This is a genomic window from Atopomonas sediminilitoris (genome assembly GCF_022601735.1).
Lineage (GTDB): Bacteria > Pseudomonadota > Gammaproteobacteria > Pseudomonadales > Pseudomonadaceae > Atopomonas > Atopomonas sediminilitoris.
The window spans coordinates 111,542-157,324 of the sequence record NZ_JAKUMM010000010.1 but is presented as its reverse complement, the minus strand read 5'-3'; the positions used below and the strand labels follow the sequence as shown (position 1 = coordinate 157,324).

44 protein-coding genes and 2 tRNA genes (1 of these 46 running past the window's edge) are annotated in these 45,783 nt (G+C 57.3%); 11 read left to right on the top strand and 35 right to left on the bottom strand.

Annotation, left to right across the window (positions count from 1 at the left end):
- Window positions 1-190 precede the first annotated feature (190 nt).
- The 8 genes from mobA to moaB all read right to left on the bottom strand — a co-directional run bounded on the left by mobA (window position 191) and on the right by moaB (window position 6,792).
- Window positions 191-748, bottom strand: coding sequence for a molybdenum cofactor guanylyltransferase MobA (mobA, locus tag MKI83_RS15825; RefSeq protein WP_241588223.1), 558 nt, complete (start codon window positions 746-748; stop codon window positions 191-193).
- Window positions 741-1,763, bottom strand: a complete 1,023-nt coding sequence (locus MKI83_RS15820; protein ID WP_241588222.1) for a molybdenum ABC transporter ATP-binding protein — start codon at window positions 1,761-1,763, stop codon at window positions 741-743. The genes mobA and MKI83_RS15820 overlap by 8 nt, the downstream gene beginning before the upstream one ends.
- On the bottom strand, window positions 1,750-2,409 hold the full coding sequence (gene modB / locus MKI83_RS15815) for a molybdate ABC transporter permease subunit (RefSeq protein WP_241588221.1): 660 nt from the start codon (window positions 2,407-2,409) through the stop codon (window positions 1,750-1,752). The genes MKI83_RS15820 and modB overlap by 14 nt, the downstream gene beginning before the upstream one ends.
- On the bottom strand, window positions 2,396-3,040 hold the full coding sequence (gene modA / locus MKI83_RS15810) for a molybdate ABC transporter substrate-binding protein (protein WP_241588238.1): 645 nt from the start codon (window positions 3,038-3,040) through the stop codon (window positions 2,396-2,398). Before modA ends, modB begins: the two co-directional genes overlap by 14 nt.
- Before the next feature lie 93 nt (window positions 3,041-3,133).
- Window positions 3,134-4,162: a GTP 3',8-cyclase MoaA gene (gene moaA / locus MKI83_RS15805; RefSeq protein ID WP_245399803.1), complete on the bottom strand. Its 1,029-nt coding sequence runs from the start codon at window positions 4,160-4,162 to the stop codon at window positions 3,134-3,136.
- A gap of 126 nt (window positions 4,163-4,288) precedes the next feature.
- Window positions 4,289-4,993 carry a pseudouridine synthase gene (locus MKI83_RS15800; RefSeq protein ID WP_241588219.1) on the bottom strand — a complete coding sequence of 235 codons (705 nt, stop codon included), beginning with the start codon at window positions 4,991-4,993 and terminating at the stop codon, window positions 4,289-4,291.
- Window positions 4,994-6,229: a molybdopterin molybdotransferase MoeA gene (locus tag MKI83_RS15795; RefSeq protein WP_241588217.1), complete on the bottom strand. Its 1,236-nt coding sequence runs from the start codon at window positions 6,227-6,229 to the stop codon at window positions 4,994-4,996.
- Window positions 6,226-6,792, bottom strand: a complete 567-nt coding sequence (gene moaB, locus MKI83_RS15790; RefSeq protein ID WP_241588215.1) for a molybdenum cofactor biosynthesis protein B — start codon at window positions 6,790-6,792, stop codon at window positions 6,226-6,228. The genes MKI83_RS15795 and moaB overlap by 4 nt, the downstream gene beginning before the upstream one ends.
- A 164-nt stretch (window positions 6,793-6,956) precedes the next feature.
- On the opposite strand from moaB, the gene MKI83_RS15785 reads away from it, so the two are divergent.
- Window positions 6,957-7,181, top strand: coding sequence for a YgdI/YgdR family lipoprotein (locus MKI83_RS15785; RefSeq protein ID WP_241588213.1), 225 nt, complete (start codon window positions 6,957-6,959; stop codon window positions 7,179-7,181).
- Window positions 7,182-7,256: 75 nt separating this feature from the next.
- On the opposite strand, the gene MKI83_RS15780 is transcribed toward MKI83_RS15785, so the two are convergent.
- Window positions 7,257-7,448, bottom strand: coding sequence for a heavy-metal-associated domain-containing protein (locus tag MKI83_RS15780; protein ID WP_241588211.1), 192 nt, complete (start codon window positions 7,446-7,448; stop codon window positions 7,257-7,259).
- Between the two features lie 134 nt (window positions 7,449-7,582).
- Here MKI83_RS15780 and MKI83_RS15775 point away from each other — a divergent pair, with 134 nt between their 5' ends.
- The 3 genes from MKI83_RS15775 to MKI83_RS15765 all read left to right on the top strand — a co-directional run bounded on the left by MKI83_RS15775 (window position 7,583) and on the right by MKI83_RS15765 (window position 11,606).
- Window positions 7,583-9,967 (top strand): heavy metal translocating P-type ATPase, encoded by a 2,385-nt coding sequence (locus tag MKI83_RS15775; RefSeq protein WP_241588209.1) that lies wholly within the window; start codon window positions 7,583-7,585, stop codon window positions 9,965-9,967.
- Window positions 9,964-10,356 (top strand): Cu(I)-responsive transcriptional regulator, encoded by a 393-nt coding sequence (gene cueR, locus MKI83_RS15770; RefSeq protein ID WP_241588207.1) that lies wholly within the window; start codon window positions 9,964-9,966, stop codon window positions 10,354-10,356. The genes MKI83_RS15775 and cueR overlap by 4 nt, the downstream gene beginning before the upstream one ends.
- Before the next feature lie 74 nt (window positions 10,357-10,430).
- Window positions 10,431-11,606 (top strand): GGDEF domain-containing protein, encoded by a 1,176-nt coding sequence (locus MKI83_RS15765; protein WP_241588205.1) that lies wholly within the window; start codon window positions 10,431-10,433, stop codon window positions 11,604-11,606.
- A 49-nt stretch (window positions 11,607-11,655) separates the two neighbouring features.
- Here the strand turns inward: MKI83_RS15765 and MKI83_RS15760 are convergent, their stop codons facing one another.
- From MKI83_RS15760 to mrcB, 3 genes are read right to left on the bottom strand one after another with little or no spacing between them, the layout of a single operon-like run.
- Window positions 11,656-11,988, bottom strand: a complete 333-nt coding sequence (locus tag MKI83_RS15760; RefSeq protein WP_241588203.1) for a YqcC family protein — start codon at window positions 11,986-11,988, stop codon at window positions 11,656-11,658.
- Between the two features lie 5 nt (window positions 11,989-11,993).
- Window positions 11,994-12,668, bottom strand: a complete 675-nt coding sequence (locus MKI83_RS15755; protein ID WP_241588201.1) for a tetratricopeptide repeat protein — start codon at window positions 12,666-12,668, stop codon at window positions 11,994-11,996.
- A 30-nt stretch (window positions 12,669-12,698) separates the two neighbouring features.
- Window positions 12,699-15,017 carry a penicillin-binding protein 1B gene (gene mrcB / locus MKI83_RS15750; RefSeq protein ID WP_241588199.1) on the bottom strand — a complete coding sequence of 773 codons (2,319 nt, stop codon included), beginning with the start codon at window positions 15,015-15,017 and terminating at the stop codon, window positions 12,699-12,701.
- Window positions 15,018-15,134: 117 nt separating this feature from the next.
- Here mrcB and MKI83_RS15745 point away from each other — a divergent pair, with 117 nt between their 5' ends.
- From MKI83_RS15745 to MKI83_RS15720, 6 genes are all read left to right on the top strand, one after another.
- Window positions 15,135-16,697, top strand: coding sequence for a bifunctional aminoglycoside phosphotransferase/ATP-binding protein (locus MKI83_RS15745; protein WP_241588197.1), 1,563 nt, complete (start codon window positions 15,135-15,137; stop codon window positions 16,695-16,697).
- A 65-nt stretch (window positions 16,698-16,762) separates the two neighbouring features.
- Complete coding sequence (locus MKI83_RS15740; protein ID WP_241588195.1) at window positions 16,763-17,101, top strand: pentapeptide repeat-containing protein; 339 nt, start codon at window positions 16,763-16,765, stop codon at window positions 17,099-17,101.
- A 3-nt stretch (window positions 17,102-17,104) separates the two neighbouring features.
- Entirely contained in the window at window positions 17,105-17,854 is a 750-nt protein-coding gene (locus tag MKI83_RS15735) for a class I SAM-dependent methyltransferase (protein WP_241588193.1), read from the top strand.
- A gap of 24 nt (window positions 17,855-17,878) precedes the next feature.
- On the top strand, window positions 17,879-18,142 hold the full coding sequence (locus MKI83_RS15730) for a TfoX/Sxy family protein (protein ID WP_241588191.1): 264 nt from the start codon (window positions 17,879-17,881) through the stop codon (window positions 18,140-18,142).
- 150 nt (window positions 18,143-18,292) lie between these two features.
- Window positions 18,293-19,093: a Crp/Fnr family transcriptional regulator gene (locus tag MKI83_RS15725; protein WP_241588189.1), complete on the top strand. Its 801-nt coding sequence runs from the start codon at window positions 18,293-18,295 to the stop codon at window positions 19,091-19,093.
- A 111-nt stretch (window positions 19,094-19,204) separates the two neighbouring features.
- On the top strand, window positions 19,205-20,218 hold the full coding sequence (locus tag MKI83_RS15720) for an IS110 family RNA-guided transposase (RefSeq protein ID WP_241588187.1): 1,014 nt from the start codon (window positions 19,205-19,207) through the stop codon (window positions 20,216-20,218).
- A gap of 505 nt (window positions 20,219-20,723) precedes the next feature.
- On the opposite strand, the gene pnp is transcribed toward MKI83_RS15720, so the two are convergent.
- The 15 genes from pnp to rlmE all read right to left on the bottom strand — a co-directional run bounded on the left by pnp (window position 20,724) and on the right by rlmE (window position 35,645).
- Window positions 20,724-22,832, bottom strand: a complete 2,109-nt coding sequence (gene pnp, locus MKI83_RS15715; RefSeq protein ID WP_241588236.1) for a polyribonucleotide nucleotidyltransferase — start codon at window positions 22,830-22,832, stop codon at window positions 20,724-20,726.
- A gap of 80 nt (window positions 22,833-22,912) precedes the next feature.
- Window positions 22,913-23,182, bottom strand: coding sequence for a 30S ribosomal protein S15 (gene rpsO, locus MKI83_RS15710; protein ID WP_241588185.1), 270 nt, complete (start codon window positions 23,180-23,182; stop codon window positions 22,913-22,915).
- A 92-nt stretch (window positions 23,183-23,274) separates the two neighbouring features.
- Complete coding sequence (truB, locus tag MKI83_RS15705; protein WP_241588183.1) at window positions 23,275-24,195, bottom strand: tRNA pseudouridine(55) synthase TruB; 921 nt, start codon at window positions 24,193-24,195, stop codon at window positions 23,275-23,277.
- Window positions 24,192-24,581, bottom strand: a complete 390-nt coding sequence (gene rbfA / locus MKI83_RS15700; protein WP_241588180.1) for a 30S ribosome-binding factor RbfA — start codon at window positions 24,579-24,581, stop codon at window positions 24,192-24,194. Before rbfA ends, truB begins: the two co-directional genes overlap by 4 nt.
- A gap of 93 nt (window positions 24,582-24,674) precedes the next feature.
- Complete coding sequence (infB, locus tag MKI83_RS15695) at window positions 24,675-27,176, bottom strand: translation initiation factor IF-2 (RefSeq protein ID WP_241588178.1); 2,502 nt, start codon at window positions 27,174-27,176, stop codon at window positions 24,675-24,677.
- Between the two features lie 29 nt (window positions 27,177-27,205).
- Window positions 27,206-28,687: a transcription termination factor NusA gene (nusA, locus tag MKI83_RS15690; RefSeq protein ID WP_241588176.1), complete on the bottom strand. Its 1,482-nt coding sequence runs from the start codon at window positions 28,685-28,687 to the stop codon at window positions 27,206-27,208.
- Between the two features lie 48 nt (window positions 28,688-28,735).
- Window positions 28,736-29,191 carry a ribosome maturation factor RimP gene (gene rimP, locus MKI83_RS15685; protein WP_370867413.1) on the bottom strand — a complete coding sequence of 152 codons (456 nt, stop codon included), beginning with the start codon at window positions 29,189-29,191 and terminating at the stop codon, window positions 28,736-28,738.
- 127 nt (window positions 29,192-29,318) lie between these two features.
- Window positions 29,319-29,395 (bottom strand) — tRNA-Met (locus MKI83_RS15680).
- 89 nt (window positions 29,396-29,484) lie between these two features.
- Window positions 29,485-29,570, bottom strand: a tRNA-Leu gene (locus MKI83_RS15675).
- A 10-nt stretch (window positions 29,571-29,580) separates the two neighbouring features.
- Window positions 29,581-29,952 (bottom strand): preprotein translocase subunit SecG, encoded by a 372-nt coding sequence (gene secG / locus MKI83_RS15670; RefSeq protein WP_241588175.1) that lies wholly within the window; start codon window positions 29,950-29,952, stop codon window positions 29,581-29,583.
- Window positions 29,953-29,954: 2 nt separating this feature from the next.
- Window positions 29,955-30,704 (bottom strand): triose-phosphate isomerase, encoded by a 750-nt coding sequence (gene tpiA / locus MKI83_RS15665; protein ID WP_241588173.1) that lies wholly within the window; start codon window positions 30,702-30,704, stop codon window positions 29,955-29,957.
- 72 nt (window positions 30,705-30,776) lie between these two features.
- The gene (gene glmM / locus MKI83_RS15660; protein ID WP_241588172.1) at window positions 30,777-32,114 is read right to left on the bottom strand and encodes a phosphoglucosamine mutase; all 1,338 of its coding nucleotides are present in this window, start codon (window positions 32,112-32,114) and stop codon (window positions 30,777-30,779) included.
- A 20-nt stretch (window positions 32,115-32,134) separates the two neighbouring features.
- A complete protein-coding gene (gene folP, locus MKI83_RS15655) occupies window positions 32,135-32,986 on the bottom strand; it encodes a dihydropteroate synthase (RefSeq protein WP_241588171.1) in 852 nt (283 codons plus the stop codon).
- 2 nt (window positions 32,987-32,988) lie between these two features.
- Window positions 32,989-34,917, bottom strand: coding sequence for an ATP-dependent zinc metalloprotease FtsH (gene ftsH / locus MKI83_RS15650; RefSeq protein ID WP_241588169.1), 1,929 nt, complete (start codon window positions 34,915-34,917; stop codon window positions 32,989-32,991).
- Window positions 34,918-35,024: 107 nt separating this feature from the next.
- On the bottom strand, window positions 35,025-35,645 hold the full coding sequence (rlmE, locus tag MKI83_RS15645; protein WP_241588168.1) for a 23S rRNA (uridine(2552)-2'-O)-methyltransferase RlmE: 621 nt from the start codon (window positions 35,643-35,645) through the stop codon (window positions 35,025-35,027).
- 76 nt (window positions 35,646-35,721) lie between these two features.
- On the opposite strand from rlmE, the gene MKI83_RS15640 reads away from it, so the two are divergent.
- Window positions 35,722-36,033 (top strand): YhbY family RNA-binding protein, encoded by a 312-nt coding sequence (locus MKI83_RS15640; RefSeq protein ID WP_241588166.1) that lies wholly within the window; start codon window positions 35,722-35,724, stop codon window positions 36,031-36,033.
- On the opposite strand, the gene MKI83_RS15635 is transcribed toward MKI83_RS15640, so the two are convergent.
- The 8 genes from MKI83_RS15635 to grpE form a co-directional block, all read right to left on the bottom strand.
- Window positions 36,014-36,394, bottom strand: coding sequence for a DUF4149 domain-containing protein (locus MKI83_RS15635; RefSeq protein WP_241588164.1), 381 nt, complete (start codon window positions 36,392-36,394; stop codon window positions 36,014-36,016). The two genes, MKI83_RS15640 and MKI83_RS15635, sit on opposite strands and share 20 nt — an antisense overlap.
- 43 nt (window positions 36,395-36,437) lie before the next feature.
- Complete coding sequence (gene greA / locus MKI83_RS15630; protein ID WP_241588163.1) at window positions 36,438-36,911, bottom strand: transcription elongation factor GreA; 474 nt, start codon at window positions 36,909-36,911, stop codon at window positions 36,438-36,440.
- On the bottom strand, window positions 36,908-40,132 hold the full coding sequence (carB, locus tag MKI83_RS15625) for a carbamoyl-phosphate synthase large subunit (protein ID WP_241588161.1): 3,225 nt from the start codon (window positions 40,130-40,132) through the stop codon (window positions 36,908-36,910). Before carB ends, greA begins: the two co-directional genes overlap by 4 nt.
- Before the next feature lie 33 nt (window positions 40,133-40,165).
- Entirely contained in the window at window positions 40,166-41,302 is a 1,137-nt protein-coding gene (gene carA, locus MKI83_RS15620; protein ID WP_241588160.1) for a glutamine-hydrolyzing carbamoyl-phosphate synthase small subunit, read from the bottom strand.
- Between the two features lie 188 nt (window positions 41,303-41,490).
- On the bottom strand, window positions 41,491-42,294 hold the full coding sequence (dapB, locus tag MKI83_RS15615) for a 4-hydroxy-tetrahydrodipicolinate reductase (RefSeq protein WP_241588159.1): 804 nt from the start codon (window positions 42,292-42,294) through the stop codon (window positions 41,491-41,493).
- 59 nt (window positions 42,295-42,353) lie between these two features.
- The gene (gene dnaJ / locus MKI83_RS15610) at window positions 42,354-43,487 is read right to left on the bottom strand and encodes a molecular chaperone DnaJ (protein WP_241588158.1); all 1,134 of its coding nucleotides are present in this window, start codon (window positions 43,485-43,487) and stop codon (window positions 42,354-42,356) included.
- Window positions 43,488-43,568: 81 nt separating this feature from the next.
- The gene (gene dnaK / locus MKI83_RS15605; protein WP_241588157.1) at window positions 43,569-45,485 is read right to left on the bottom strand and encodes a molecular chaperone DnaK; all 1,917 of its coding nucleotides are present in this window, start codon (window positions 45,483-45,485) and stop codon (window positions 43,569-43,571) included.
- 99 nt (window positions 45,486-45,584) lie between these two features.
- A protein-coding gene (grpE, locus tag MKI83_RS15600) for a nucleotide exchange factor GrpE (protein WP_241588156.1) crosses the window boundary here: on the bottom strand, window positions 45,585-45,783 show its end. Its footprint extends 365 nt past the window's final position; only the last 199 of its 564 coding nucleotides appear in the window; the start codon falls outside the window, past its right edge; its stop codon occupies window positions 45,585-45,587.

Here is a 45,783-nt window from a genome sequence, read left to right as displayed (position 1 = left end):
AGCGTCCTATCGCCACCCCACTTCGCTAAAACCGCAAGAGATTCAATCACTTGCCGCTCGCTGCGAAGAGGGGCGCAGTATAGGCCCAGCAGTTTTGCCGTCAACTGTTTTGTTTAAGAATGTTCAGTCTAGGTCTTTAATAGGCGGACACAAGGCCGTCGGTCTGTTTGGCCAAGCTAGGTCGGCTAAGTCAAGTCGGCAATGTATTGATGTTCGCTAAGCTGCCGGGGCAGTCAGCGAAATCTACCCAATGCGGTTGCTGTGCCAGCACCCACGCCATGACCCGCCGCTCGCCAGCGCGCAAGTACACCTCTAGCGAGTCCGCCAGTGTCGTTGGCAGCCAAAGGTGTAAAGGATGAATGCGCTCAGCATCACGAGCACACACCATGTGCTCGCCATGACCCTGCATGCGCGCGGCATAATCGCTTGGCAATGCGGGCGTATCACAAGGACTCAACAGCAGCCACGGGGTTGTCGTGACGCGCATTAATGCCAATAAGCCAAGCAATGGCCCAGCAAACGGCTCAACACCCTCAACCTGCGGATCAGCAACCACCTGCCAACCGAGCTCACGATAACGTTCATGATTACGATTGGCGCTGACTAAGTAAGCTGCCGGCTCACCCAGCGCGTCACGCACATGACTGACCAGAGGCCGCCCCTGCCAGTTGACTAAGCCTTTATCAACGCCGCCCATACGTTGCGCACGTCCACCTGCCAGCACGGCTGCTGTGTAGGGTTTAATCATTGCGCACCATCGCAACGGCTTTGATCAACGCGAACAACTTATCACCCGCCTGCAGCTGCAGTTGGCGCAAGGCTCGCTCGGTGATCTGCGCCCATAAGACATGCTCGCCCGCCCGTAAACGCAGCAGCACACTACTGGAATCCAGCGTGCGCCACTCATCCACTTCCACAGGCATGGCGTTCTGAATAGAGGCCTGCGACAGCCGGTCACGACTCAAGGCCACGTCCCGCGCGTGAATCAATAGTCTTACCCGTTCACGGTGTTGTGCATCAGCCGCCAGCCATAGTTCAGCCCCTGCGCACTGCGCGGCCACTAAGCCGCACTCAACGCGCTGGTGATCAATCTGTGCCGGCAGTACCGCGCAGGCTTGATGATCGGCAAACGGCCCACGCCAGTTGGCGGCCATGGTGAGCGCGCAGGTTTGTTGTTGCACGATGCCGTCTGCCAACCAAATCACTTCATCAGCCAACTGCAGTACTTCATCGCGAGCATGGCTGACGAGGACACAGGTCACCGCATGGCGCTGCACCCACCCTTTTAACCAAGCTCCCAGCTGTTGCCGGGTGGTGTTATCGAGCGCCGAAAAGGGCTCATCCAGCAATAACACCTTACTGTGATTAAGTAGTGCACGCCCTAGAGCCACCCGCTGCTGTTGCCCGCCAGAAAGCTCATGCGGCTTACGCGTGAGCCAATCACCCAAGCCCAACGCGGCGATAATCTCGTTTTCATCGCACCACTGTTGTGCCGCAGGCACGCGCTTGGCGCCAAACCGTAAGTTATCCAGCACATTTAAATGCGGGAACAGTCGCGCACCTTGCGGGGCGTAGCCCACAACAGGCTTCGCGCCCGTTACAGTGACAGCCCCCTCGGCAGACTCCAGCCCCGCCAACACCCGCAAAGCCGTGGTCTTACCAGCACCGCTTTCACCCCACAGCGCGGTAATCCCCGGCGCGATTGCCGCCTTAAACTGCAGCGCAAAGTTGCCGCGCCGCACGGCGAAATCACAGTGCAACACGGCGATCTCCTCGGTAGGCAACAAATAGAGCCAGCACGCTTAACACAAGCAGCACCCCTGCCAACTGGTGCGCACGGGCGTAGTCCAGACTTTCTACATGGCGGAACAACGCCACGGACAAGACTTCCGTTTCGCCAGGGATGCTGCCGCCGATCATCAGCACTACGCCAAATTCGCCCAAGGTATGGGCAAACGCCAAGACAGCCGCCGTAATGAAGGCCGGACGCGTGAGGGGGAAGATAATTTCGCGCCAGCACTGCCAGCGATTCGCGCGGAGGGTTTGCGCCAACTCTAGCCAATCACGATCAAGCCCGCGAAACGCGGCGGTAAGCGGCTGCACCACAAAGGGCAGCGAATACAACACCGAGGCCAGCACCAAACCACTAAAGCTGAAGGCCAACATGGGCAAACCCAGCGCCACCAGCGGGCCACTGGGTGCCAGCAATAACAATAAGTAGAACCCCAACACGGTGGGCGGCAGTACCAAGGGCAACGCCACCAAGGTTTGCACGAGCGCACGCAGACGCGTTTGCCTTTGCGCCAGCCACCAAGCCAACGGCGCACCAAGCACCAGCAAGATCAGCGTACTGATAACCGCTAACTGCAGCGTCAACCACAGCGCTTGCCAATCATCAGGGTGCAACATAACCCGCCTTAGCGATTAACTTGCGCGCCTTAGATGAGGATAAAAACTGCCAAAACGCTTGCGCTTGGGGATGCTGCGCGCCGCGCTTTAACCACACCGCCTTTTGCGCTAACCGTGCGTGACAACTGACAGGTAGCAGCCGCCACTGCTCGCGAGGCGCATGCAGCACCTGTGACCACGCCACAAACCCAGCGGACGCCGCGCCGCTGGCTAACATTTGATGCGCCTGACTCACCGATGTGCCTTTTAACCACTGCCCTTGCCAGGCAGGCGCCAGCTTTTTTACACACTGCTCAGCAGCCGCGCCGTAGGGCGCCAGCTTGGGATCGGCCTGCACCAAGCGAGTAGGCAAATGGCTGAGTTCTGGTGCCTTGTGCCCTGGCGACCATAACGCCAGACGGCCGACGGCATACACTTGCGGCGGGACGACGGCCAAGCCTTCGTCAGCCAGACGTTCAGCCGTGACGCTATCAGCACTTAAAAAGAAGTCATACGGTGCGCCTTGGCGAATCTGCGCATACAGCTGGCCGGTAGCCCCCGGATGCACCGTGAGCAGCTCGTGTCCAAAAGCCTCGCGCAGTTGCTCCGCCGTGGCGACGAAATTGGCTGCGACCGCCACACGCAACGGCACCTCAGCCAAAGCCACTCTGCCGACCAAGAGCACGCCACACGTAACAAGCAGTACAACCCGTGCAAACCGACGCGAGCGAGCCAAGCGCAAGCCTTAGCCTCCGGTCATATTCATAAAGCGCACCACTTGCACGTCATCACTGACGCGAAAGTCATGCGACCACGGCTTGCGCTGCATGGCCTGTTCAATCGCTTCACGCAGGCGCGCTTCATCACCGGGATGACGGCGCAGCACCGCTTTTAAGTCCGCCGAGTGCTCGTTACCTAAACACAAGAGCAACCGCCCTTCTGCGGTTAAGCGCACGCGATTGCAGGTGGCGCAAAAGTTATGGCTATGCGGCGAGATAAAGCCAATGCGCGAGTCGTCCGCGCCCTGAATACGCCAGTAACGTGAGGGGCCATGGGTGGATTCCGCTGATTCCACCAAGCTGTACTTGGTCGCGATCATCTCGCGTACTTCGGCACTGGAGCAGAACGCCTCGGCGCGGCTGTGTTCAGCAATCGCACCTAAGGGCATTTCTTCGATAAAGCTGATGTCGATGCCCTTTTCGACGGCGTAGTCGACCAAGTCCAGCACTTCTTCATCGTTGCGGCCTTTCATGACCACGGCATTGAGCTTGATTCTGGCAAAGCCGGCTGCGCGCGCCGCATCGATACCTTGAAGCACTTGGGACAAGTCGCCAGTTCGGGTGATCTGGCGAAACTTGTCCGCCTTCAAGCTATCTAGGCTGATATTCAAGCGCTTGACGCCCGCATCCACCAAGGGTTTGGCGTACCGCGTTAGTTGCGAGCCATTGGTGGTCATCACCAGCTCACGCAACCCCGGCAGCGCAGCAATGCGGCCGCACAACTCAACCACGCCACGACGCACCAACGGTTCGCCACCGGTGAGGCGGATCTTTTTTACCCCCAGACTGACAAACGTCCGCGCGAGGGTTTCAATTTCTTCGAGGGTTAAGACTTGTTGGCGCGGTAAAAACTGCATGTCTTCAGCCATGCAGTACACACAGCGAAAATCACAGCGATCGGTCACTGAGATGCGCAGGTATTCGACCTGACGCGCAAAGCTGTCTTGTAGGACGGGGTCGCGCACGACTGCTCCTCGATCACTGGCTGAGATCATTGATGTGTTCACCATACCGCACCGGCGGCGTCTCGTCCGCCCTAGCGCGCACCACAGGCGCTAACACAAGGCAGACGCTGGCACTGTAACGCACTGCTGAGGACAGCTCTTGCGCCAAGTCAAAGCTTAGACGCTAGCAATCTCCGCCGCGGTCAGCTCACGCCATTGCCCCGGCGCCAGCACAGGATCAAGCACGATGCTGCCCATTTGCTCGCGGTGCAAGGCCAAGACCTTGTTGCGTAAATGACCAAACATGCGCTTAACCTGATGGTAGCGCCCTTCGCACAAGGTTAAGCGCGCCTCATGCGCAGACAAACAGTCTAACTGCGCCGGTTGTGTGGTCAGCCCTTCATAAGCGAAGTAAATGCCACGCGCAAACACTTGTGCAGTCTCGGCGGCTATCGGCTGTTCGGTACGCACGCGATACACCTTGGCAAAGCGCGGCGCGCCGGTTTTCTCCGGCAGGGTAATACGCCGCGACCATAACCCATCACTGGTCAGCAGCAGCAACCCTGTACTGGCCAAGTCCAAGCGCCCGGCAATGTGTAGTTCATCGCGCCACTCTGCCGGCAGATAATCCAACACTGTGCGGTGCTCAGGATCTTGCGTTGCACTGACGCAGCCGGCGGGCTTGTGCAGCATCAGGTAGCGCGCCGCTCGCCCTGGCTGCACACAATCATCGCCTACCTGTACATGAGCAAAGCGGCTGATTTCAACGGTGCCGTCGCGCTGCACTTGGCCATCCACCGATACCGCGCCCGCCAACAGCAAGCGCTGAGCCTGCTGACGACTGCAGTGCGGACGATTAGCTAACAAGCGATCAAGACGCACTCACGCCAGCCATTGCGCAAAACTGATAAAGGGCAGCCGGTCACCGACAGCCACCTCTTGGCCGACCTCTTGCCACGCCAGACCATGCGCCCAACTGACCGAGCTGAGCACGCCCGAGCTTTGATTGGCGAATGACTGCAAGCGTGCTTGGCCATCCTCTAAGACGCACTGCACGCGCAGGTATTCACGGCGCTTACCGGCTTTGCCCGCACGATCAGTCGGCAAATACTGCGGCACCGGCAGGTGATAGGCCTCGCCTTCCAACCAGCGCAAAAACGGTACGCCCGCGACCAACGCCGTGACCAACACCGCCACCGGATTACCGGGCAAGCCTAAATAGGCAGCCTGTCCCAACTGACCAAAGGCCAGCGGCTTGCCAGGCTTAATCGCTAACTTCCACAGCAGCAACTCGCCTTGTTCTTGCAGCGCGGCCTTGAGGTGATCTTCCTCACCCACTGACACGCCACCGCTAGAAATCAGCACATCGGCTTGCGCAGCGAGCTCACCTAATCGACGCACGCTAAGCGCATGGTCATCCGGCAGAATGCCGCCATCAATGAGCTCAAAATCAAACCCCGCCAGCACGCCCTGCAGCGTGTAACGATTGCTATTAAACAGCTTGCCCGGCGTGAGCGTGGCGCCCGGCTCAAGCAGCTCATCGCCACTGGAGACAATCGCCACCCGCAACGGCGCATACACCGCGACGTGCGCGACGCCGACCGAGGCCAGCAGCCCCAAATCGGCATGCCGCAGCCGTCGACCTTGGGCCAACAACAGCGCTCCGGTTTGGATATCTTGCCCACGCGGACGCACATTGCTGCCCGCCTTGGTCGCCGGCAAAAGCACCGTGCCATCGGCTTGCAGTTCGGCATCTTCCTGCATCACCACCGCATCGGCACCGGGGGGAATTTCCGCGCCGGTAAAAATGCGTGCACAGGTGCCAGCCTGCAAGGGCTCGGCCACATAGCCGGCGGCAACGCGCTGACTAACAGGCAATGCCTGCGCGACCTGACAATCGGCGGCGCGCACGGCATAACCATCCATCGCGCTGTTATCGGCTTGCGGTACATCGATGTCGGCATACACATCCTGCGCCAGCACACGGTTTAACGCGGCCAACAACGGCACCTGCACCACGGCGCGTTGTGCCGCCGCCCCTTGCGCTCGCTCGCGCAGTTGCGCCAAGGCTTGCTCAACGGGCGTTAAGTGCCCACGGGCACAGCAGTCATCACTCATCCACGCGGCCCGCAGTTATCCAAACGGCGCACGCCTTGATCGGCCTGCGGCTTTTGCGTGAGCAAGCCGACAAAGTTGCACGGGCCGTGGCGCGCATCCAACTGATCAGCAATCAAACGCGTCCACGCCGTGCGGCATGCATTGGTCGAACCCGGCACACAACAGATAAAGGTGAAGTTAGCCAAGCCGGCCAGCGCGCGGGATTGCATGGTCGAGGTGCCGATTTCTTCATACGACACCTGGCGGAACAGCTCGCCAAATCCCTCAACATGCTTGTCCAGCAGCGGCGTGATCGACTCCGGCGTACTGTCGCGCGAGGTAAACCCCGTGCCGCCGGTGATCAAAACTGCCTGCACCGAGGGATCGGCAATCCACTGCGATACCACGGCACGAATCTGATACACGTCATCGCGCACCAAGGCACGGTCAGCCAGTGTGTGCCCAGCTTCTTGCAGCTTATCGACCAACAGCTGCCCCGAGGTGTCCTCCGGGAAATCGCGGGTATCGCTGACCGTTAACACGGCAATACGCAACGGAACAAAGGTTTTGCTGCCACGACTCATAGTGATCTCCAACAGGGTTCTGCTTTGCACGCAGTATGCCGCGCATGCTGCTCATTCCCATGCTACAGGTCAATGTTTGCGAGCTTTACAGGCCTTTGATTGACGATCCTCCGCAAGGAGAACTAAGGTTCAAGCAACCCAAAACCAACATGGAAGCTTGAATAATGCGCCCTCTACTCGCCCTGACCGCCCTCATCGCTGCCAGCACTGTCTTAGTCGGCTGTAGCTCGCCCTACGTGATGACCACCAAAGACGGTACCGCCATCATGACCCAAGGCAAGCCCAAACTTGACGCCGATGCCGGTGTGTACAAATACGAAGACAGCGAAGGCCGCGAGGGCCAAGTGCGTGCCGAGCAAGTCAATCAAGTGATGCAGTGCGGCGACTAAGCTAACAGCACCAAGCCCCTTGCCGCCCCTGCCTAAATTTTGGCAGGGGCGCGCCTCGTTCAAGCACCCGCAGCGTTACTCGACCACATAGCCTGCCTCGGTCACCAAGGCTTTTAAGACGGCTTCACTGAGCATGCTCTCGACCTGCACCTCACCGGCATCCAGATCGACCTGCACTTTGGCTTCCGCATCTTGCGTCTGAATCGCCGCCTTAATGGCGCTGACACAATGGGCACAGGTCATCCCTTTCACACTGAACTGATGCATGTGGCCTCCCACCGCATTAACAAGTTACCTGCCTTCAAGCCTAGCTAATCTCGCATTCTTTGCGCAGCTTGATGCTTGACCTTGCCGCAAGGTTAAGGTTGAAGATAACCCAACAGTGCTTAAGGGGTATCACCATGCAAAGCCTACAACTGCCCATCAGCGGCATGACCTGCGCCAGTTGCGCCGCACGTGTAGAAAAAGCCCTGAGCACCGTCACGAATGTGCAGAGCGTGAGCGTCAATGCCGTGAGCGCGCAGGCGCAAATCACCCTCGACCAACCGGTGCCGCTCCACGCCTTGATCGACGCCGTGCACCGCAGTGGTTATCACGTGCCCAGCCAGCGAGTCCGCCTGAGCATTAGCCAGATGAGCTGCGCCAGTTGTGTGGCGCGGATTGAAAAGCAGCTGCTGAGCTTGCCCTATGTGATCAGCGCTGAGGTGAATCTGGCCAGCAATCAAGCCCACGTGCAGCTATTAGCCGATCAGCCGTTAGAACCGCTACTGCAAGCGCTGACCCGTGCCGGCTACCCTGCGCACGTGCTGGAGGACGTCAACACCGCAAGCCCGCAAGCCGACAACCACTGGCGCGAGAGCGGGTTGCTACTGGGCTGCGCCATCCTCACGCTGCCGTTGGTGCTGCCAATGTTCCTTGAGCTGGGCGGCGGACACTGGATGCTGCCGGCATGGCTGCAATGGTTACTCGCGACCCCTGTGCAGTTTATCGGCGGTTGGCGCTTCTACCGCGCGGCGTGGGGAGCGTTGAAAGCCCGTAGCGGCAACATGGACTTGCTCGTGGCGCTGGGCACCTCGGCGGCATACGGTTTATCGCTGTACCACTGGGCCAGCAGCGATGGCATGCCGCTGTTGTATTTTGAGGCCAGTAGCGTCGTAATCACCCTCGTGCTGCTCGGAAAATTTTTCGAAGCCCGCGCCAAACACAGCACCCGCGCGGCCATTTTGGCCCTACAAGCTTTACGCCCTGATCATGCCGAGCGGCTGAATGCCGACGGGCACAGCGAGCGCATCGCCTTAAGTGCGGTGCAACTGGGCGACACTTTACTGATCAAGCCTGGCGCCAGCGTGCCGGTCGACGGCCGCATCGTGCAGGGCAGCAGCCATATTAATGAAGCCATGCTCACCGGCGAGCCCTTACCGATAGCGCGCAAGCCAGGCGATCCATTGAGCGCCGGCAGTATCAACGGTGAAGGCTTGCTGCACCTCTCAGTGACCGCTTTGGGCGGCGATACCTTATTAGCGCGCATCATCCAGATGGTCGAACAGGCACAAGCGGCCAAGGCGCCGGTGCAAAAGCTGGTCGACAAAATCAGTGCGGTGTTTGTGCCTGCGGTCTTAGTGCTTGCGCTGATCACCTTAGGCGGCTGGTTAATCGCCGGCGCCAGCCTTGAAGTCGCCCTGATCAATGCCGTCAGCGTGCTGGTGATCGCCTGCCCTTGTGCCTTGGGGCTGGCCACACCGGCGGCGATCATGGTCGGCACCGGCAGTGCCGCACGCCATGGCATCTTGATTCGCGATGCCAGCATTTTAGAAAGCGCCCAGCGTGTGGATTGTGTGGCCTTCGACAAGACCGGCACCCTGACGCAAGGTAAACCGCACCTTGTTAGCCTCAGCGCCTTAGCCACGAGCGAGCACGAAGCCCTGCAATTAGCCGCCAGCCTGCAGCAAGGCAGCGAACACCCGCTGGCTCAAGCGGTCTTGCAAGCTGCCCAAGCGCAAGCACTAACGCCCTTGCTTGGGCAAACCATTGAAGCCTTACCTGGGCGCGGCGTGCGTGGCCAAGTCAACGGACGAGATCTAGTGCTCGGCAATGCCCGCGTGCTACCGGCCGCCATCGCCAACAACCCAGAGCTGCAAGCGCTGGCCGAGACTGCGCAAGCCCAGGGGCATACCTTGGCGTGGCTGGTCGATCTTGGCGCCGAGCAAGCTTTAGCCCTGCTGCGCTTTGGCGACCAGCGCAAAGCCGGCGCACAACCGGCGCTGCAACACTTGCAGGCACAAGGTATCGAGCAAGTGCTGATCAGCGGCGACAACCCAGGCAGCGTGGCCGCGCTCAGTGCGGCGCTGGGCATTAGCCACTGGCATGCCAATGTGTTGCCTGCGGAAAAAGCCACCCTGATCCAGCAACTGCGTGAGCAAGGCCACCATGTCGCCATGGTCGGTGACGGCATCAACGATGCCCCTGCGCTGGCCACCGCCGACGTTAGCATTGCCATGGGCGATGGCAGCGACGTGGCCATGCAAACCGCCGGCATCACCCTGATGCGCAACGACCCGCAACTGGTGCCCGCAGCCTTGGATATCGCACGGCGCACCTATCGCAAAATCCAACAAAACCTGTTTTGGGCGTTTATCTACAACCTGATCGGCTTACCACTGGCCGCCTTCGGCATGCTCAACCCCATGCTGGCCGGTGCCGCAATGGCGGCGAGCAGCTTGTGTGTGGTCGGCAACGCCCTGCTGCTAAAGCGCTGGCAGCCACACTTAGAGGAGCAAAGCGTATGAACATTGGCCAAGCCGCCGCGCAGTCGGGCCTGTCGCGCAAAATGATTCGTTACTATGAAAACTACGGCCTGCTGCCTGCCGCCCTACGCAGCGATAACGGCTATCGCCACTACAACGATAACGACCTGCGCCGTTTGCGCTTTATCCATCGCGCGCGCGAATTAGGCTTTAGCTTGGAAGAAGTCGCCCGCTTGCTCGCCCTGTGGCAAGACAAAGACCGCGCCAGCGCCGAAGTAAAAAAACTTGCCCAAGCGCATATCGGCGAACTGGAGCGGCGCATTGCCGAGCTGCAGCAGCTCAAAAGCAGCCTGCAAGAACTGACCCGCTGCTGCCACGGCGACGAGCGCCCCGACTGCCCGATTTTGGACGCCTTAGCTGAAACACCGTGATTGCAGCGCCGCGCTGACTACAGCAAGCTAGACTGCAATTCGAACCCTGCAGCAATAACAATGAGAACGCAGCTTTGAAGCTTCCACACTTAGATTGGGTCAACCAAGACTCGCCGTATCTGCGCCAACATAAAGAAGGCTTCCGTCTACTGCGCTTCTACAGCGACATGGAGCAAGCCTTTAACAGCTACCACACCGAAGCTTACCTGTACCGGGTACGCTGGGCGTTGTTGGTCGCCATGATGTTAATGCTGCTGTTCTCATTGCTCGACGCCCTCACCCTACCCAGCGGCGTACGCGAGCAAGTGCTGACCTTGCGCTTGGGGCTCATCCTACCCACGCTGTTTTTGACCTGGTGGAGCACCCACCACCAAGTGTGGCTGGAGAAACTGCAGCTGATCGGTGGTTTCTCCGCCATCTGCGCCGGCCTCGGCGTGGTGGGCATTATTGGCGTAGCCCGCGCCGGTAACGTGCCCTTGCCCTATGAGGGGCTGATTCTGGTGGTGGTGTTTTTCTACTTCCTGACCGGCCTGCGCTTTGTTGCCGCGTCCGTGTGCGGCTGGCTGACGTTTCTGGCCTACCTCACCATGGAACTCATTCACGGCTTGCCGCCAGAAGTGCTGATCTACAACTGCTTCTTTCTAGCCACGGCCAACGTGATTGGCTCAGTGGGCTGCTATTTCTTGGAGTACGCCGCGCGAGAAAACTTTCTCGCACAAGGCCTTCTGCAAGATCTGGCGGAAAAAGACGGTCTGACCGGCATTCTTAACCGCCGCGCCTACCACGAGCACACCGAGCGCAGTTGGCGCCAAGCCAGCCGCGAGCAAGTCCCGGTTGCGGTGATGATGATCGATGTGGATTTCTTCAAACGCTACAACGACAACTATGGCCACGGCGCCGGCGACGAAGCGTTAAAGAAAGTGGCCGAAGTGTTGGCCGAGCACGCCAAAAGACCGCTGGATGTGGTGGCTCGCTATGGCGGCGAGGAGTTTATTGGCCTGTGGTACAACGTCAGCGAGACGTCGATTAATGAAATCGCCGAAGACATTCGCCGCGGCGTTGAGCAACTGCACATCGCCCACCAATACTCCGATGCCAGCAAAGTCGTGACTATCAGTATTGGTATTGCTTACCTAACGCCAAGACCTCACATCCCCAACGAAGAAGCCCAGCGACTGGCCGATGTGGCCTTGTATTTAGCCAAAGAAAACGGCCGTAATCAGGCCGTTCTCAAACGTCATGGCTATTAGCGCACAGGCGCCGAGATAGTCGGCGCTTGTCTTTCACTGGCTAGCCTAACTAGCTCTGCCCTTGGCTGATCAACGCATCCACCTGTCCGAGCACGTCCAGCAAGGGGCGCGTTTGGCTTAACCGCTCGCGCCACACCACTTCGCCCATCGCACGAATGGACGATTTGCCGCTGAACAAACGGCCTTCCTCCACCAGTATGTGCATGCGCGGCAGAAACAACCACTGCAACCACTGCTCAAAGCTCAAGGTATCTAGGCAAAAAGGCTCCGTGCTGGCCAGCGCTTGCGCCGTGGGCGCGCTATCGCTCCACATATGTAGCGCACGTAGCTCTTTTTCCAACAACAACAAGGCATCCGCCATCGCTAAGACGCGCTTATCCATGCTCATCACAGCGGTACACGCACATTTTGCCGAGCCGCAGCCGCACCGGCAGCATCGCCTTGACGCTCACGCGCTTGGGCGATCAGGTTCCACAACTCTGCCTGTAACGTAGGGCGGCCTTGCGCGTAACTCAAGCCTTGGCGCGCAAACTGTTCGGCTTGCGCCGCATCACCTTGCGCCAAGCGCACGCGGCCTAAGTGATACAAGACTTGCGGCTCACGCGGGGCAATGCGCTGCGCGCGCTCTAGGCTGGCGGCAGCGCCGTTGAGGTCGCCACTGCCCTCTTGCTGCTTCGCGGTGGTCAAGAGCGCCAACACTGGGCCGGCTAATTGCTCATCCCCCGCGAGCGTGGTGTTGAGCGGCTGGCTGCTGATCGGCGCAGGAGCGGCAGCCGGAGCCGGCGGCACCCAACCACCGGTATCAGCCGCCGGCGGGGGCACGAAGCCTGAGCCACCGGCGGGCGACACTTGTATCGGCTGACTGCTTACCGGCGCATCCGGCACCATCACCACGACACCGTTATCTTGCGGCACACTCGGTGCAGACGGCTGCGCCGAAGCAGCGGTGCCCTCACCGACACGCTGCCCAGCATCGACCACCGGCACAGCGCCACGTTGGTTATTGGCACAACCGGCCAGCAGTAACGACAAAGCCAGCGTTGAAAGCAGTTTGTTATTCACCCAATCCTCTCGTGTCTGCCGAGCAGACGGTTATTCCAGCCAGCCCCGCACCCAGTCCATCACTTGATCAACCGGGGCCTCGGGCGTGCAGCGCGTGCCTTGAACAGGCTCGCTGCCGCGAATATAGGGCATTTGCACCGCATCAGGGCAATTAGCGTCGGTTCCTAAGCCTGAGCGCGCATCCACCCAGGTTGTCACAATATTGCTGGGCGCCGGTGCCGCTAGCGAGCTGGGGCCGGCCTTGCTCATAAAGCGCGCCCACAGCTGCAAGGCACCACTGGCACCGGTCAGACCGGTTTTACCGTTATCGTCACGGCCCATCCAAACCACCGCAAGGGTGTCTTGGCCAAAGCCTGCAAACCAGCTATCACGCGCATCATTGGTGGTACCGGTCTTGCCCGCCAGATTAATACTGGCCGGCACTTGCGCATAGGCTGAGCGACCAGTGCCTTCGCGCATGACTTTCTGCATCGCTTGTTGCAATAAGTAGATCGCCCCCGGATCAAAGCGCTGCTGCAGTTGGAAGGGGTAGCGCTTGAGCGGCTGCCCTTGCGCATCCAGCACGCTTCGAATGGCGCGCAGCGGCGTATTGAAACCGCCATTGGCGATAGTTTGGTACAGGGTGCCGACTTCCAAGGGCGTCATCGCCCCTGCGCCCAGCAGCATCGACGGATACGCCGGCCAATCAACCGACACGCCCAAGCGCTCAATAGTTTTCAGTACCTGCGGCACGCCAATATCTAGCCCCAAGCGCGCGGTGGATAAGTTGTACGAGTTGGCCAAGCCCTGAAACAAGAACAACTTGCCGTGCGGTTTGCCGTCATAGTTTTTCGGTCGCCAAACAGCGCCATCAGCCCCTTTGATCTCGAAGTTCTCGTCATCGATCAAGGTGGTTAAGGTGTATTGGCTCGGGCGTTCCAAGGCTGTGAGGTACACCGCAGGCTTGACCAACGAGCCAATCGGCCGTTTAGCATCCAGCGCGCGGTTAAAGCCAGCAAAGCGCGGCTTACGACTGCCGAGCAAAGCCTGAATCTCGCCGGTTTCGGGGTTGGCCACCACCATCGCCGTTTCAATCTGGTCGATGCCCGTACGGCCTTTAAAGCGCGCAAAGGTCTCAGTCAGCGCGCTTTCAGCCTTGCGCTGCATGACCGGGTCGAAGCTGGTGAAGATCCGTAAGCCTTCACCGGTTAAGTCTTCTTCGCGGTAGTCTTCGCGCAGCTGACGCTTCACCAAGTCCAGCAAAGCCGGGTAGGACGTATTGGCCAAGCTGCCCTGCGCGGTAATTCCCAGCGGCAACTGCTTGGCTTTCTCAATCACCTCGGGGGCGGCAAAGTTTTGCTCGGCGAGCAAATCCAGCACTAAGTTACGACGCGCCAAGGCACGTTCGGGGTAGCGCCGTGGGTTGTAATAGGAAGGGCCTTTGACCATGCCCACCAACAGCGCCACTTGGTGCAGCTTGAGTTCATTGACCGGCTGCGAGAAGAAATACTGGCTAGCCAAGCCAAAGCCATGAATCGCTCGCTGGCCGTCTTGCCCCAAGAACACTTCATTTAAGTAGGCTTCGAGAATTTCCTGCTTGCTGTAGTGCAGCTCCAGCAGCGGCGCCATGATCGCTTCACGCGCCTTACGCACCAAGCTGCGCTCGTTGGTCAGGTAAAAGTTCTTCACCAACTGTTGGGTTAGCGTGCTGCCACCTTGGCGCATTTCACCGGCGCTGAGATTCACCCACATGGCGCGGGCAATACCCTTGGGCGAAATACCAAAGTGGCTGTAAAACTCACGATCCTCAACCGCGATCAGCGCGTCGGGCAAAAACGCGGGCACATCCGCTAAGCGCACTAAGATACGGTCTTCGTTATGCGCAGGATAAATGCCGCCAATCAACATCGGCTCTAACCGCGCGACCGGCAAGGTGCTGCCACTGCGCGTCAGGCTGGCGACGTAATCACCGGCAAAGCCCACACGAATCCGCTGCGCGGGCTCGACACCTTCATAGAAGGTAAAGCCGCGACTGTGCAGCTCCACGGAGCCTGCGCCCACTGCCATCATGCCGGGGCTGTTGGTTGACTGGCCGCGACGATAGCCGAGGGCATCCAGCTCGGTCAGCAAGTCTTCGCGCTTAAGCTTTTGCCCCACAAATAACTCTAACGGGCGGGCGTAAACCTTGGCCGGAATGGTCCAGCGCTTGCCGGAGAATTTCTCCTGCACCACACCATCAAAATAAATAGCTACGCCAATCAGCAGCACCAAGCCGACCAGTGCCAGCTTGAGGCCAAAGCCGAATAAGCGCTGCCAGAGCGGCGTATGCGCCGGGCGTTTTTTCTTACGAGCAGAGGAAGGTCGAGTCATGGGGCGGCATTATACGGGCTTTAGCGTTGACGAATAGCTGCCACACTGAGGTTTGCAGCACAGCGCACAGCGTCCATAATGAGCGCCTTTGATTGCGACTACCGAAAAGGATTCCCCGTGAGCCAGGCCCTACTGCAAGCCCTGCAGAACCCCGCCCTTTACCCGCATCCGGTAGAGGCATTCACCCTGATCGAAACCCATATTTCGTGGGTACTGCTCACCGGCCCCTTCGCCTACAAGATTAAGAAGCCGGTTGATTTTGGCTTTCTAAACTTCACCGCACTCGCCGATCGCGAGCACTTCTGCCGTGAAGAACTGCGCCTGAATCAGCGCCTGACCCAGGACTTATACCTCGACGTACTGCCCATCACCGGCAGCAGCGACGCCCCTGAGCTAGGCGGCAACGGCGAAGCTTTTGAATTTGTGCTGAAAATGAAGCAGTTCCCGCAAGCGCAACTGCTTGACCGCCTGCTGGCCGCTGAGCAACTGACCAGCCAACACATCACCCAGCTAGCGGAACAGATTGCACGCTTCCACCTGAACACGCCCCACGTGCCGGCCGACCAGCCATTTGGCAGCCCCGACGTGGTGATGGAGCCGGTACGGCAAAACTTCGAGCAGGTGCGCGGCTTTCTAGAAGCCCCAGCGGACTTGCGCCAATTAGAGCAGCTGGCCGCTTGGGCCGAAGACAGCTTCACCCGCCTGCAACCTGTGTTGGCCGCGCGCAAAGCCAACGGTTTTGTTCGCGAATGTCACGGCGACATTCACCTCGCCAACGCGGCGGTGATCGACGGTCAAGTCGCCCTGTTTGATTGCATCGAGTTCAACCAGCCGTTTCGCTGCACCGACGTCATGGCCGACATCGCCTTCCTGATCATGGACCTGCAAGACCGCCAACAACACGCGGCCGCCAACAGTCTGCTCAGTCAGTATCTAGAAATCACCGGCGACTATGCGGGCCTTGCTGTGCTGCCCTTCTACACCGCCTACCGCGCGATGGTGCGAGCCAAGATTGCCTTGTTTGGCTTGGCGCACGCCGCCAATGACGCCGAACGCGCACAAGGCTTTGCCCGCTACCGCAGCTACGCCAATTTAGCCGAAAGCTACAGCGCGATTCCGTCACGTTTTGTCGCCATCACCCATGGCGTTTCTGGGGTAGGCAAAAGCACCGTCAGCCTGCAATTGGTCAGCGAATTGGGCGCCATCCGCGTGCGCTCTGATGTCGAGCGTAAACGCCTGCTGGGCGAACAGCCGGCCAGCCAGCAAGATGCTTTAGGGCAAGGCATTTATAGCGCACAAGCCAGCGAACAGACCTATCGCCACATTCATCAACTCGCCGAACAAATTCTGCAAGCCGGCTTCTCGCCGCTGTTGGATGCCACCTACCTCAAGCACGCGCAACGCCAAGCCGCTTGCGATCTTGCCGAAGAGCACGCCACACCCTTTCTGATTTTGGATTGCCAAGCGCCGGACGAACAAATCGCCCAATGGCTTGAAGAACGCCGCCAAGCGGGCGACGACCCTTCTGACGCCAGTCTCGAAGTGATGCGCGCGCAGCAAGCCAGTCGCGAGCCACTCAGCCAAGAAGAACAGCAGCATGCCAAGTTCATCAACACCCACGATAGCCACAGCGTTGCCTCGTTGATTGGGCGCATCCGCCAACGCTTCCCGAGCCTGTAACTACAACGCCGGCAACTAGCCAGCAAACTTCTATACTCATGGCAGTGCTCACCTTGGAGACTGCCATGCGCTCACCTCACCCACTCGATCACCCGCTCTATCGCCTGCTGCGCGAAGAGAAAATCAAAGACTTTAACCAACACCGCAAAAACCACCTACCCCTCGACCTGTCCGGCGGTGACTACCGTGGGGCCGACTTGCGCGGCATGGAAGTAGACGGCGTCAGCTTTGCCGACGGCTACTTTCGCGGTGCGGATTTGCGCGGCATCGACTTCCGTCGCAGCAATCTTGAGGGCGCAAGCCTTGCGCACGCACAAATCTCCGGCACTTACTTCCCCAAAGAGCTAAGCGCCGATGAGATTCTGATGTCGGTCAATCAAGGCACCCGCTTGCGTTATCGCTAAATAATGCCGAACGTTAGCGCCTTGTTTCAGGCCGAAGCTTGCGCTTACCAGCGCTATCGGCCTGACTACCCCGCCGAGCTTTTCGCTTGGCTCAGCCAGCAATGCGCCTCGCAGCAACGGGTTCTGGATATCGCTTGCGGCAGCGGACAAGCCAGCGAAGCGTGGCGTTCTCACTTCGATCAAGTGCTGGCCTGCGACCTTAATCTAGCCGGCCTCCAACGCAGCCCCGCACACAGCCCTGTGCTGTACGTGCAAAGCGCCGCCGAGCGCTTGCCAATCACCGACCACAGCCTCGATATGATCAGCGTCGCGCAAGCTTTGCATTGGTTTGCCACGCCCACGTTTTATAACGAAGCCCGTCGAGTACTGCAGCCACACGGTTTAATCAGCGCATGGAGTTACGGTTTTTTCTCCAGCGGCCTGCCCGCACTTGATCACGCGTTACAGCACTTTCACGACCACACTTTAGGGGCTTACTGGTCGGCGGGGCGCGAACACGTTATGCAAGGTTATCGGCATTTGCCTTTCCCCTTTACGCAACACCTAACCCCGACGTTTAACATCACGCGCCACTGGCTTGCAGAAGAACTGCTAGGCTATTTAAGTAGCTGGTCGGCCCTTGCGCAGTACCGCCAGCACCATGCAGATCCGCTGCCAGCCTTGGCCAACACGCTACACGACATTTGGCCCAGCTCTGGCGAGCGACTTTGCTTTACTTGGCCGCTGTGCGTATTGCTTGGCAGCCCAGCGTAGAACACCGACTGACAGGTACTGCCCATGCAAGATGAATTACTCGAGCTGAAAAACCTAGGCAAGACTTCGGTGCAGTGGCTGCACGCCAGTGGCATTCACAGCCCAGACGAGTTACGCAAGTTAGGCAGTATCGCCGCCTATCAGGCGGTTAAATCGCGTGGCTTTCGCGCCAGTAAAGTGCTGCTATATGCCATCGAGGGAGCCTTACTCAATGTGCCGTGGAACAACCTCTCCAACACACACAAAGAAGCGCTGTTAGCGCAGCTTGAAAACGGCTCCACCCATTAAGGCGCGACATAGGATCAACACAAAGCGTGGCCAAGTTCACACAACCGCTCACATACCAACACTTTGTTCGTTTACGCCGCTCACCGAGCAGCCTATTGTGGGACGGTTATTGCTTAACGCATCACGCTGTTATGAAAAGGAAGAGCATCTATGTATTTGCTTGGTGAGCAACCTGCTTACGTTGACCAACTGATCGCCCGCTTGCAGAGTCTGCCAGCACAGTTTCTGCAGGGCCTAGAATGCTCACTCCCCCCGATCAGAGTGGAGCGCACCAGCGATCTTGAGCCGGAATTACAGCCAGGCAATCTGTACCTGATCAAAGACGGGCTACTGCACGCTTTGATTGATGGGCGTCCACTTTTTTATCTGCAAGAAGGTGACTTGCTGGGCCTGCGTCAAGGGATCGATTTACCTCACTGGCAATACAGCAGTGATGAACCCTTAGAGCTGCAACCGTTTTGCCGTGCCGAGGTATTTCGGCATATTCATGCAGACGAACAACGCCAAGAAAACTTTACCCAATACCTGATCGGCCAAGCGGCCTTGTTGTCCGACGCACTAGCCCGCAACAAGCTACCGGACATTCGCCCCAACACTGGCTTCCAGTACTACGCCGCCGGTGAGGAACTCATTCACCAAGGCGATGATGCAGAGCATGTGTTTGTGATTATCGAGGGCCACGCCGAAGCCTTTGTGAACGACATGAAAGTCGGCGACGTGCACAAAGATGAAATCTTTGGCGCCATGGCCGTATTCACCCAAGAGAAGCGCAGCGCCACCGTCATCGCCAGTGAGCCGTGCACCGTGATGGTCATCCCCAAAGAACAATTCTTAGGCCTGATGAACAGCAACCCCCGCATTGCGCATAGCCTGATTGAGGGCATGGCCAGACGGATTGATTTGATGAACAAAGAAATCACTGCCCTGCGCCGCCAAGTCGGCGACAGCTAACTCAACTGTCTCTAAGCCAAGCCCGCCTAGTGCGGGCTAATGAGATGGTCACCCCCACACCCTGCGAGGGCTACGCTTTGGCAGGGTGTTTTGTTTCTGGAGGCGATCATCATGAACGACTTAGCATTGGTCGGTATCGACCTAGGTAAACACATCTTTCACGTGCACGGCCAAGATCGGGGCGGGCGTGAGTTATTCCACAAGAAATTGACCCGCACGCAGCTCGGCGCCTTCTTCGGCAATCTGCCCGCGTGCATTGTGGCGATGGAGGCCTGTGCCGGTGCGCACTTCATTGCTCGCCAGCTGATGAGCTTGGGCCACGAGTCCAAACTCATCTCAGCGCAATTCGTAAAGCCCTTCGTTAAAGGCAATAAAAACGACTTCATTGACGCTCAAGCCATCTGTGAAGCGGCTTCGCGGCCTTCCATGCGCTTTGTGACGCCAAAAACTGAAGCCCAACAAGCCCTCTCGGTTTTGCATCATATGCGTGAGTCGCTGATTCGCGACCGCACCAAAACCATCAACCAGGCACATGGCTTTTTGCTGGAGTTTGGTATCGCCTTGAGCAAGGGACCGGCCATCATGAAGCGCCTGCCAAGTCTGTTAAGCGAGCAAGCGCTGCCACCGCAGTTGAGTGGTTTACTGGAGCGCTTACAGCGGCATTTCGTGTACTTAGACGAGCAAATCAAAGCGCTGGATAAAGAGCTGGCCAGCGATTATCTGGGCCGTCGTTTGCTGGGCATTCCCTGTGTCGGGCCGATCACCGCCAGCCTGCTGGCTTGCGAAATGGGCGACGATAAGCAATTTGGCGGCAGCCGCGATTTCGCTGCATCAGCGGGGCTCGCGCCAAGGCAATACAGCACGGGCGGACGCGCGAACTTGCTGGGCATCAGCAAGCGTGGCGACAAGAATTTGCGACGACTGTTGGTGCAATGCGCGCGGGTCTATCTACAGACGTTGGATTACCAACGCGGAGCGCTGGCTGAGTGGGTGAGGTCCCTGCTGATCCGTCGGCACTCGAACGTCGTAGCCTGTGCGTTGGCCAACAAACTGGCCCGAATCGCATGGGCGCTTGCCGCCCATCACAGCGAATTTGCTACCGGGCCAAGCCGCTTACAGGCTTGACCCGGTGTTGTAGTACCACTAACCACCTTTCTGGTTTTGCGATAGCTGAACAACAGATGACATGAACGGCATACCGGCCTAACGAAAAACCTGAAATAAAAATCGGCTTTAAAAGCCGTCGGGCTTATTAGGATCGTTAGGCGCGACTCTCATCGTGGCGCGGGGCATGCCCCAAACAGACGCCGGATAGATTTAAGCAAGCCAACCATTTCATCCGTTAATCAGTATTGCAAAAGTGGGGGTGACCATAGATTTTTGTTGGCCTCACGAAAGTGCGAATAAACCCGTTGACATCTAAATGATAATTGTTATTATTTACACATCTGGTCCACGACCAGATTGGATAATCTGAAGGTCAGCAAGTTTTAGGCTCTCAGCTTATCTCCTCATCAGGCTAATCACGGTTTGGCCCGGCAATTTGCCGGGCCTTTTTTTGCCTAAAAAACGCCACCTGCAGAAACAACAAAGGCCCCCGAAGGAGCCTTTGTGTCACCACTAACGCAGCTTAAGCGCCCGATTGCTCGGCAGCGGCAACGTCTTTGATCGACAGCTTGATACGGCCGCGGTTGTCCACGTCCAGTACCAGTACCTTGACCATTTGACCTTCCTGCAGCACGTCGGTCACCTTCTCAACACGTTGATCGCTCAGCATTGAGATGTGCACCAAGCCGTCTTTACCCGGCAGAATGTTAACGAAAGCGCCGAAATCAACGATGCGCTCAACGCGACCTTCGTAGATTTTGCCGATTTCTGCTTCTGCGGTGATGGCCAGAACGCGTTGCTTAGCCGCTTCGGCAGCTTCTTTAGTTTCACCAAAGATTTTGATCGAGCCGTCATCTTCGATATCGATCGACGCCTTGGTTTCTTCACAGATACCACGGATTGTCGCGCCGCCCTTACCGATGACGTCACGGATCTTGTCCTGATCAATCTTCATCGCCACCATGGTTGGTGCGTTGTCAGACAGCTCAGTACGCGATTTAGCGATCACTTGGTTCATTTGGCCGAGGATATTCAGGCGCGCTTCTAGGGCTTGGCCCAGAGCGATTTCCATGATCTCTTCGGTGATACCTTGGATCTTGATATCCATCTGCAGCGCGGTCAGACCTTTGTCGGTACCGGCTACTTTGAAGTCCATATCGCCAAGGTGATCTTCGTCACCCAGGATGTCGGTCAGGACAGCAAACTTGTCGCCTTCCTTAACCAAGCCCATGGCGATACCGGCAACCGGGGCCTTCATCGGCACACCAGCGTCCATCAGAGCCAACGAAGCACCACAAACCGACGCCATGGAACTAGAGCCGTTCGACTCAGTGATTTCCGACACCACGCGAATGGTGTACGGGAATGCATCGTTGGAAGGCAGCATGGCCTGCACACTGCGGCGCGCCAAACGGCCGTGACCGATTTCACGACGACCTGCGCCACCCATACGACCACACTCGCCCACCGAGAACGGCGGGAAGTTGTAGTGCAGCATGAAGGGGTCTTTACGCTCGCCTTCTAAGGTATCCAGCAACTGTGCATCACGCGCAGTACCCAGGGTGGCAACAACCAGCGCCTGGGTTTCACCACGGGTGAACAATGCCGAACCGTGAGTCTTAGCCAAAACACCGACTTCGATATTCAGCGGACGGACAGTGCGCGTGTCGCGACCGTCGATACGCGGCTTACCGTTGACGATATTTTCGCGCACAGTGCGGTATTCCAACTCGCCAAACGCGTCTTTAACGTCGCCAGCTGAAGGCTTGCCTTCTTCTTCACCGGTCAATGCAGCAACGGCCGCATCACGCAACTCACCCAAACGCGCATAACGATCTTGTTTGATGGTGATGGTGTAGGCGTCAGAGATCTGCGCGCCAAACTCTGCCTTCAACTGCTCCAGCAGCGCGGTGTTGGCAACCGCTGGCTGCCAATCCCAACGCGGCTTACCCGCTTCAGCGGCGAAGCCTTTAACGGCTTCGATCACACTTTGGAATTCTTCGTGGGCGAACAGAACTGCACCCAACATTTGGTCTTCGGTCAGCTCTTGCGCTTCTGATTCAACCATCAGTACGGCGTCGCCAGTACCGGCAACCACCATGTCCAACAGCGAGGTTTTCTGCTGTTCGTAAGTGGGGTTCAACACGTAGCCGTTTTCGTGGCTGTAGCCCACGCGCGCAGCGCCGATAGGGCCATCGAACGGAATACCGGAAATTGCCAGCGCAGCCGAGGTGCCGATCATTGCAGCAACATCAGGATCGGTTTTCTTGCTGGTAGAAACGACCGTACAAACCACTTGTACTTCGTTCATGAAACCTTCGGGGAACAACGGGCGGATCGGGCGATCGATCAGGCGCGAGGTCAGCGTTTCTTTTTCCGAAGGACGGCCTTCGCGCTTGAAGAAACCGCCAGGAATTTTACCGGCTGCGTAGGTCTTCTCTTGGTAGTGCACCGACAGCGGGAAGAAGCCTTTGCTAGGATCGGCGGTTTTAGCACCAACCACAGTCACCAACACACTGACGTCGTCGTCAACGGTGACCAGCACAGCGCCGGAAGCTTGACGAGCCATACGGCCGGTCTCGAGGGTAACGGTCGATTGACCGAACTGGAACTTTTTGATCACCGGGTTCACGGTATGCATACCTTCTTTTTTGGTCCTTGGGGAAATAGGGGGCACGGCTCGGGTATCGACCCGAACCGTGTCCAATGCCATTAGCGGCGCAGGCCCAGACGGCCGATCAGCGAAGCGTAACGAGCAACGTCCTTAGCCTTCAGGTAGTCCAGCAGCTTACGACGCTGGTTTACCATGCGGATCAGACCACGACGTGAGTGGTGGTCCTTGGCGTTAGCCTTGAAGTGACCTTGCAGCTTGTTGATGTTGGCGGTCAGCAGGGCAACCTGCACTTCCGGAGAACCGGTATCGCCTTCAGCTTGCTTGTACTCGTTAACGATTTGCGCTTTATCTTCAACACTTAGTGCCATGATGGGCTCCTTACATAACAGGCCAGAGTTTTGCTCTGTGTTTTAAAAGAGGTATGACCGCGCCTGTTGACAGCCACCCTCGTATCACCCGCTTACTGCGAGCGAATCAGTCGACGCGGCGCTAAGCGCCCGTCGTCAGACATTTCACCGATGCCGATGAACTGCCCTTGATGATCATTGACCCGTACGCAACCGAAGGTCGGCGCACCAGGGGCACGCACTGGCTGGCCATGCAGCCAGTAGTACGCACTGTGCTCACTGAGCGTAATCAGCGGCCAATCTTGCAAGCCACTGTCGACCGGCAATAAAAAGGCGTCGAGGGCCTCATTACCACCGGCTTCATAGGCCGCTTCCAGCTGCTCTAAAGTCACCGTTTGCGCCAAACTGAACGGGCCAGCTTGGGTACGACGCAGTTCAGCCACGTGAGCACCGCAACCTAATGCAGCGCCAATATCTTCAGCCAACGTGCGCACATAGGTGCCTTTACTGCAGGCCACATGCAAGCTCGCGCGCGAGCCTTCATAACCCTGCAAACGCAGCTGGTGAATAGTAACAGAACGCGGCGCACGCTCCACCACTTCGCCGGCGCGGGCCAGCTTATACAGCGGCTGCCCGTCCTTCTTCAGCGCCGAGTACATGGGCGGCACTTGCTGAATGGGGCCGGTAAAGCGCGGCAATACAGCCTCTAACTCGGCAGCGCCGGTGGTAACATCCTGACGGCTGAGCACTTCACCTTCGGCATCCGCCGTGGTGGTGGTCACGCCCAGCTGTATAACGGTGTCGTAGGCTTTATCGGCATCGAGCAAAAACTGCGAGAACTTGGTCGCCTCACCAAAACACAGCGGCAGTACGCCGGTGGCTAAAGGGTCCAAGCTGCCGGTGTGCCCTGCTTTTTCTGCATTGAGTAACCAGCGGACTTTCTGCAATGCCGCGTTGGAAGACATGCCGCGCGGCTTATCAAAAATCAAGACACCGTTCACCGGACGGCGAATGCGTTTCTTCTGCTGCGTCACGCCTTGTCCTCATCACTATCGTGTTGGCGGTCCTCGCTGACAGCGCGTTCAATCAGCGCAGACAGATGCGCACCGCGGGCAATACTTTCGTCATAACGGAAATTCAGTTGCGGCACATGGCGCAGCTTCATCACACGCCCCAGTTGCGTGCGCAGAAAGCCCGCTGCGCCCTTGAGCACGGTGAGGATTTCTTGCATCTGCTCTGGCGTTTCTGACGCCATTGCCGTGACGTAGACTTGCGCGTAAGCCAAGTCTCGACTGACTTCCACCGCGCTCACGGTCACCAAGCTAACGCGAGGATCTTTCATTTCGCGACTGATCAGCACGGCCAGCTCACGCTGCATCTGATCCCCAACACGCTGGGTGCGACTATATTCTTTGGCCATACCACTCACTACTCGTTAAAACGCCAAAAGCCGGGGGTGCCGAGCGGGCCATTCTGACCTACCCGACGCCCCCAGCTTTCGCTTGGCGAAGACTTACAGACTACGCGCGACAGCGACTTTCTCGAACACTTCGATTTTGTCGCCGACTTTCACGTCGTTGTAGCTCTTCACCGCGATACCACATTCCATGCCGGAGCGAACTTCGGCCACGTCGTCTTTAAAGCGACGCAGCGATTCAAGCTCACCCTCAAACACCACCACGTCATCGCGCAATACGCGAATCGGACGGTTACGGTGCACATGACCTTCGATAACCATACAGCCAGCAACCGCGCCAAACTTGGGCGAGCGGAACACGTCGCGAACTTCGGCGATGCCCAGAATCTGCTCGCGCAGATCGCTGCCCAACATACCGGTCAGGGCTTTCTTCACGTCTTCGATGATGTCGTAGATCACGTTGTAGTAACGCATATCCAGACCTTCACTCTCGACGATCTTGCGCGCACCGGCGTCGGCACGCACGTTGAAGCCAAACACCACGGCGTTAGAAGCCAAGGCCAAGTTAGCGTCGCTCTCGGTGATACCACCGACACCGCCACCAATCACCTTCACTTGAACTTCATCGTTACCGAGGTCAGACAACGCACCTTGCAAGGCTTCCAAAGAACCACGCACATCGGATTTCAAGACGATGTTGAGGGTCTTCTTCTCTTCCTGGCCCATGTTGCTGAACATGTTTTCCAGCTTGGCTGAATGCTGACGCGCCAGCTTCACTTCGCGGAACTTACCCTGACGGAACAAGGCGATTTCACGCGCTTTACGCTCGTCAGTAACCACGGAGATTTCATCACCGGCATCAGGCGTGCCATCAAGACCGAGAATCTCTACCGGAATCGACGGGCCAGCTTCTTTAATTGGCTGACCATTTTCATCGTTCATGGCACGTACGCGACCGTAGTTCACGCCCGCCAGTACGATGTCGCCTTGGCGCAGAGTACCGTTTTGCACCAACACAGTGGCCACAGGACCACGGCCTTTGTCCAAGCGCGACTCAACCACCAAACCACGACCTGGCGCATCGGAAGAGGCGTTCAGCTCCAGCACTTCGGCTTGCAGCAACACCGCTTCTAGCAGTTCATCAATACCTTCACCGGTTTTCGCCGACACATGCATGAACATGGTGTCGCCGCCCCACGCTTCAGGGATTACATCCAGCGCGGCCAAATCGTTTTTAATGCGATCTGGGTCGGCGCCTTCTTTATCGATCTTGTTGACCGCCACCACCAGAGGTACGCCGGCGGCACGGGCATGCTGCACCGCTTCTTGGGTTTGCGGCATCACGCCGTCGTCAGCCGCTACAACCAGAATCACGATATCGGTTGCCTTGGCACCACGAGCACGCATAGCGGTAAACGCCGCGTGGCCTGGGGTATCGAGGAAGGTGATCATGCCGCGATCAGTTTCTACGTGGTAGGCACCGATGTGCTGAGTAATACCACCGGCTTCGCCAGCGGCTACTTTAGCGCGACGAATGAAGTCCAGCAGCGAGGTCTTACCGTGGTCAACGTGACCCATGACGGTCACAACGGGCGCGCGGTTAGTCTTCTCACCTTCAAACTTCAGCGACTCGGCCAGCTGATCTTCCAGTGCATTCTCGTTGACCAGTTTGACCTTGTGGCCAAACTCTTCCGCGATGATCTGGGCAGTTTCCTGATCCAGCACCTGGTTGATCGTCACCATGTTGCCTTGCTTGAACATGTACTTGATGACTTCGGCAGCCTTCATCGACATTTGCGAGGCCAACTCAGCCACGGTGATGGTTTCACCCAAACTAACTTCGCGAACCAATGGACCTGTTGAAGCCTGGAAGCCATGCTGATTGCGCTTCTTCGACTTACCACCACGACGGCCGCCACGACGCCCAGCGCCATCGACGTCATCGCCTGAACGAATACGTGCAGGGCCTTTAGGTTGCGGGCGGTGTTGGCCTGGCTTGCGATCACGGCGATCATCTTCATCGCGACGCGGAGCAACACGCTCAACCTTGGCGACAAACTCACGCGCAGGCTCAGCCTTCTTGGTGTCACGTGCTGGTGCAGCAGCCTGTACTTGTTCTTTCAGTACGGTCTCTTGAACCTTGGCTTTAGCTTCTTCGTCTGCTTTGCGTTTAGCTTCTTCTTCAACTTTACGCTTAGCTTCTTCGTCCGCACGGCGACGCGCTTCTTCTTCGGCATTCAGGCGCGCAGACTCTTCTGCCAAACGCTGACCTTCTTGCTCTTTCGCGCGTTCCACTTCCAACTCTTCAGGCGAACGCTTAACGTAGGTGCGCTTTTTACGCACTTCTACGCTAACGGTTTTACTGCCTGCCACTTTGATCGTGGTGGTGGTTTTGCGCTGCAAGGTGATCTTGCGCGGCTCTTCAAGCTTTTCACCGTGGCTACTTTTTAGGTGCGCCAACAGGGTTTGCTTCTCTTCATCGGTCACTGCTGCCTCAGCACTTTTCTGCTTAAGGCCAGCTTCCTGCATTTGTTGCAGTAAGCGGTCGACCGGGGTACCGACCGTTTCGGCCAGTTGTTTAACCGTGACTTGTGTCATGCACTTCTCTCCTCAAGCCGCCGGACGACTCACTCAAACCAATGGGCGCGGGCGGCCATGATCAATTTGCCCGCCTGCTCTTCATTCATGTCTTCGATGCCTAAAAGATCATCGATAGACTGCTCAGCTAGGTCTTCACGGCAAATCACGCCACGCGCCGCTAACGCGACGGCCAGTTCACTGTTCATGCCGTCGAGGCTCAGCAGGTCTTCCGCCGGATGGGCATCAACCAACTGTTCTTCGGTGGCAATCGCGCGAGTCAATAGACGGTCTTTGGCACGAGCACGTAGCTCGTTGACGATGTCTTCATCAAAACCGTCAATTTCCAGCATTTCTTCCATGGGTACGTAGGCGATTTCTTCAAGGCTGGTAAAGCCTTCGTCGACCAAAATACCGGCCAACTCTTCGTCCACACCCAACTCGGCTACAAACTTACCTAACAGATCGCTAGTTTCAGCTTGTTGACGAGCATTAACTTCGTCGATGGTCATCACGTTCAGCGTCCAGCCGGTCAATTGGCTGGCCAACCGTACGTTCTGGCCGCTGCGACCAATGGCTTGCGCCAAATTGTCTTCAGCAACCGCGACATCCATCGTGTGTGTATCTTCGTCGACGATAATCGACGCGACTTCAGCCGGCGCCATCGCATTGATCACGAACTGTGCGGGGTTTTCGTCCCACAGCACGATGTCAACACGCTCACCCGCCAACTCGCCCGACACCGCCTGCACACGCGAACCACGCATACCGATGCACGCACCTTGCGGATCGATACGCTTATCTTTGGCGCGTACGGCAATCTTGGCGCGCGAACCTGGGTCGCGAGCCGCGCCCATGATGTCGATCAGGCCTTCGGAGATCTCCGGCACTTCGATGGTGAACAGCTCGATCAACATCTCCGGCGCGGTGCGCGACAGGATCAACTGCGGGCCGCGATTTTCAGTGCGAATTTCCTTAAGCAAGGCACGCATGCGGCTGCCAACACGGAAAATCTCACGCGGAATAAGGTGCTCACGACCAAGCAAAGCTTCAGCGTTGTTACCTAAGTCAATGATGACGCTATCGCGGCCGGTTTTCTTGACCGTACCGGCGATGATTTCACCGACTTTATCGCGGTAAGCATCTACCACTTGCGCGCGCTCAGCTTCACGTACTTTCTGCACGATGACTTGCTTAGCCACCTGCGCAGCAATACGGCCAAACTCAATCGACTCAATCTTTTCTTCGTAGATGTCGCCAATCTTCAGCGCGGTATCTTTCTCATGCGCCTCATCTAAGGTCAGCTGAGAAGCCAGCAGCTCGAGATCTTCATCAGCCACAACTTCCCAACGGCGGAAGCTTTCATAGCTGCCGTTAACCTTGTTGATGGCTACGCGAATATCGACTTCAACGTCGTAGCGTTTTTTCGTGGCGGTGGCCAAAGCCACTTCTAGCGCTTCAAAAATCAGCGCCGCTGGCACGCCTTTCTCGTTGGAGACTGACTCCACAACCAACAGAATTTCTTTACTCATCGTATGCCTCGCTAACGCAATCCTTGGGTCTTGCGAATCTCGCAGCCATCAATCAAAACGGGGAATAACTTGTGCTTTATCGATACTATCGATCGGCAGCAGAAACTCGTGGTCATCCACTTGCACCACGACATCCTGCTCTTCAATGCCTTTCAGCAAACCTTGGAAATTACGGCGCCCTTCAAAAGGCACGCGCAATTTGATCTTCACGCTGCTACCGGCCCAATCGGCAAACTGCTTCAGGGTAAATAGCGGTCTATCCATGCCCGGCGATGACACCTCTAAGGTGTAATCGTTGGTGATCGGGTCTTCGACGTCCAACACGCCACTGACTTGGCGACTGACAGCCTCGCAGTCTTCGATACCCACGCCATTAGCGTGATCGATATACACGCGCAGCAAGCTGTGCTTGCCCTGTGAGAGAAATTCAATACCCCAGCATTCATAGCCAAGGCCCTCAACCACGGGCGCGAGCATCTCGTGCAACTGATCCAGTTTCGCCACAGATAACCTTTATGTTGTGCGCTGAAACAAAAAATGGGCGAAACGCCCATCCAACATGTGCCTAGCCTGACGACCGACACTCACTGTCCAGCTAACAAAAAGCCCCTAACAAGGGGCTTCGTATAACTGGTTGCGGGGGCTGGATTTGAACCAACGACCTTCGGGTTATGAGCCCGACGAGCTACCAGACTGCTCCACCCCGCGCCAAAGCTGGGGCGAGATTATAGTCGCCGCCTAGGCGGGCGGTCAACCTCGCCAACAACAAGGCCCGCAATAGCGGGCCTTGTTGATTTTGGTGCCGAAGATGGGACTCGAACCCATACGACCTGCGGTCACTACCCCCTCAAGATAGCGTGTCTACCAATTCCACCACTTCGGCTAAAACTTTTTTATTCCACCGGGATTGCCGGCACATCTTCATCAACAGACTTGGGTGCTTCTTTCAGCTCCGGCAGCTCTGCCGCCTGCTCTGCTTGCTGCTCAAGAAGAGCGGCGCTCGGCAAGCCTTCTTCACCTGAAAGACCGGCCTTTTGCTTGGCGTAATAAGCCAAACCTAAGCTGGTCAAGAAGAACACGGTCGCCAAAATCGCAGTCACGCGACTCAGAAAAGTACCGGAGCCTTGACTGCCAAACACGGTAGCCGAAGAACCAGAACCAAACGAAGCGCCTGTATCAGCACCCTTGCCCTGCTGGATCAAAACCAAGCCAACCACGGCAATAGCCGCCAGCAAATGAACAACAATAACAACCGTCTCAAGCATTTTTACTGCTCCGCAGCGCGACAGATCGCTGCAAATTCTTGTGCATTCAAGGAGGCCCCACCAACCAAGCCGCCATCGATATCCGGCATTGCAAAAAGCTCTGCCGCACTGGCCGCCTTAACACTGCCGCCATAAACAATTCGAACCAGCTCAGCCACCTGCGCATCTTTTTTCGCCAGCGCCTCGCGTAATATCTTGTGCACCGCTTGCGCTTGCTCTGGCGTGGCCGTCAAACCCGTGCCAATCGCCCATACCGGCTCATAAGCCAATACCGATTTCGCAATCGCACTCACACCACCCACATCCAGCACCGCAGCCAACTGACGCAGCACAACCTGCTCGGTCTGCTCCGACTCACGCTCCGCCAAGGTCTCCCCCAGACACAGCACCGGAATCAATCCAGCCTGCAGCGCCGCCATAAACTTTTGCGCTACAACGGCATCTGTTTCAGCAAACAACTGCCGACGCTCAGAGTGGCCGACCAGCACAAACTGACAACCTAAGTCAGCCAGCTGCTGCGCAGCCACTTCGCCGGTAAAAGCACCAAACTCTTGTTGAGAAGCGCATACCTGCGCCCCCACAGAAAACTGACCACTCACCGCATCCACTACCGAGGAAAGATGGATCAGGCTTGGAAAAACCACCCGATCGACACCCACCACTTCAGATTGCAGCAGACTTTGCACAAGCTGCGTCACCGTTTCACGGCTGCCATGCATCTTCCAATTGCCGGCTACCAGCGGACGTCGCATGCCAAACCTCTCAGTGCAAAGTGGGCGCAGATATTACCCAAGGCACCTGCCCCAAGCAAGCCTGTTTTCAGCTTAAGCACAAACATTTTCAACAACTTGCGCTATCTGCTCAGCATGCTGCTGAACCTCAGCCGCATCGCTGCCTTCAACCATAACCCGCACCAATGGCTCGGTGCCGCTCTTACGCAACAAGACGCGACCGCGCGCGCCCATGCTGGCTTCAGCCGTTGCGACAGCTTGTTGCACAGCCGAATTGAGCAGTGGATCAATCTCACCCTTAAGACGCACATTGATCAACACTTGCGGACACTTGGTCAAACCAACCAACGCTTGATCCAATGTCTCATCGGCCCGCTTAAGCGCTTGCAGCACTTGCAGGGCCGCAATAATGCCATCACCGGTGGTGGTGTGATTGCAACACACAAGATGCCCTGAGTTTTCACCACCCAACTGCCACTCCCGGGCTTGCAGTTCCGCCATGACATAGCGGTCACCGACCTTGGCGCGTACAAATGGAATATCCAACGCTTGTAGCGCCAGCTCCAAGCCGAGGTTGGACATCAAGGTCCCAACCACACCACCTTGCAGCTTGTCGCGCCGCTTGAGATCGCGCGCGATGATGTAAAGCAACTCATCGCCATCTATCTCGCGTCCATCAGGCGCCACCATCAGCACGCGATCACCATCACCATCGAAGGCAATACCCAAGTCCGCCTGCTGCGCCACCACAGCATCGCGCAGCGCCTGAGTATGAGTAGAGCCACAGCCAGCATTAATGTTTAAACCATCCGGCTGATCAGCCAGCACCACGACTTGCGCACCCAGCTCACGAAAGACACTGGGCGCCACTTTGTAGGTCGCACCATTGGCGCAATCGAGGACAATCTTCATCCCGCTCAGCGTGATAGAGGACGACACGCTACTTTTGCAGAACTCGATATAACGCCCTGCCGCATCCACCACGCGCGACACTTTACCCAGCTCGGCAGAGTCCACCACCGTCATCGGCGCATCGATCAATTCCTCAATCGATAGCTCGATATCGTCAGGTAGCTTTACTCCAAGACCTGAGAAAAATTTAATCCCGTTATCGTGGTAGGGGTTATGCGAAGCACTGATCACAATCCCCGCCTGAGCCTGAAACGTACGGGTCAGATAGGCAATCGCCGGCGTGGGCATAGGCCCCAACAACAACACTTGGGCCCCCGCGGCGGACAAGCCTGCCTCAAGGGCCGACTCAAACATATAGCCAGAAATACGCGTGTCCTTACCGATCAACACCTTACACACACCCTGACGACGAAAGGCACGGCCGGCGGCCCAGCCTAGCTTTTGCACAAATTCAGGGGTAATCGGAAATTCGCCAACCAAACCACGAATGCCGTCGGTGCCAAAATATTTTCTGCTCATGCTGTTATTGTCCTATCCACTTATTCGGCGCCTGCCACCGCGCTGAGCATACGCACAACATCCACGGTCTCAGCCACATCATGCACACGCAGCAGCTGCACACCCGCCAAAACAGCCTGCGCAGCCAACGCCAACCCACCCGCCAAGCGCTGCTCAACCGGACGATTAAGCGCTTGGCCAATCATACTTTTACGCGATACGCCCACCAACAACGGCAAGCCCCATGACTTCATCTCAGGAAGCGCTTTAAACAGACTTAAGTTGTGCGCCAAGGTTTTACCAAACCCAAACCCCGGATCCAGCACAATCCGCGCGCGATCGATACCGACTGCAGCGCAAGCGTCTATCCGCGCCTGCAAGAAGCCTTGCACCTCCTGTACTACATTGCCGTAAGTCGGCGCCTGCTGCATGGTGTCGGGATCGCCTTGCATGTGCATCAAGCACACCGGCAAACCAATATCCGCCACAGCATCCAACGCACCTTCACGCTGCAGCGCGCGCACATCATTGATCATGCCAGCGCCCAGCCGCGCCGCCTCACGCATCACGCCGGGCGTGGACGTATCAACCGAGACCAATGCTCCAAGTTCGCGCACCAAAGCCTCGACCACCGGCGCAACGCGCTCCAACTCCTCGACGGGCGAAATCGCACGCGCACCCGGCCGTGTTGATTCGCCACCCACATCGATTATGTCAGCACCGGCTTGCAGCATGCCTTCCGCGTGACGCAGGGCCGCATCACGCGCTGCAAAACGGCCACCATCGGAAAAAGAGTCCGGCGTGACGTTCAAGATCCCCATCACGCGCGTGCAAGAAAGATCAAGCTCCCGACTGCCACACAGCAGACGGGAGCTTTTATTGGATGCAGTCAAACTTAATGCTCGCTAGCAGGCCCACCAATCGGGGCATCATCCACATCATCGGACTTATTCGGCGCAGGCTTAGCCTCGGCTGCCGGCGTGCCGCCATCACCACCGCCGGTCCAGTCGCGCGGCTCACGCGGCGGCTTGCCCGCCATGATGTCGTCGATTTGTTCTGCATCGATGGTTTCATACTTCATCAGCGCTTCAGCCATCATATCGAGCTTGTCGCGGTGCTCTTCAAGAATCTGTTTGGCCGTGGCATAGCTTTGATCAATAAAGCGGCGCACTTCCTGGTCGATCAGCTTGGCGGTCTCGCCCGATACATTCGTCTGCTGACTGCCCGCACTGCGACCAAGGAACACTTCGCCCTCTTCTTCGGCATACATCAGCGGGCCAAGCTTTTCTGAAAGCCCCCACTTAGTCACCATGTTGCGGGCGATTTGAGTCGCGCGCTGAATGTCGTTTGACGCACCCGTGGTCACGCCATCAAAGCCCAAGGTCATCTCTTCGGCGATGCGCCCGCCAAATAGTGAACAAATTTGGCTTTCCAGCGCACGCTTGGACAGACTGTAGCGGTCCTCTTCAGGCAGGAACATGGTCACACCCAAGGCGCGACCGCGTGGGATGATCGACACTTTGTACACGGGATCATGCTCAGGCACGACACGCCCAACGATGGCATGACCAGCCTCGTGATAAGCAGTGTTGAGCTTTTCTTTGTCCGACATCACCATGGATTTGCGCTCAGCGCCCATCATAATTTTGTCTTTGGCCAGCTCAAATTCTTTCATCTCAACCAAGCGCTTATTAAAGCGCGCGGCAAACAGTGACGCTTCGTTCACCAAGTTGGCCAAGTCAGCCCCGGAGAAACCCGGCGTACCACGGGCAATCACCCCAGGCTCAACGTTTTCGCCCACCGGCACTTTGCGCATGTGCACTTTAAGAATTTGCTCACGACCGCGAATATCAGGCAAACCGACCACCACTTGACGATCGAAACGACCGGGGCGCAGCAAGGCAGGGTCGAGCACGTCGGGGCGGTTGGTGGCGGCGATAACGATGACACCATCGTTCATCTCGAAGCCATCCATCTCCACCAGCAGTTGGTTAAGCGTTTGCTCACGCTCATCGTGACCACCACCCAAGCCGGCGCCACGGTGACGACCTACGGCATCGATCTCGTCGATAAAGATGATGCACGGCGCATGTTTTTTCGCCTGATCAAACATGTCGCGCACGCGGCTAGCACCGACACCAACGAACATTTCGACAAAGTCAGAGCCGGAAATAGTGAAGAACGGCACTTTGGCCTCACCGGCAATCGCTTTGGCCAGCAAGGTTTTACCGGTACCGGGTGGGCCCACCATCAGCACACCGCGCGGAATTTTGCCGCCAAGGCGCTGGAACTTGCCGGGGTCACGCAAAAACTCGACCAGCTCGGCAACTTCTTCTTTAGCCTCATCACAACCGGCGACATCGGCCAGCGTGGTTTTAACTTGGTCTTCTGAAAGCAGGCGCGCTTTGCTCTTACCAAAGCTCATTGGGCCACCGCGGCCACCGCCGCCACCTTGCATTTGGCGCATCACGAACATGAACACGGCAATCATCACCAGAATCGGGAAGCTAGCGACTAATAGCTGCGTCCAGATGCTCTGCTGTTCGGGCTGCTTGCCTTCGATGATCACGTTGTTATCCAGCAGATCACCAATCAGGCCGCCATCTTGAATCGCCGGACGCACGGTCTTAAAGCCACGGCCATCACGACGCACGCCGGTGATCATGTAGCCATCCACGGTCACCCGCTCGACTTGTCCTTGCTTCACCTGTTCGATGAAGTCGGAGTAGTTCAAGCCTTGCGACTCGGTCGTGCTCGAGAAGTTATTCATCACGGTGACCAGCACTGCTGCGATGATCACCCACAAGATGAGATTCTTTGCCATGTCGTTCAATGAACTACCCTCAAGGCGCTTGCGCCGATAAATCTGTCTTTGCTTACCTTACTACAGACCGTTTTAGCAGGCAGGCCTAGGTGTAACGAAATATGTCATCAGCCTTTAAAGCCGCGCCCAAGCAAGTACTGCTCCCGCGAGCGATCACGCGAGGCGGTCGGCTTACGCACGACAACCTTGTCATACTGGCTGCGCATATCCCGTAAGTACTGGTCAAAGCCCTCACCGTGGAACGCCTTGATCAAAAAGTCGCCACCAGGACGCAATACGCGCGCGGCCATATCCAAGGCTAATTCGCACAAGTACATGGCTTTCACCTGATCGGCGACGGCTACACCACTCATATTGGGGGCCATGTCGGAAATAACAAGGTCTACCGGCTGTTCATCGATCGCGGCGAGGATTTCGGCAAACACACCGTCGTCGGTAAAGTCACCCTGAATAAAGGTCACATCGGCGATACCGTCCATCGGTAAAATATCCGATGCGATCAAGCGACCGCTCTCACCAATCAGCCGACTGACCACCTGCGACCAACCGCCGGGCGCTGCGCCCAAGTCCAAAACGGTCATGCCAGACTTGATCAGGCGATCTTTTTCCTGCATTTCCAACAGCTTATAGCTAGCACGCGAACGGTAGCCGTCCTGCTGTGCTTGCTTTACGTAGGGGTCGTTAAAATGTTCGCGTAGCCAGCGATGACTACTTTTGGAACGGGCCACAAGGCTACCTCTCTTGCTAGGCGGGCCGGGGCAGCTAAGGTAGAATCAGCGCCCTTTGACCGGATACCTATTAATTATGTCGCTTACGCAGGACCAAAAAAAACGTTTCAAGCAAATTGGCCATCATTTGAAGCCAGTGGTGATGGTGGCCGGTAACGGCTTGTCGGAAGGCGTCGTGAGCGAAACCGAGCGCGCCTTGCATGACCACGAACTGATCAAGGTGCGCTTTAGTATCACCGAGCGCGAGCCTCGCCTTGAACTGATGAATGCACTGTGCCAGCAGGTTAATGCTGATCTGGTGCAAATCATTGGCAAGCTGGCCTTGATCTACCGCGTCAACCGCAAAGCTAATCCCAAGCTCTCGAACGTTAAGCGCTTCGCTGAGTAAAACCTGGCACGGGCTGCATGACCAACATCAGCCCGAGCAAGGCCAACACGGTGTAGTTAAAGGTTAGCCAACGCGCGCTGTTTAAGCCCGCTGCCGCCACCAACAAGTAAGTGGCCGCCAACAGCACACACGCCACCAGCAACTGCCCACGCAACTCAAGCCACAGACTGGCTAAACGATGCACCCGCACCAGTAGTAAACACTGCAGCAAAGATGCGACCAGCGCCAAACCCACCACCAACTCACGCAGATAGTCGGCCAAGCCATGCACTAGCATCGGCGCTAGCTGGTACTGCTCGAGCGCGGGCAACAGCAAAAACTGCAGCGCCCACAAACCACCAACCCAGAGCATTTGCAGCATAGGCCAACCCAGCATCACCGCCGGCGATGCTGGGCGCGCAGCGTTAGAGATGCTTGACCTCAACGATCTCGTACTCCACTAAGCCGCCTGGCGTTTGCACGTTAACCACTTCACCCTCTTCTTTGCCGATGAGGGCGCGGGCGATCGGTGAGTTCACCGAGATTTTGCTGACTTTAATATCCGCCTCGTCGTCACCGACGATTTGGTAGGTCACTTCTTCACCGGTATCGCAATTAGCAATATCCACCGTGGTGCCGAAGATCACCTTGCCGCTATGAGGAATGCTGGTGACATCGATTACCTGGGCATTCGACAGCTTGCCCTCGATGTCACGAATACGCGCTTCCACCATGCCTTGCTGCTCACGCGCAGCATGGTATTCGGCATTTTCTTTCAGGTCGCCCAACTCACGCGCCTCGGCGATAGCTTGGCTGATTTGTGGGCGCAGCTCGCCCTTGAGGTGCTTTAACTCCTCTTCCAGGGCTCGCGAGCCCTGGAGTGTCATGGGGTATTTCATGCCTTATTGATTCCTGCATGCAGATCCTGCAAGCGACGCACGGTGCGCTCAGGACCAAACTTGAGGGCCTCACAGATCGCCTCACCGGCTGCCAGCGTTGTGGTGCAGAACACCTTATGCTGCAGCGCATTGCGGCGAATCGAGTAAGAGTCAGCAATCGACTGACGCCCCTCAGTGGTATTAATGATCAAGGTCACTTCTTCGTTCTTGATCATATCGACAATGTGCGGACGACCTTCGGTGACCTTATTCACGCGGCGTACGGCAATGCCGGCAGCCTCGATCATTTTCGCCGTGCCCGCCGTGGCAACCACTTCAAAGCCCAGCTCAACCAAGCTCTTAGCCACAGCAGCGACTTCAGGCTTATCAGCCTCACGCACACTAATAAAGGCGCAACCGCCAGAAGGTACCGGCTCGCTCGCACCGAACTGCGCTTTGGCGAACGCTTCGCCGAAGCTATCACCCACGCCCATCACCTCACCGGTAGACTTCATCTCAGGGCCGAGAATCGGGTCAACACCTGGGAACTTAGCGAACGGGAACACCGCTTCTTTAACGCTAAAGTACGGCGGTACCACTTCGCTGGTGAAGTTCAGCTCTTGCAACGTTTTACCGGCCATCGCCCGTGCCGCGACTTTGGCCAACGAGGTGCCAATGCACTTGGACACAAACGGCACAGTACGCGAGGCACGCGGGTTGACCTCAATCACGTAGATGTCTTCGCCCTGCACGGCCATCTGCACGTTCATCAAGCCAACCACGCCCAGCTCCAGCGCCATTTTGGCGACTTGGCTGCGGATTTCATCTTGAATGTGCTTCGGCAGTGAGTACGGCGGCAACGAACAAGCCGAGTCACCGGAGTGCACGCCGGCTTGCTCGATGTGCTGCATGATTGCGCCGATCACCACTTGCTTACCGTCACTGACCGCGTCGATATCGACTTCGATCGCACAGTTGAGGAAGTGATCCAGCAAGACCGGGCTGTCGTTCGACACCTGCACTGCTTCGCGCATGTAGCGCTTGAGCTCGTCGTCGCTGTAGACGATTTCCATCGCGCGGCCGCCCAAGACATACGACGGGCGCACCACCAGCGGGTAGCCAATGCTATTGGCGCCACGCAGGGCTTCTTCTTCGCTGCGCGCGGTGCTGTTCGGCGGCTGACGCAAGTTCAGGCGCTCCACCATTTGCTGGAAGCGTTCACGGTCTTCAGCGCGGTCAATCGCATCGGGCGAGGTACCAATAATCGGCACGCCGGCTTCTTCTAGGGCGCGCGCCAGCTTCAACGGCGTCTGGCCGCCGTACTGCACGATCACACCCTTGGGTTGTTCAACACGGACGATTTCCAACACGTCTTCCAAGGTCACCGGCTCGAAGTACAGGCGATCCGAGGTGTCGTAGTCGGTTGATACGGTTTCCGGATTACAGTTGACCATGATGGTCTCGTAACCGTCTTCGCGCATCGCCAGCGCGGCGTGCACGCAGCAATAATCGAACTCGATGCCTTGACCAATGCGGTTGGGGCCGCCACCGAGGACCATGATCTTGTCACGACTCGACGGCTGCGCTTCGCACTCTTCTTCATAGGTGGAGTACATGTAAGCGGTAGAAGTCGCGAACTCAGCCGCACAGGTATCCACACGCTTGTACACCGGGAAGACTTCCAGCTTGTGGCGCTGGCGACGCAGGGTTTTCTCGGTCACGCCCAGCAACTTAGCCAAACGGGTATCGGAGAAACCTTTGCGCTTGAGCTTGTACATGTCGTCACGTTCAATGCTCGACAGGCTCAAACTCTTAATGCGCTGCTCGTCTTTAATCAGATCTTCCAGCTGGACCAAGAACCATGGATCGATCTTGGTCAGCGCAAAAACCTCATCAATGCTCAAACCGGCACGGAATGCGTCACCGATGTACCAGATACGCTCTGCACCGGGCACGGTCAGCTCGCGCTTGAGCACGCTGTCGGCTTCGGCGTCGTTCATGTCCAGCTTAGGATCAAGACCGGCCACGCCAACTTCTAGGCCACGCAGGGCCTTTTGCAGCGATTCTTGGAAGGTACGGCCGATGGCCATTACTTCACCGACCGACTTCATCTGTGTGGTCAAGCGCGCGTCGGCCTTGGGGAATTTCTCGAAGGCGAAACGCGGGATCTTAGTCACGACGTAGTCGATAGCCGGCTCAAACGAGGCCGGCGTTGCGCCACCGGTAATGTCGTTTTGCAGCTCATCGAGGGTGTAACCCACGGCCAGCTTGGCGGCGATCTTAGCGATCGGAAAGCCCGTTGCCTTAGAGGCCAATGCCGACGAACGCGACACGCGCGGGTTCATCTCGATCACCACCATGCGGCCGGTGTCTGGGCAAATACCGAACTGCACGTTGGAACCGCCGGTTTCCACACCAATCTCACGCAGCACCGCCAACGAGGCGTTACGCATGATTTGGTACTCTTTGTCGGTCAGCGTTTGTGCCGGCGCAACCGTGATCGAGTCGCCGGTGTGTACGCCCATCGGGTCAAAGTTTTCGATGGCGCAGACGATGATGCAGTTGTCCTTCTTATCGCGGACCACCTCCATCTCGTACTCTTTCCAACCGATCAACGACTCGTCAATCAGCAGCTCTTTGGTCGGCGACAAGTCCAGACCACGGGCGCAAATTTCTTCGAACTCTTCGCGGTTGTAGGCGATACCACCGCCAGTGCCACCCATAGTGAATGACGGGCGGATGATGCAGGGGAAACCCACCTGATCCAGCACCGCATTGGCTTCGTCCATGTTGTGGGCGATGCCTGAACGCGGGCACGCCAGACCGATGTCTTTCATCGCCTTGTCAAAGCGCGAGCGATCTTCGGCTTTGTCGATGGTGTCGGCGTTAGCGCCAATCATCTCGACACCAAACTTCTCCAGCACGCCATGCTTTTCAAGGTCGAGCGCGCAGTTCAACGCTGTCTGACCACCCATGGTGGGCAGTAGTGCGTCAGGGCGCTCGGCTTCGATGATTTTAGCGACGGTTTGCCACTTGATCGGTTCGATATAGGTAGCATCGGCCATGGCCGGATCGGTCATGATGGTCGCAGGGTTAGAGTTAACCAAGATGACGCGATAACCCTCTTCCTTCAGCGCTTTACACGCCTGCGCGCCGGAGTAGTCAAACTCACAGGCTTGACCAATCACGATGGGGCCAGCGCCTAGGATCAGGATGCTTTTTATGTCTGTACGTTTTGCCATGTGCTTACTCTCGAATTCCTGTGCGCGGACGGCTTAGCGGCGCTTAGCCATGCTGTCGATAAAACGATCAAACAGCGGCGCAACATCGTGCGGGCCCGGGCTCGCTTCGGGGTGGCCTTGGAAGCTGAAAGCCGCCTTATCGGTGCGTTCGATACCCTGCAGGGTGTGATCGAACAGCGACTTGTGCGTAGCACGCAAGGTAGTCGGCAGACTGCTTTCATCCACCGCAAAACCGTGGTTCTGGCTGGTGATCATCACCACACCGGAATCCAAATCTTGCACCGGGTGGTTGGCACCGTGGTGGCCGTGACCCATCTTGATCGTTTTGGCACCGGAGGCCAGCGCCAGCAATTGATGGCCCAAGCAAATACCAAACACAGGGATCTCGGTTTCCAAGATCTCTTGGATTGCCTTGATCGCGTAATCGCAAGGCTCTGGATCGCCTGGACCGTTGGACAAGAACACACCATCGGGATTCAGCGCCAGAACATCCGCCGCACTGGTCTTAGCCGGCACCACCGTGAGACGGCAGCCGCGCGCTACCAGCATGCGCAGGATGTTCAACTTAACGCCGAAGTCATACGCCACCACGTGGTAGGGCAGCGCGTCAGCAGCCACTTCGGGGTGGCTATCGGTTTCTAGACTCCACACCCCCGAGCGCCATTCATAGGCTTGCTCGCAAGTGACTTCTTTAGCCAAATCCATGCCCTTCAGGCCTGGAAAGCTACGGGCCAGCTCTAACGCTTGCTCATCGGTGATGTTGTCACCCGCAAGGATGCAGCCGTTTTGCGAGCCTTTTTCACGCAGAATGCGGGTCAGGCGACGGGTATCAATCCCGGCGATAGCCACCACGTTATTGGCTTTTAGATACTCGTCCAGTGGCTGCTTATTGCGCCAGTTGCTCGACAACAAGGGCAAATCGCGAATCACGAGACCCGCCGCCCAAACGCGATCAGCTTCCGCGTCTTCAGGGGTGGTACCGGTATTGCCGATATGGGGGTACGTCAGGGTAACAATTTGGCGCGCATACGACGGGTCGGTGAGAATTTCCTGGTAACCGGTCATGGCAGTGTTAAATACCACTTCACCGACGGTTTGCCCGTCAGCACCGATTGCCTCACCGCGAAAAATACTACCGTCTGCGAGGGCGAGAATGGCTGGCTTGCTCAAGAGGGCCTCCCGAAAAGCATAAGCAAGTCTTAAGAAATCGCAGGTTGTAAAAAAGCGGAATGATATTAAAAAACATCATCCCGCTTTCTATGCGAATTGTGTGGCGCACCGCGGAGGCACACTAAAGCAGTAGTCTACTGAAAAGGGCCTTTTTGGTCCACCACTTATCCGCGCTAGAGGGCGGATGATCAGTTTAGATCAAGCACATCTTGCATGTCGTACAGGCCAGGTGCCTGACCTTCGAGCCATTGCGCCGCGCGCACTGCACCTTTGGCGAAAGTCATGCGACTGCTGGCTTTATGGGTGATCTCTACGCGCTCGCCTTCACTGGCAAACAACACGGTGTGATCCCCCACCACATCGCCGGCGCGCACAGTCGCAAAGCCGATGGTGTCGCGCTGACGCGCACCGGTCTGACCTTCACGACCATAGACCGCCACCTTATTGAGATCGCGACCTAAAGCCTGAGCCACCACTTCACCCATGCGCAGCGCGGTGCCGGAAGGGGCATCGACCTTGTGGCGATGATGCGCCTCGATGACTTCGATATCGACATCATCACCCAGCACGCGAGCGGCCATATCCAGCAGCTTGAAGCACAAATTCACACCAACGCTGAAGTTGGCCGCAAACACGACCGGAATTTCTTGCGCGGCCTCGCGCAGCACCGCTTTTTGCTCATCACTAAACCCGGTGGTGCCGATCACCATAGCCTTGCCAGCACTACGACACAGCGCCAAGTTAGCCATGGTGACACTCGGATGCGTGAAATCGATCAGCACATCGAAATCATCCAGCACGTGCTCGAGGCCACCGGAGAGCATCACGCCTAAGCGCCCGATACCCACCAGCTCACCCACGTCCGCAGACAACAACGAGCTGTCAGGACGATCCACGGCCGCTGTCAGCCCTGCGCCGCTCGCTTGCTGCACCGCCTCAATCAAGGTTTTGCCCATGCGCCCTGCGGCACCCATTACTGCAATACGTCGCATACTCTGCTCCAAGCTATTCGCTGGCAGCCGGCCACTGAAAAATCAGCGGCCCACCGAGATTAAAGATCACCAAAGAAGCGCTTCACGCCCTCAAACCAACTGTCGGCCTTCGGCGAATGACTGCCTTCGCCCTTCAACGAGCCACGGAACTCTTCCAGCAGCTCGCGCTGACGCTTGGTCAAGTTAATCGGCGTTTCCACCGCAATGCGGCACAGCAAATCGCCAGGACCGCCACCACGCACCGGCGCTACGCCTTTGCCGCGCAAGCGGAACAGCTTGCCAGTTTGGCTACCTTCAGGGATCTTCAGTTTGACGCGACCGTCCAGCGTCGGCACTTCCAGCTCGCCGCCAAGCGCGGCATCGGCAAAGCTGATCGGCACTTCGCAGTACAAGTTACGACCATCACGCTGGAAAATATCGTGTTCGCGCACTTGTACGACCACGTACAAGTCGCCCGCTGGCGCACCGGGACTGCCCGCTTCACCTTCACCGGTCAAGCGAATGCGATCGCCGTTATCCACGCCCGCCGGCACTTTAACCGACAGGGTCTTTTGTTCTTCTACGCGACCCTGACCGTGACAGCTGCCACACGGGTCAGTGATCATCTTGCCGCTACCATGACAGCGCGGACAGGTTTGCTGCACCGAGAAGAAACCCTGCTGCATGCGCACCTGACCAATACCGCCACAGGTCGTACACGTGGTCGGACTGGTGCCCTTCTTCGCGCCGCTGCCATCACAGGGCTTACACGCCACCAGTGTCGGCACACGAATGGTCACCGTGGTGCCGCGCACCGCCTCTTCTAAATCAAGCTCTAGGGTGTAACGCAAATCCGCGCCGCGCTGCGGGCCGCCGCGTCCACCGCGACCACCTGCACCACCGAAGAAATCGCTGAACACATCCCCAAAGATATCCGAGAAGCTACCCGCACCCGCGCCACCACCAAAGCCGCCGCCACCCATTTGCGGATCAACGCCGGCATGACCGTACTGATCATAAGCCGCTCGCTTACTGGCATCGGACAGTACTTCGTAGGCCTCATTGGCTTCTTTGAACTTATCCTCGGCTTCTTTATCGCCGGGATTACGGTCGGGGTGATACTTCATCGCCAGGCGCCGATAAGCCTTTTTCAGCTCGGCTTCGCTGGCACCTTTTTCAACACCCAGAATCTCGTAAAAATCTCGCTTGGCCATTACCCCTCCTTACGGGTGGTCCAGATATGCCAACGCGGGAGAAACTCCCGCGCCGGCATTGTTCAGGACAGCTAGACCCGCTTACTTGGAGTCTTTAACTTCTTCAAACTCAGCATCAACCACATCGTCAGCCGGCTTTGCGGCGTCTTCTGCTTGCGCTTCCGCACCGGCCTTTTCCGCCTGCTCGGCGTACATCTTCTGCACCAGCGGTGAAGAAGCTTCCGACAGCGCATTGATCTTGGCTTCGATCTCTTCCTTGCCATCGCCTTTCAGCGCTTCTTCCAGAGCGACGATCGCTGCCTCAATGGCTGTCTTCTCGTCGGCGCTGGCTTTGTCACCGGCTTCAGTCAAGGTTTTGCGTGTGGCATGCACCAAGCCATCGCCTTGGTTGCGAATCGCCGCCAGCTCTTCAAACTTGCGGTCTTCCTCGGCGTGAGTTTCAGCATCACGCACCATGGCTTCGATCTCGTCATCCGACAGACCCGAGTTGGCTTTGATCACGATCGACTGCTGCTTACCGGTAGCCTTGTCTTTGGCTGACACATGCAGGATGCCGTTAGCGTCGATATCGAAGGTCACTTCGATCTGCGGCACGCCGCGCGGTGCCGGCGGGATTTCCGCCAGATCAAAGCGGCCCAGCGACTTGTTCTGACCAGCCTGCTTACGCTCACCCTGCAGCACGTGAATGGTCACGGCACCTTGGTTGTCGTCAGCGGTCGAGAACACTTGCGACTTCTTGGTCGGGATAGTGGTGTTCTTCTCGATCAACGAGGTCATCACGCCGCCCAAGGTTTCGATACCCAAGGTCAGCGGTGACACGTCTAGCAGCAGTACGTCTTTAACGTCACCCGCCAACACCGCGCCCTGAATCGCCGCGCCCATGGCAACCGCTTCATCGGGGTTAACGTCTTTGCGGGTTTCTTTACCGAAGAAGTCCGCCACGCGCTTTTGCACCAGCGGCATACGGGTTTGACCACCCACCAAAATCACTTCGCTGATCTCGCTGACGTTCAGGCCAGCGTCTTTCAGCGCCACACGGCAAGGCTCGATGGTGCGCTCAACCAAATCTTCAACCAGCGCTTCAAGCTTGGCACGCGAGATTTTCACGTTCAGGTGCTTAGGGCCGGTCGCATCGGCAGTGATGTACGGCAGGTTAACGTCGGTCTGGGTGCTAGAAGACAGCTCGATCTTGGCTTTTTCTGCAGCTTCTTTCAGGCGCTGCATCGCCAGCGGGTCGCCCTTAAGGTCGATACCGGCTTCCTTCTTGAATTCCTCAGCCAGAAACTCAATCAAGCGCATGTCAAAGTCTTCACCACCCAAGAAGGTGTCGCCGTTAGTGGCCAACACTTCGAACTGGTGCTCGCCATCGACTTCGGCAATTTCAATCACCGAAATATCGAAGGTACCGCCACCCAAGTCGTACACCACGATGGTGGAGTCGCCTTGCGCTTTGTCCATGCCGTAAGCCAGTGCCGCAGCCGTCGGCTCGTTGATGATGCGCTTAACATCCAGACCTGCGATGCGACCGGCATCTTTCGTCGCCTGACGCTGACTGTCGTTGAAGTAAGCCGGTACGGTGATCACCGCTTCGGTGACGGCTTCACCCAAGTAGTCTTCGGCGGTCTTCTTCATCTTTTTCAAGACTTCCGCACTGATTTGCGGCGGGGCCATCTTCTTGCCCTTCACCTCAACCCAAGCGTCCCCGTTGTCGGCTTTGGCGATGGTGTAAGGCACCATCTTGATGTCTTTCTGTACAACGTCTTCTTCAAAACGACGACCGATCAAACGCTTCACCGCAAACAGGGTGTTTTGCGGATTGGTCACCGCTTGACGCTTGGCTGACTGGCCAACCAGCGTTTCACCATCATTGGTGTAGGCGATGATGGAGGGCGTAGTGCGCGCGCCTTCTGCGTTCTCAATAACTTTTGCTTTGCCGTTTTCCAGCACCGATACACAGGAATTGGTGGTGCCGAGGTCAATACCGATAATCTTGCCCATAACTACCTCTTAACAATGACTTGGCCCGTGACTTGAGCCGTTTAACTTGATGTATGCCCCTATAGGTGGGGGCTATTTACGACATTTCAAGGGGACGCGTTAAGCCTGCTCGTCAATCGACGGCGGCGCGTCAGCCGGTGCCTTGCTCACCACCACCATGGCAGGGCGCAACAAGCGGCCACTCAGGCTGTAACCCTTCTGGAAAACCTTCAGCACACTGCCAGGCTCCATAGTGGCGCTTTCTTCCATCACCATGGCTTGATGTTGCTCTGGGTTGAATGGCTCGCCAACCGGATTC

What these genes read in the sequence shown, in the direction of transcription:
- dapB (WP_241588159.1), bottom strand. Translation starts at nt 42,294, where the DNA reads ATGCGACGTATTGCAGTAATGGGTGCCGCAGGGCGCATGGGCAAAACC.
- moaA (WP_245399803.1), bottom strand. Translation starts at nt 4,162, where the DNA reads ATGATCTCAGCCAGTGATCGAGGAGCAGTCGTGCGCGACCCCGTCCTA.
- secG (WP_241588175.1), bottom strand. Translation starts at nt 29,952, where the DNA reads ATGCTTGAGACGGTTGTTATTGTTGTTCATTTGCTGGCGGCTATTGCC.
- tpiA (WP_241588173.1), bottom strand. Translation starts at nt 30,704, where the DNA reads ATGCGACGTCCGCTGGTAGCCGGCAATTGGAAGATGCATGGCAGCCGT.
- MKI83_RS15785 (WP_241588213.1), top strand. Translation starts at nt 6,957, where the DNA reads ATGCGCCCTCTACTCGCCCTGACCGCCCTCATCGCTGCCAGCACTGTC.
- dnaJ (WP_241588158.1), bottom strand. Translation starts at nt 43,487, where the DNA reads ATGGCCAAGCGAGATTTTTACGAGATTCTGGGTGTTGAAAAAGGTGCC.
- MKI83_RS15740 (WP_241588195.1), top strand. Translation starts at nt 16,763, where the DNA reads ATGCGCTCACCTCACCCACTCGATCACCCGCTCTATCGCCTGCTGCGC.
- MKI83_RS15725 (WP_241588189.1), top strand. Translation starts at nt 18,293, where the DNA reads ATGTATTTGCTTGGTGAGCAACCTGCTTACGTTGACCAACTGATCGCC.
- MKI83_RS15775 (WP_241588209.1), top strand. Translation starts at nt 7,583, where the DNA reads ATGCAAAGCCTACAACTGCCCATCAGCGGCATGACCTGCGCCAGTTGC.
- ftsH (WP_241588169.1), bottom strand. Translation starts at nt 34,917, where the DNA reads ATGGCAAAGAATCTCATCTTGTGGGTGATCATCGCAGCAGTGCTGGTC.
- MKI83_RS15640 (WP_241588166.1), top strand. Translation starts at nt 35,722, where the DNA reads ATGTCGCTTACGCAGGACCAAAAAAAACGTTTCAAGCAAATTGGCCAT.
- glmM (WP_241588172.1), bottom strand. Translation starts at nt 32,114, where the DNA reads ATGAGCAGAAAATATTTTGGCACCGACGGCATTCGTGGTTTGGTTGGC.
- MKI83_RS15760 (WP_241588203.1), bottom strand. Translation starts at nt 11,988, where the DNA reads ATGGATAAGCGCGTCTTAGCGATGGCGGATGCCTTGTTGTTGTTGGAA.
- infB (WP_241588178.1), bottom strand. Translation starts at nt 27,176, where the DNA reads ATGACACAAGTCACGGTTAAACAACTGGCCGAAACGGTCGGTACCCCG.
- MKI83_RS15730 (WP_241588191.1), top strand. Translation starts at nt 17,879, where the DNA reads ATGCAAGATGAATTACTCGAGCTGAAAAACCTAGGCAAGACTTCGGTG.
- cueR (WP_241588207.1), top strand. Translation starts at nt 9,964, where the DNA reads ATGAACATTGGCCAAGCCGCCGCGCAGTCGGGCCTGTCGCGCAAAATG.
- moaB (WP_241588215.1), bottom strand. Translation starts at nt 6,792, where the DNA reads ATGAGTCGTGGCAGCAAAACCTTTGTTCCGTTGCGTATTGCCGTGTTA.
- MKI83_RS15635 (WP_241588164.1), bottom strand. Translation starts at nt 36,394, where the DNA reads ATGCTGCAAATGCTCTGGGTTGGTGGTTTGTGGGCGCTGCAGTTTTTG.
- mobA (WP_241588223.1), bottom strand. Translation starts at nt 748, where the DNA reads ATGATTAAACCCTACACAGCAGCCGTGCTGGCAGGTGGACGTGCGCAA.
- MKI83_RS15720 (WP_241588187.1), top strand. Translation starts at nt 19,205, where the DNA reads ATGAACGACTTAGCATTGGTCGGTATCGACCTAGGTAAACACATCTTT.
- dnaK (WP_241588157.1), bottom strand. Translation starts at nt 45,485, where the DNA reads ATGGGCAAGATTATCGGTATTGACCTCGGCACCACCAATTCCTGTGTA.
- nusA (WP_241588176.1), bottom strand. Translation starts at nt 28,687, where the DNA reads ATGAGTAAAGAAATTCTGTTGGTTGTGGAGTCAGTCTCCAACGAGAAA.
- carB (WP_241588161.1), bottom strand. Translation starts at nt 40,132, where the DNA reads ATGGCAAAACGTACAGACATAAAAAGCATCCTGATCCTAGGCGCTGGC.
- rbfA (WP_241588180.1), bottom strand. Translation starts at nt 24,581, where the DNA reads ATGGCCAAAGAATATAGTCGCACCCAGCGTGTTGGGGATCAGATGCAG.
- MKI83_RS15735 (WP_241588193.1), top strand. Translation starts at nt 17,105, where the DNA reads ATGCCGAACGTTAGCGCCTTGTTTCAGGCCGAAGCTTGCGCTTACCAG.
- modB (WP_241588221.1), bottom strand. Translation starts at nt 2,409, where the DNA reads ATGTTGCACCCTGATGATTGGCAAGCGCTGTGGTTGACGCTGCAGTTA.
- greA (WP_241588163.1), bottom strand. Translation starts at nt 36,911, where the DNA reads ATGAAATACCCCATGACACTCCAGGGCTCGCGAGCCCTGGAAGAGGAG.
- rpsO (WP_241588185.1), bottom strand. Translation starts at nt 23,182, where the DNA reads ATGGCACTAAGTGTTGAAGATAAAGCGCAAATCGTTAACGAGTACAAG.
- MKI83_RS15780 (WP_241588211.1), bottom strand. Translation starts at nt 7,448, where the DNA reads ATGCATCAGTTCAGTGTGAAAGGGATGACCTGTGCCCATTGTGTCAGC.
- mrcB (WP_241588199.1), bottom strand. Translation starts at nt 15,017, where the DNA reads ATGACTCGACCTTCCTCTGCTCGTAAGAAAAAACGCCCGGCGCATACG.
- MKI83_RS15795 (WP_241588217.1), bottom strand. Translation starts at nt 6,229, where the DNA reads ATGAGTGATGACTGCTGTGCCCGTGGGCACTTAACGCCCGTTGAGCAA.